Annotated in this window: 31 protein-coding genes and 1 tRNA gene (1 of these 32 cut by a window edge); 13 read left to right on the top strand and 19 right to left on the bottom strand. The window is 36.4% G+C overall.

Features of this window, described 5'->3' with window-relative positions; genetic code table 11:
- The coding region (locus ACM03V_RS02625) for a hypothetical protein (protein WP_414619188.1) at positions 1–320 on the top strand (320 nt) is incomplete at its 5' end.
- A 300-nt stretch (positions 321–620) separates the two neighbouring features.
- Here the strand turns inward: ACM03V_RS02625 and ACM03V_RS02620 are convergent.
- The 7 genes from ACM03V_RS02620 to ACM03V_RS02590 form a co-directional block, all read right to left on the bottom strand.
- The gene (locus tag ACM03V_RS02620) at positions 621–1,535 is read right to left on the bottom strand and encodes a polysaccharide deacetylase family protein (protein ID WP_414619202.1); all 915 of its coding nucleotides are present in this window, start codon (positions 1,533–1,535) and stop codon (positions 621–623) included.
- A gap of 1,110 nt (positions 1,536–2,645) precedes the next feature.
- Positions 2,646–3,905 (bottom strand): hypothetical protein, encoded by a 1,260-nt coding sequence (locus ACM03V_RS02615; protein WP_414619187.1) that lies wholly within the window; start codon positions 3,903–3,905, stop codon positions 2,646–2,648.
- Between the two features lie 326 nt (positions 3,906–4,231).
- Entirely contained in the window at positions 4,232–4,600 is a 369-nt protein-coding gene (locus ACM03V_RS02610) for an EamA family transporter (RefSeq protein WP_414619186.1), read from the bottom strand.
- 84 nt (positions 4,601–4,684) lie between these two features.
- Positions 4,685–5,644: a glycosyltransferase family 2 protein gene (locus tag ACM03V_RS02605; RefSeq protein WP_414619185.1), complete on the bottom strand. Its 960-nt coding sequence runs from the start codon at positions 5,642–5,644 to the stop codon at positions 4,685–4,687.
- 149 nt (positions 5,645–5,793) lie between these two features.
- Positions 5,794–6,537 carry a class I SAM-dependent methyltransferase gene (locus ACM03V_RS02600; protein WP_414619184.1) on the bottom strand — a complete coding sequence of 248 codons (744 nt, stop codon included), beginning with the start codon at positions 6,535–6,537 and terminating at the stop codon, positions 5,794–5,796.
- Positions 6,538–6,753: 216 nt separating this feature from the next.
- Entirely contained in the window at positions 6,754–8,133 is a 1,380-nt protein-coding gene (locus tag ACM03V_RS02595) for a DUF2079 domain-containing protein (protein ID WP_414619183.1), read from the bottom strand.
- 95 nt (positions 8,134–8,228) lie between these two features.
- The gene (locus tag ACM03V_RS02590; protein WP_414619182.1) at positions 8,229–9,509 is read right to left on the bottom strand and encodes a mannosyltransferase family protein; all 1,281 of its coding nucleotides are present in this window, start codon (positions 9,507–9,509) and stop codon (positions 8,229–8,231) included.
- A 601-nt stretch (positions 9,510–10,110) separates the two neighbouring features.
- On the opposite strand from ACM03V_RS02590, the gene ACM03V_RS02585 reads away from it, so the two are divergent.
- The 7 genes from ACM03V_RS02585 (at position 10,111) to ACM03V_RS02555 (ending at position 20,413) form a co-directional block, all read left to right on the top strand.
- Positions 10,111–11,079, top strand: a complete 969-nt coding sequence (locus tag ACM03V_RS02585) for a glycosyltransferase family 2 protein (RefSeq protein WP_414619181.1) — start codon at positions 10,111–10,113, stop codon at positions 11,077–11,079.
- 164 nt (positions 11,080–11,243) lie between these two features.
- Positions 11,244–12,902 (top strand): hypothetical protein, encoded by a 1,659-nt coding sequence (locus ACM03V_RS02580; protein ID WP_414619180.1) that lies wholly within the window; start codon positions 11,244–11,246, stop codon positions 12,900–12,902.
- A gap of 20 nt (positions 12,903–12,922) precedes the next feature.
- Positions 12,923–13,873, top strand: coding sequence for a lysylphosphatidylglycerol synthase transmembrane domain-containing protein (locus ACM03V_RS02575; RefSeq protein WP_414619179.1), 951 nt, complete (start codon positions 12,923–12,925; stop codon positions 13,871–13,873).
- A 111-nt stretch (positions 13,874–13,984) separates the two neighbouring features.
- Positions 13,985–15,553, top strand: coding sequence for a glycosyltransferase family 39 protein (locus ACM03V_RS02570; protein WP_414619178.1), 1,569 nt, complete (start codon positions 13,985–13,987; stop codon positions 15,551–15,553).
- Positions 15,554–15,682: 129 nt separating this feature from the next.
- Entirely contained in the window at positions 15,683–17,245 is a 1,563-nt protein-coding gene (locus tag ACM03V_RS02565; protein WP_414619177.1) for a glycosyltransferase family 39 protein, read from the top strand.
- A gap of 9 nt (positions 17,246–17,254) precedes the next feature.
- The gene (locus tag ACM03V_RS02560; RefSeq protein ID WP_414619176.1) at positions 17,255–19,015 is read left to right on the top strand and encodes a hypothetical protein; all 1,761 of its coding nucleotides are present in this window, start codon (positions 17,255–17,257) and stop codon (positions 19,013–19,015) included.
- A gap of 201 nt (positions 19,016–19,216) precedes the next feature.
- Positions 19,217–20,413, top strand: a complete 1,197-nt coding sequence (locus ACM03V_RS02555; RefSeq protein ID WP_414619175.1) for a 1-deoxy-D-xylulose-5-phosphate reductoisomerase — start codon at positions 19,217–19,219, stop codon at positions 20,411–20,413.
- A 96-nt stretch (positions 20,414–20,509) separates the two neighbouring features.
- Here the strand turns inward: ACM03V_RS02555 and ACM03V_RS02550 are convergent, their stop codons facing one another.
- From ACM03V_RS02550 to ACM03V_RS02540, 3 genes are all read right to left on the bottom strand, one after another.
- Positions 20,510–21,007, bottom strand: coding sequence for an acyl-CoA thioesterase (locus ACM03V_RS02550; RefSeq protein ID WP_414619174.1), 498 nt, complete (start codon positions 21,005–21,007; stop codon positions 20,510–20,512).
- A 923-nt stretch (positions 21,008–21,930) separates the two neighbouring features.
- Complete coding sequence (locus ACM03V_RS02545; RefSeq protein ID WP_414619173.1) at positions 21,931–22,275, bottom strand: DUF1815 family protein; 345 nt, start codon at positions 22,273–22,275, stop codon at positions 21,931–21,933.
- 890 nt (positions 22,276–23,165) lie between these two features.
- A complete protein-coding gene (locus tag ACM03V_RS02540) occupies positions 23,166–23,378 on the bottom strand; it encodes a DUF2839 domain-containing protein (protein ID WP_414619172.1) in 213 nt (70 codons plus the stop codon).
- An 824-nt stretch (positions 23,379–24,202) separates the two neighbouring features.
- On the opposite strand from ACM03V_RS02540, the gene ACM03V_RS02535 reads away from it, so the two are divergent.
- Positions 24,203–25,873 (top strand): DUF1565 domain-containing protein, encoded by a 1,671-nt coding sequence (locus ACM03V_RS02535; RefSeq protein WP_414619171.1) that lies wholly within the window; start codon positions 24,203–24,205, stop codon positions 25,871–25,873.
- A 527-nt stretch (positions 25,874–26,400) separates the two neighbouring features.
- Here ACM03V_RS02535 and ACM03V_RS02530 read toward each other — a convergent pair.
- Positions 26,401–26,685 carry a DUF3493 domain-containing protein gene (locus ACM03V_RS02530; protein ID WP_414619170.1) on the bottom strand — a complete coding sequence of 95 codons (285 nt, stop codon included), beginning with the start codon at positions 26,683–26,685 and terminating at the stop codon, positions 26,401–26,403.
- A 34-nt stretch (positions 26,686–26,719) separates the two neighbouring features.
- Here ACM03V_RS02530 and ACM03V_RS02525 point away from each other — a divergent pair.
- A tRNA-Thr gene (locus ACM03V_RS02525) sits at positions 26,720–26,791 on the top strand.
- 29 nt (positions 26,792–26,820) lie between these two features.
- Here the strand turns inward: ACM03V_RS02525 and ACM03V_RS02520 are convergent.
- A complete protein-coding gene (locus ACM03V_RS02520; protein ID WP_414619169.1) occupies positions 26,821–27,855 on the bottom strand; it encodes a diguanylate cyclase domain-containing protein in 1,035 nt (344 codons plus the stop codon).
- A 953-nt stretch (positions 27,856–28,808) separates the two neighbouring features.
- On the opposite strand from ACM03V_RS02520, the gene ACM03V_RS02515 reads away from it, so the two are divergent.
- Positions 28,809–29,069: a chlororespiratory reduction protein 7 gene (locus ACM03V_RS02515; RefSeq protein ID WP_414619168.1), complete on the top strand. Its 261-nt coding sequence runs from the start codon at positions 28,809–28,811 to the stop codon at positions 29,067–29,069.
- 14 nt (positions 29,070–29,083) lie between these two features.
- Here ACM03V_RS02515 and ACM03V_RS02510 read toward each other — a convergent pair whose 3' ends face one another.
- Entirely contained in the window at positions 29,084–29,644 is a 561-nt protein-coding gene (locus ACM03V_RS02510; protein ID WP_414619167.1) for a DUF2854 domain-containing protein, read from the bottom strand.
- Positions 29,645–29,790: 146 nt separating this feature from the next.
- Here ACM03V_RS02510 and ACM03V_RS02505 point away from each other — a divergent pair, with 146 nt between their 5' ends.
- Positions 29,791–29,958 (top strand): hypothetical protein, encoded by a 168-nt coding sequence (locus ACM03V_RS02505; RefSeq protein ID WP_414619166.1) that lies wholly within the window; start codon positions 29,791–29,793, stop codon positions 29,956–29,958.
- Positions 29,959–30,256: 298 nt separating this feature from the next.
- Here the strand turns inward: ACM03V_RS02505 and ACM03V_RS02500 are convergent, their stop codons facing one another.
- The 6 genes from ACM03V_RS02500 to ACM03V_RS02475 all read right to left on the bottom strand — a co-directional run bounded on the left by ACM03V_RS02500 (position 30,257) and on the right by ACM03V_RS02475 (position 39,195).
- Positions 30,257–30,661 carry a response regulator transcription factor gene (locus tag ACM03V_RS02500; RefSeq protein ID WP_414619165.1) on the bottom strand — a complete coding sequence of 135 codons (405 nt, stop codon included), beginning with the start codon at positions 30,659–30,661 and terminating at the stop codon, positions 30,257–30,259.
- A gap of 141 nt (positions 30,662–30,802) precedes the next feature.
- Positions 30,803–33,019, bottom strand: a complete 2,217-nt coding sequence (gene ppk1 / locus ACM03V_RS02495) for a polyphosphate kinase 1 (RefSeq protein ID WP_414619164.1) — start codon at positions 33,017–33,019, stop codon at positions 30,803–30,805.
- Between the two features lie 250 nt (positions 33,020–33,269).
- Positions 33,270–36,641, bottom strand: coding sequence for a carboxypeptidase regulatory-like domain-containing protein (locus ACM03V_RS02490; RefSeq protein ID WP_414619163.1), 3,372 nt, complete (start codon positions 36,639–36,641; stop codon positions 33,270–33,272).
- 174 nt (positions 36,642–36,815) lie between these two features.
- Positions 36,816–37,715 (bottom strand): molecular chaperone, encoded by a 900-nt coding sequence (locus tag ACM03V_RS02485; protein ID WP_414619162.1) that lies wholly within the window; start codon positions 37,713–37,715, stop codon positions 36,816–36,818.
- Between the two features lie 62 nt (positions 37,716–37,777).
- Positions 37,778–38,269, bottom strand: a complete 492-nt coding sequence (locus ACM03V_RS02480; RefSeq protein ID WP_414619161.1) for a hypothetical protein — start codon at positions 38,267–38,269, stop codon at positions 37,778–37,780.
- A 350-nt stretch (positions 38,270–38,619) separates the two neighbouring features.
- Positions 38,620–39,195 (bottom strand): hypothetical protein, encoded by a 576-nt coding sequence (locus ACM03V_RS02475; protein ID WP_414619160.1) that lies wholly within the window; start codon positions 39,193–39,195, stop codon positions 38,620–38,622.
- 1,004 nt (positions 39,196–40,199) lie between these two features.
- Between ACM03V_RS02475 and ACM03V_RS02470 the strand changes: the two genes are divergently transcribed.
- Positions 40,200–41,512: the 5' portion of a sensor histidine kinase gene (locus ACM03V_RS02470; RefSeq protein ID WP_414619159.1), read on the top strand. The gene runs 178 nt beyond the window's last position; the window shows 1,313 of its 1,491 coding nt (coding positions 1–1,313); the start codon lies at positions 40,200–40,202; its stop codon lies off the right edge, out of view.

The following is a 41,512-nucleotide window of genomic DNA, read 5'->3' as shown; positions in this document are numbered from 1 at the left end:
TAGTCTTAGGTCAAGTTGGACGTAACGTTGGCGCTGGAATGACTGGTGGGTTGGGATATTTCCTAGATGAACAAGGTAATTTCCCCGAACTAATTAATCCGGAAATCGTTAATATTCAGCGAGTAGTCACAGACGCAGGAGAAAAGCAGCTTAAAGATTTGATAACCGCTCATTTTGAACGTACCGAATCGGCCAAAGCGAAAATGATTTTGGATAACTGGCAAGAATTCCTACCAAAATTCTGGCAAGTAGTACCTCCTTCTGAAGCTGATTCTGCTCAAGCCTCAGAAGGAGAAAAGCAGTTGAGTAAGGTTTCTTAGTGGTTTGTAGTAGCGCTGTCTAGCCTAGGGCACGGCTGACGGCGAACGCATGATATTCCGGAATCCGGAGGCGAAGACAGCGCTACTACGAACCTTTTTACCCATCACAATTAATGTAGTTGATAAAAAGGTTTTAAATCCAAATTAGTAAGGGTACGGCGAATATTGCCGTACCCTTTCATTTATTAGCCATGAAAACTCAATTTTAGATTTGAAAATCAATTAATAGGGATTTTATTTAGTTAAGCAACCAGATAACCAGCAACTAACCACTAACCACTAACAACTTACAACTTACAACTATTTATTATTTTGCGCCGTTACAGTGTTTTTCTGCTTCTCTTCATGCTCTAGCAATTCTGGAATAGTCACAAAACGATAACCTTGTTTTTTCAATTTGCTTATCATCGTTGGTAAAGCAGCAACAGTATTCTTACGAGGGCCACCACCATCATGCAACAGCACGATACCACCAGGGCTTGACTGTTTAATGACTCTATTTACTAATGTAGGAGCGGAAGGACGAGCATAATCCATAGAATCAGCAGACCACATGACTACCGTGTAATCTTTACTTTTTGCATAGGCAGCTAAACCATTGTGCAACATTCCACCGGGGGGACGAAATAAAGTAGTTTTAGTACCCGTGGTTTTATAAATCAGGTCTGAGGTGCGATCTATTTCTAAAGCTGCGGCTTGTTTGTTGAAATAATGGTACCAATGATGCCAAGTATGATTGCCGATAGTGTGACCTTCACCTACTATTCGCTTTCCTAAATCAGGATATTCATTTAATACTTTTCCAACAACAAAAAACGTTGCCTTGATCTTATTTTTTTTCAATATTTCCAATATCTGAGCAGTATATTTCGGCCAAGGGCCATCATCAAAGGTAAGTGCAATTAATTTATCGTTTGGAGCAAGTTTTGCTTGCTTGATTATTTTGCCACGAAAACTTTTTGGCACTGTATCAAGGACACCTTTAGATATCGCTTCCTGTCGCCAAGTAGCAAGCATAGCACCTTGAAAATCTTCGATTCGAGATAGCGAACCAGATATGGCTTTGATGTTTTCACTTTTTATTTGCTGCCTGCTAGTTGCACTGGTAGCATTCCGATTAATAGGCAGCATAAATCCAAGCGCAAAACTACCACATAAGGCGGTAAGGGCGATCAATATTCCTTGAGGTAAACCTAACGACTTCTTATTTTCCACCAGACACGGCTCCTTCATGACCAAACCGTCATTCACGGATATGACGGTAAGTTATAACACAATTCCTCTATTTCCTTGTTACCCGATCGTTCTCTAATAATCCTGAAAAATTAAGCTTATTGTTAACAAAAATTTGCCTTTAGAGGCAGATGGATTTTGCTAACTCAAATCTAAATTTAAGATTTAATTAACGAAAATTTTTTACAGCTATCAATAAGCAAATGCGCTACACATTAAGTATAATTTTCACTATTACTCTGGTTCATTTTACCCTTTAGGAATAATTTGTCCATTCAAAATAAGGTTAAAATTTTCACCAGATAATACTTACTTTGTAAACTCACCATTCTCACAAGACGCTATGCAATATAATTTGGTTTCATCTAGTTAAAAGATAGCAATTAGTCCAATCTAGATGCTCGCAAAGCTATTCATGTTTAAAGCTGTTATTATTTGCAGCGATTATATAAAATACATAAGTACTATTGTTGCCTGTGTCTATATGTATTTAACCGATTAATTATCTACCGATATCGAAAGATAATAAGCAATTATTTTATACATTTACAATTAGTTATATAAACTCGGAAATGTAACATATAAATAATGACAAATACATATGTAAATGCAGACAGTAAAAACACTGAAATTATCAATATCGAAAGATATCTTTATAGAATTGCGGTTTAATATAAGCTTATTTAAGCATTTTCAAGTCAGTATTCTTGTAATAGAAAGTACATATATAATTTTATTTATCAGAAGAATTTAATGCGATCGCAAATTGTTACGATACAAGAATTTTTGATAGATATATAACTTCTAATAACAGGATTTTATTTACTTAGTTAATTTAATTACTGTTACCACAGTGTGACGTGTATTAAAGCACGTTTATTAAATATCAAGATGACACTCATTAAAGCCAAAACGACAGCTATGCCCTAGTTTTACTTTGACTTAGATACTAATCTGGATGCGTCTGCTTTTGAGTAAATTAGAGCTATATCCGTATGGTTAGTAACCTGCTATACACCTACACATCGAATATTATATAACAAAACATCGCTTTTGATAAGCGAATTAAATTTTTATTTATAATCGGATTTTTCACGCAACCCACTGATTGTGGGCAAACTGTACGGCTAAACTAGCTAATATGACTGCGAAAAAACCCAAAATAGCATATCCCCAACTGCGATCGCGATTAAGTAACAACCCTAACGCAAAGGACAAAGAGATAATTCCATAAGCATAGCGCTCCACAGAAGCGGTAAGTCCGGTATTAAGTATTAAAGCGTATGAAAAGAAACCGTAAACCGCAGCAGTTAAAGGAATTTTGGCTCGCCAATACCATAATAAATAAAGTCCGCCAAAGACAATAACTATCTTAACTAAAAGAATTTTTCCGAATGGATTTCCTGCTGTTAACCATAATGGTTCACCTATACCCAACCATAACAACAACCATAAAAAATAAAATAGACTGCGTAACTTAATATCAGATAATTGTTGACGAAAGCGCCATAGCAAAAAACCACTGACAACAATTAATCCAAATAATAACGGAGAACTTAGAACAATTTGCGTACTCATATTCCACCAACCTTGCCAAGCAAATCCCGTGGAATCTCGCCAACCTTTTTGTACGTGGACAAATGCTAAAGCGTCACCAAATTTAATTAGACAATACAAACTAAAAAGAAAAGCACCAACGCCGACGGCGAAACTAGCAAGATAAGCTTTTACATTTCTACCCTGTTTCCAAGTAACAAATAAAAAAGCTGGAATTAACATAACTCCAGTGATTCTGGTTGCTGTAGATAAAATTCCCCAAATTGCCGCCCATAAATGTTGTTTTTTATCGAAAGCCCGTAAAGCAGCAGTACTAAATAATAAGAATAATCCTTCAGTATAAATAACACTTCCGTAGAGAGAATAAGGACACCAAGCTAAAACAGCAGTACTCCAGCGAGCAGCACTTGTACCATGAGTTTCTTTTACCCAAGAATAAAAGACAATTAAAGCACCTAAAAACGCGGCATTATTTAATAAAGTGGCTGCCACTTGAAAAGGCAAGCCGAAGTACATAATTACACGAGTGAGTATTGGTAAAAGTGGAAAAAAAGCTACAGAATATTGTTTGCCATCATTGATAAATTCGTAACCAACAACAACAATTCGGTGATACCAGATGCTATCCCATGCATAGAAAGCATCCCAACCAAAAGTAGGAGCTTGAGCATTTTCGGCGATGGGAAGTGAAGGTGCAATTAATAACATTGCTACAATAATTACTACTCGGCTAAAAAGCCACATAGCTGTAGCAAAAAAGAAACCGTTATCTAAAATATTTTTAGATTGAGTCATTCGATTTTGGTTTTAGATTTTAACAACGGATGCGTGTCTTTTAGATTTTAGATTTTATAAATTTCATATTTCAGGTTTCGAGTATTTTAAATTATCATCTGCTTAAAAACTAGAAACTTAGTTTATTTTTCTAAGAGGTTGTTTGAAAAGTATCGATATAGAACTCATTATTGCTTCGATCCCCCCTTCCCCCCCTTGAAAATGGGGGTTAAAGTCCCCCTTTTTTAAGGGTGATTTAGGGGGATCTTAAAAGTCTAAAGTCTTATTTATGACTTCCCAAACATCCTCTAAATTCCTGTTCCTAATTACCAACTCCCTAATTCTTCTCACTTTTGCCAAACGACTAAAATAACTCCACAAACAATCAAACTCAAACCTGCAAGACGCATCAAAGGAATAGATTCTTTAAAAACGAAATAGCCTAGCAACACCGAAAAAACGTAAACTAAGGAAGCTGACGGCCCTGCTACACTTAAATTAACTCTAGTTAGTAGAAGAATATAAACAACAGCACCGACACCATAACAAGCTAACCCCATCAATAATTCCGAAGTTGTAATAATGCCCAAAATTTGCTGTAGAGCATTTGTTGCATCAACTCTACCTAATTTTCCCGCACCTATTTTTAAAAATAATTGTCCCGTTACGCTTGCAGAAACCGACAAAAGCAGCAAACAAAATTCTTGCCAAGACATAGGAATTTTAGTTGTTAGTTGTTGGTTGTTAGTTGTTGGTTGTTAACTCCTAATTCCTAACTGATAACTGATGACTGCTAACTGCTAACTGCTAACTCTTTCTTTACTCCTAACTCCTCTCATTTCTTTGACGGTATAAATTGGTCTTCCTTTGACTTCTTCGTAAATACGACCAATATATTCGCCTAAAATACCGATACAAAATAACTGTACAGAACCCAAAAAAAACAGTGCAATTGTAATCAAAGTGTAGCCAATTAAAGGAGAAGCAGGGTCAAATAAACGCCAATATAAAACCAACAATATCATTAATAAGGCTGCTGCTGCTGAAAGCATTCCTAAATAAGTGGCCAGCTTCAAAGGAACTCTTGAAAAAGAAATAATCCCATTGATAGCTAATGCCCAAGATTTAGCAAAAGAATATTTTACTTTGCCAGCGAAACGCGGATCTCTTTCAAATGGTATTGCTGTTTGGCGAAAACCAACCCAAGCACGCAAGCCGCGTATATAACGATTGCGTTCGGGCATAGCATTTAAAATATCAACTATCTCTCTATCCATCAAGCAGAAATCCCCAGTATCTGAAGGGATATTTACATCAGCTAAACGTCTTAAAATACGATAAAAAGCATAAGCTGTAAATCGTTTTAATGCACTTTCTTTTTTACGAGAAAGACGTTGGGCGTAAACTACTTGATAGCCTTGCCGCCATTTTTCAATCATTGGTAAAACTAGTTCTGGTGGATCTTGTAAATCCGCATCCATTACAACTACTGCTTCACCTTTAACATTATTTAAGCCAGCCGTTACAGCTATTTGATGACCAAAATTACGAGCCAAACTGATGTATTTAAAACGATAATCGCGCTCGTATATTCCACGCATTAAATTTAAAGAATTATCCCGGCTACCATCATCAATAAAAATTAATTCTGCTTCACCATCTAGCTGCTCGATAACACCTTGCAAACGATGATAAAGTTCGGGAATGTTTTCTTCCTCGTTATAAATTGGGATAATTATAGAAACTGTTGGTTGAGTCATTTTGAGTCAGTTAGCAGTTATCAGTGAACAGTGAACAGTGAGCAGTCATCAGTTAGCAGTTAAAATAATTATCTACGCTCTCTCCCCCTCTCCCCTCTCTTCCAATGCCCAATGCCCTATTCTCTATTCACCATTACCTGTTCCCTTAATTAACTATTCTGTTTTTTTGCTAAGAGTAAAACTGATACGCCAAAAGGTAGAGTAAATTTATCGATCAAATAACGTTCGCTGGCAAATAACCATTTTAAAATTTGATTAACTGGTTTTGATGGTACTACTAAATCGCTACTAATTTGATTTGTGTTCTGTTTTGGTAACAGTTTTGCTAAAATACGCACTATTACAACCAGGGGAAATAAAAAAGTATTAAAATAGCTACCGTAACTTACCTCATAGCCTGCTTTTTTTACCACCTGTTTCAAGGCTTTTAATCGATAGCGGCGCTTATGATGGTTGATATCATCATGTTCGCTCCATAAAAACATATAGGCTGGAACTGTTACTAATAAATAACCTCCAGGCTTTAGTTTATAATACAAGGCTTTTAATGCTGATAAATCATCATCAAGATGTTCTATGACATCCAGTATCAAAATTAAGTCATAATCCGAACTAAAAGGTATATTATCGGGTAGACTACCTCGTTTTACCTTAGTTACTTGTCGTTGATTGGCAAGCTCACAAGCAATTTGATCTAATTCCATTGCCGAAACTTCACCGTAACTAGATAACATTTGTAAGTTACCACCCGTGCCGCAACCTGCTTCTAAGATTTGAGCATTTTTTGGTAAATTTAATCTAGAAATTACCTGTTGTAATATTTGACGACGGGCTACAAACCACCAATGTTTATCTTCTACAGATGCGTATTGTAGGTAAAAATCTTTTTCCATAAGTTATTGTTTATAGGAATTGGGGAGTAGGGAACAGGGAGTAGGGAACGGGGAAGAAAGACAAGAAACTGTGAATAATCGTAATAATTTTTTTTAACACAAAATTAGCATACTAACTACTAAAGAATCCTCACTGTTGCCTATTCCCCTTTCCCCGTTTTCTCTTTTAAAAATATTTAATCAGCATACTATGTACGGCATACGGTAAAAGCGAAATTAAACATATTTTTTAATAAATAAATAAACCTCATCCTGTTGTTTAACTAGCTCAAATAATTGATTATCTTTAAGTTGATTTACTAAATTAGCGGCAAACTCCGGATTTCTACTACCATCAGGATGACGCACGTTTAACAAGATATATTTGAATTGATTTAAGTCTGGAACTCCACCACTCAAATCATCTACAAATTGAATTTTTGAACGATGACTTAAATGAGGGTAAATGCTGTGGGTAGTTAAAACAGCTTCTTTGGTTCCAACTAAGGCTATAGCTTCTCGTGTTGCTTGCCAATTATCGATACTTCTGAGATAGCGCGACCAAAAAAAGCCATATTTACCTAATGCTAAAAAAGCCACTAACGCCCATATAATAATTATTTTAGGGTTCCGCAGCCACGATTTGTTAGCAGCAAGACTGGAAATTACCGCCAAAATTAGAAACGGTAAAATAGGTAAAGAATACTGGTGAATTAAATCCCGTTGCTCTGGTTTTTGGGAAAGAATATTTATTAGTAATGTCGGAATAACACTTATTAAAGGTGCTATATGCTTTGGTGTCAGTCCCCAAATTACAGGTGCGATCAATAATGCTAAATACCCAAAAGTATCTGGAGAAAAAACTTTACCTAATATCAATCCTGGTTTTAGAAATAAATTAGCGATAATATCAAAAACAGAATCACCTAGATAGCTATAACGTTCAACTGCCGCCGCTTCACTGTTACTAAAACTGGGAATAATTAATTGACTTGCAATCAAAAACCACGAACATCCAGCAATCAAAGCAAATGCACCATATACGCGCCGTTTTTCAAATATCAATAGCCAAAAACCCATCGCTGCTACCGTTAGAGATAAAACAGCTTTGCAACCCAAAATAAAAATAGTTCCCGCACAAAACCAAATAATTTTATTAAATCGCGCTGCTAAAACTACTCCTAAAAATACCGGAATAGCCATCACTTCCGGGTGAAATTCAAACAAATTAACGTTAAAAATCAGCGGGTAAAGCAAATAAACTGCCGACATTGTTACAGCTTGATTTTCTTTGAGTTCAGCTTGTTTGGCAAGATAATAAGTAGGAATCGCACCCAAAGCTAAAGAAACAGCCTGCACCCCTAACAGCCAGTAAGCACTAGGATAAATTTTGTAAAGTAAAGCCAGAGGATAAACTGCCCAAGCCGCATGATTACCCATGTGATGAAAACCCAAAATCGAAGAAATAGGCGCTTCTCCTTGACTCATCAGGTAAACAACTTGATCGTAAATTCCTAAATCAAAAGCCCCCGATTGAAATAAAGCGTGTCGCAAACCGCTACAAACAAACAGTAATACTGCCGCAACAGTACTTAGATTAATAATTTTTGTTTTCACCAGAGTTTATTAAAAAAGGTTAAAGGTTAGAGGTCAAAGGTTAAAGGTTAACTCCTCCTTATTTCCCCTTGTCTCCCCATCTTCCCCTCATCTCCCTACCCTACCCATAATTCTTGGGCAAATCTGATCGAAAAAGTTGTGAGTAAAATCGCGAAGAAGCCCATTGTTAAATATCCCCAGCGCGGATAACGGGATAGGAATACACCGAAGGCGATGCTAATCGACACAATACCGTAAACTATACGACTTAGCGACCAAGTTCCTCCGGAAGCTAAAACTAATGCCAAACCACATAAACCATAAGTTGCAGTTACGGGACTCAATTCGTTACGTAGTTTCCATATTAAGTAAGCGCTTCCTATAACTGATACAGTGTTAATTAAAGGGTCTCCAGCTACTAGCCACCAAATTAAAATTAAAGCCGCAAAACCATAGTCTACTTTGGCTTCACCGAGCTTTTTACGAAAACGCCACAACAAGTAACCAACGGCGACAATTAAGCCAAATAATAACGGCTGTACGGGATCTTTTATCCCTCCATTTTTCCAATTTTCAGTCCCGATGGTTATTTGCATCAGCATTTTCCACCAACTTTGCCAATCAAACCCTAAAGATTCACGCCATCCTTTCTGTGCTTCAACAAAGGCTAATGGTTCGTTAAATGTAACCGCACAATACAGACTAAATAAAAGCACTCCCGCTGCCGTAGCTAAACCAGCAATATAAGCAACAGGTGGTTTGCGCTGCTTCCAAGATGCAATTATCAAAGCCGGAATCAATGCTAAACCTGTAGGGCGGGTTGCAGTTGCCAATGCGCCGAACAAAGCAGTCAAACCATATCGACTTTTGTCAAAAGCCTGCATCGCAGCAGCACTGAGAAATAAATATAAACCTTCGGTATAAATAACTCCTGCAAACATTGACGGCGGACACCAAGCTAATACAGCAGTAACCCATCGCGCTTCACTCTCACTGCGGTAGGATTTAACCCAAAAATATACGCAGTAAATTGCGCATAAAAATGCTAAATTATTTACCAGCAATCCAGCAATTTTAAAAGAAAACCCTAAATTCATCAACAGCTTGACAATTAATGGAAACAAGGGGAAAAAAGCCACATTATGCATTTTCCCATCATTAATAAACTCATATCCACTGCTAACTATTTTTTGATACTCTTTACTATCCCAAGCATGAAATACATCCAAGCTAAACGTAGCTTCAACTCCTCCAGAAGGTGCTTGTAATAAAGGTGCAATCCCTAACATGGCAATCCAAATTAACAAGCGACTGCTAAACCACATTGCCGCCGGAAATAATAATTCGTTTATTTTTGAATCTTTCTGCTTTTTTCTAAATAACTCAACTTGCGTCATAAAGAAGGAGTATTGAATATCACTAATTTTTTTGCTCCACCGATTTATATATTTACGAGCAGTTTTGATAAATGTCAATTTTTATTTTTGACAAATTTATCGAATAAATTAGTTTAAATAACTATACAGTTTTTTTAGGTGATAGCAAAACCTCAAGTATTCGAGGATACATAGTAATATAAATTAGCAAATGGGAAACGCTAAGAGCTTACTTATGGTAAAATCCGCGATAAAGAGGGTTTGATTAGCCACTAGTAAGTAAAAATTCACATTTTGCACTTTCAACTCAACAACCGCCTTGGAATAAATTCCCAGGCTCATATATAAAGTCTGATAAATCAGACTGAGCAAGGATTTTAGTGCGTTTCAACGTACTTTGTATATCAGCCTTGAAATTGATTTAAAGGCGGAAAATCGAGCGATTATGACGATGGTGTAAGACATGAGGAAAAACCAAGAGCATATAATCAAACTTTTATACTTCATGCTTAATACTAAGAACCAATTTGCACAACTAAGTTCTCAGAATTCAAAACTAAAGGAACAGTTTCTAAAACTAGACGTTTATAAAAATAAATAAAATATTAAGTAAAACCAATCTATGACAAAATTGATTATTCAAATTCCTTGTTATAACGAGGAAGCGACTTTAGGAACTACACTTTCAGAGTTACCAAAGCAAATATATGGCGTTGACTCTATAGAATTTTTAGTAATTGATGATGGTAGTAAAGATAGAACTGTAGAAGTTGCCAAAGCCTTCGGTGTAGAGCATATTGTTAGCTTGCCACACAATCAGGGTCTTGCAAAAGCTTTCATGGCAGGTTTAGAAGCCTCTTTAAAAGCAGGAGCAGACATTATAGTTAATACTGATGCTGATAATCAATATTGTGCAGATGATATTTCTAAACTTATAGAACCAATTCTTTATAGACAAGCAGATATTGTAGTTGGTGCCAGACCAATTTGGAAGACAAAGCATTTTTCTTTGACCAAAAAGATGCTACAAAAATTTGGTAGTTGGGTAGTTCGTCGTGCCAGCAACACTAACATTCCCGATGCTCCAAGCGGCTTCCGTGCCTTTAACCGCGAAGCTGCTTTGAGATTTAATGTGTTTAATAAATATACATATACATTAGAAACAATTATTCAAGCAGGACAAAAAGGTATGAAGATAACTTCCGTACCTATCAGAACAAATTTTGTAGTTCGTCCATCACGTTTAGTAAAAAGCAACCTTTCCTATGTCGTGCGATCGCTCTTTACAATCCTTCGTATCTTCATGCTATACAAACCGCTGCGTTTTTTCTTTACTTTAGGCAGTGTTCCATTCAGTATAGGAGTATGCTTGGGCATACGCTGGTTAATATTTTTCTTCATAGGAACCGAACGCACTCGCATCCCCAGCTTGATTCTTGCTGCAATATTAATATTAATTGGTTTTCAACTATGGATGTTCGGTTTAGTAGCAGATTTAATGGCAGCAAATCGTCAATTACTTGAAGACAACCAATTACGAATGCGTCGTCAAGAAATGGATCAAGAAAATAAGTTAGGAGTTAGGAGTTAGGAGCTATGGGATTTTGGATTTTAGATTTTAGATTTTGGATTGAAGAAGTTAGTTGGGAGTGAGAAGTTAGAAAGTTTAAATTTCCCCTTGTCCCCTTGTCCCCTTGTCCCCTTGTCTCCCCATCTCCCCATCTCCCCCCATCTCCCCATCTCCGTCAATCCCCAATGCCCAACAAAGATTTATTTGCAATTGAAGCGTTAGCTCAAATCCCGAAGATTCTAACTTTACTAGATCGCAACCCCCACAGCCCTACTTATGGCTGTTTTGACCGTAATTTTTGGCATTATAAAATCATTGATTTCCCTAGTGGGATGGCGCAGGAATTTGTCTATCCTTTGGCTTTAATTTACGATACTGATGTGCCGAATAATCCGTTTTATCGTCAGCCTGTTGTTAAGGATTGGGTGGAAGCGGGAATTTTTTATGCGGCTCGCAGCGCTCATCAAGATGGTTCTTGCGATGATTATTTTCCTTTTGAACGAGCTTCGGGGGCTGCTGCTTTTTCGCTACTGGCTTGTATTGAAAGCTATATACTTTTGGATTTAGAAAATAAATTAGCAAATAATTTAGATAATAATCAATTAGATAATCAAGCGATTTTAAACTTTTTTACAAAACGTGCAGACTGGTTGGCAGAGCATCATGAAAGCGGACAATTAACCAATCATCAAGCATTAATTGTTTTATGTTTGGAAAGATTATCACAACTTTTAAAAACTTCTCGATGGGATAAAGCGAAAGTACAGCGTTTGGAGCGTGTTTTATCGTGGCAAAATGATGAAGGTTGGTTTATTGAATATGAAGGCTGCGACCCTGGATATCATACTTTAACTATTTCGTGTTTGGCAAGAATTTATCAGTTTAATCCAGATATACGTATCAAGGAAGCATTAATTAAAGCTGTAAACTTAGCTGCTGAATTTGTACATCCCGACGGTTCCTATGGTGGGGAATATACCAGCCGCAATACTTATAACTTTTTCCCCCACGGTTTTGAATTAGTTGGGGAATGGATGCCGGAAGGGCTAGAAATTAATCAGCGTTTTTTACAAGGTTTAGCAAATGGATTATCTCCCTGTTATGCTGATGACCATATTATCGGACATCATACATGGAATTATTTGTTAACTTGGCGAGATTTTGTAGAGGAAAGACCATCTATAGATACATTTCAAAATAAATCTCAAAATAAATCTCAAAATAATCGTGTATGGTTACAGAATGCCAAAATATTGATTGATCGCCGCGAAAATACACAGCTATATTTAGCTTTGAATAAAGGCGGAGTTTTCAAGCTATTCCGGGATAATAAATTAATCGTTGCCGATACGCAAATTTCTTTACAGATAAAAGATAAAGGCAAAATAAAAAATGCGGTAGGGCATTTAGTTTCACCTTACAAAATAAATATTAACGATGACGAAATCACTATTAGCGGAAATCTAGGGTGGGCAAAACAAAAGCAAATGACACCGCTTAACTTAATGATTCTAAGAATTGTGATGTTAACTGTGGGAAGATTTTTTCCCGATTTAATTCGCAAGCTATTACAAAGGGTTTTAATTGTTGGTAAAAACGATGCACCATTTTGGTTTACTCGTCAATTTCAATGGCAAAACGGCAAATGGTATGTTGTCGATAAACTGGAAGCGAAAACTTGGGATAACGTGATTTCTGCGGGTATTGGCTGCGATCAAACTTCTATTTATGTTGTGATGAGTCGGACGTTTCAAAAAAGCCAACTACAACCTTGGCTGCATTTAACAGACGAAGTTAAAAAACTCGCTCCTTCTCAACCATTAAAAATCGAGCGCGAATTATGAAAATATAAAAATATGAAAATATGAAAAAACTTATTTCTATCGCTGTTAGTCTGACAATTTTGATAATAATTTACTGGAAAATAGATTTTCCCAAATTAATAGAAGTATTTCAAAATAGCGATAAACTTTGGATGGCAATCAGTTTGGGGATGGTTGTACCCTTAACAATGTTAACAGCTTGGCGTTTGCAACAGCTTACTCCGAGTCGTACCCGTTTGGGATTCGGTGAAGCAAATCGCTTGATTTTAACAGCTAGCGTATTAAATATGGTATTACCCTCAAAAATGGGTGATATAGTAAAAGCTTATTTTATTAAAGAAAAAGGACATTTAGAAGGTTCGCTATCTTTATCTTTAGTAGTATTTGAAAAAGCCTGCGATATGCTATCACTGCTGGTATGGTGTGCCTTTGGATTGACGCTTTATCCTCAAAAAGATTGGCTATTTTCGATAATGACAGCTAGCGTTATCTCTGGTTTAATTATTGGATTATTATTGATTGCTTCTCGTCAGTTTGCTAATTTGATATTTCAGTTTACAGGTAGAATTGCACCTCAGAAAATTAAGTCAAAAATAGCAAAATTGCGCGATTCTTGGAGCGAAATGCATAAATATTTTTGGAGAGACAAACGGCATCTTTTAAAAATTACTCTGACTTCGGTTATTATTTGGTTCGGACATCTTTTACAAATATGGTTTTTTACCCTTGCCCTGAAACAAACGGTTCCTTTTTTAGCAAATTTAGCATTAGCACCTCTGGCAATCTTAGCGGGTTTACTACCACTGACTTTTGCCGGAGTTGGTACAAGAGATGCTGCTTTGATTGCTTTTTATAAACCATATTTGAATGCTCCTACTGCTGCGGCTTTAGGTTTACTTTGTACTTCCCGATATTTACTACCAGCCCTTGGGGGACTTCCTTTTGTAGGTAATTATCTAACTACGATAAAAAAAATGCGTAGTCAAAATTAAATGGGAGTAGGGAACAGGGAACGGGGAATGGGCAACATAGGAAAAAAATTATTACCTACCTATTTAATTGCTAAAGAGCCAATATTATTAAATTGATTTCAGATCAAAATTATGCAGCAAGATATATTAATCGACTCACATCAAAATAGTAAACCCAATCAAAAATATAAAGATTTATTTTCTCCTCAAAAACTGTCTTGGGTTATTATTTGTTTTGGCATTGCAGTCAGACTTGTACAATACCTCTACAACCGCTCTTTGTGGGCTGATGAAGCAGTATTAGCATTAAATATTGTCAATCGTTCCTACTTAGAGCTATTACAACCTTTAGATTACGATCAAGGAGCGCCGTTTGGGTTTTTGATAGTTGAAAAACTAGCAGTTCAAATTTTTGGAAATAATGAATATGCTTTAAGACTATTTCCTTTATTCTCAGGAATCATTTCTTTATTACTATTTTATCAATTAGCAAAACGATTTCTTCGCGGATATGCTGTTCCTATAGCTTTAGCCTTTTTAGCTAGCTTAAACGAATTAGTTTATTATGCAACTGAATTAAAACAGTATTCAAGCGATGTCGCTGTGACATTATTTTCTTGCTTGCTGGTAACAGAGATTTTTAGAAAAAGTCTGAGCATTAATAAAGTAATATTGTTCTCTGTTTTAGGAGCATTAACTATTTGGTTTTCCCATCCAGCCATTTTTGTTTTAGCTGGTTTAGGAGCTAGTTACTTACTAGTTAATCTCTTACAAAATAAAATTTTAAAAAATAAAAATATTAAATTATTTAGAGTATTACTAATATACTCAACTTGGTTAATCAGCTTTGTACTATTTTATTTTGTTTCCGTGCAAAGTTTAAACAAGAATCAAGATTTAATGACATCTTGGGACAGCAAAAATGCTTTTCCTTCTTCTGCTTTTGATCTTATTTGGCTATTTGATGCCTTTGGAAAGTTTTTCTACGATCCATTAGCTTTTAGGGGAATAATGGATGGAGTTGCTATTTTTGCCTTTGTAATTGGCTGTATATCATTATTTTATCGACAAAAAGGAAAACTTTTAATTATACTTTCTCCATTAATTGTGACGTTTTTTGCGGCTTATTTACAGAAGTATCCATTTCGCGGTCGTTTGGTTTTATTTCTGGCTCCTTTTTTTATTTTATTAATTGCGGAAGGAGTACATAGCCTAATTATAAAAGCCCGTTCCAAACCCACGGTTATAGTTGGAATTATACTTTTAGTATCGTTACTTTTTCAACCAATAACCAAAGCTAGTAATCTTTTAATAAATCCAAATTGGAATGAAGAAATTAAGCTAGTACTTAACTATGTAAAATCTCGCGAGCAACCTTCAGATATTTTATATATTTACCAGCGAGGACATTATCAATTTTTGTATTATGCAGATAAATATGGTTATCAAGAAGGAGATTATATTATTGGAGTAGATGATTTAGATAAGTATGACGGCAGGGATTTATCAGATAAAGAACGTCAAAGATATGAAAACGACCTAAATCAGCTTCGTGGAAATAAACGAGTATGGCTGCTTTTTTCTCATTCTCATGTAGGTGCTGAAAATGAAATGATGAAGTCTTATTTAGATAAAATCGGTAAACAAATTGATTACTTTGAAAGTCCCGGTGCTTTCGTTTATTTATACGATTTATCATAATACTCTATCAACATAAAAATGCTGAGTGGGGAGTAGGAAGGAGGGAACAGGGAACAGAGGAAAAGTGAATTTATATATGTTAAATTCAGAAATGAAGTTCAGCAATTAAGTGAATAAAAAGACCGTTCAATGACACATATAACCTTATTAAATAAATCAATTAAATCGCAGCAAAAACTCAATGTTGCTAAATTTATTGCAATCATCATCGCTATCGGAATATTTTTTCGGTTTTATAACTTAGAACAGAAAACTTACTGGTACGATGAAACAATGACTTCTGTACGCATTTCTGGATACGTAAGTCCAGAATTAACCAATGAAGTTTATAACGGTGAGGTTATTAGTATTGAAAACTTTCTGCAAACTTATCAGTATCCTAACGATACAAGAAATCTCAACGATACTATCAAAGCTTTAGCCCATAATCCAGAACATTCTCCTCTTTATTATCTAATGGCGCGTTTTTGGTTGCAAGCTACTGGTAATTCAATATTTAATATTAGATTATTATCTGCTTTGATAAGTTTGCTGGCATTTCCTGCAATTTACTGGTTAACTCAGGAATTATTTAATTCTAAATTAGTTTCTTGGGTGTCAGTTTGCTTAATAGCTATTTCACCTTTTCATGTTTTATATGCTCAAGAAGCACGAGAATATAGCCTATGGATTGTTAGTATTTTTGTTTCTTGTGCGGCGCTACTTTGGGCAATTAGAAAGAAAAAAATACTTCCTTGGATTGTTTACGGTACTACTGTTTCTTTAGGACTTTATACTCATCCTTTTTCTGCGTTTGTATTTGTAGGGCATGGTATATACGTTTTAGTTAGTGAAAATTTCCGATTAACTAAAGCTTTGAAAAGTTATATATTTGCCAGTTTTCTTGGTATATTACTTTTTCTTCCTTGGCTGTTAGTTGCGATCGAGAACTTTTCCAACTTATTAAGTAATACAGACCATGTTAATAGAATTGCCAAAGGATTTTTACCTATTTTATGGGGGTTAAATCTTAGCCGCATTTTCATAGATGTTAATCAAGGTCGTAGTCTGTTTAATCCGCTTACTTATCTGAGTTTATTTTTAGCCTTGTATGCCTTGTATTTTTTATGCAAAACTGTGCCTAAAGCTGGAATATTTATTATTACTTTAATCGGAGTAATTGGACTAGCTTTAATAGTTCCAGATATTATATTATCAGGTCGCCGTTCTACTATTGCTCGCTATGCAACGCCTTGTTTATTAGGAATTCAAGTTGCAGTATCATATTTATTAGCTAGTAAATTGAGGGAAAAATCTAATCAGAAAAAAGGATTTAAGAAATGGCGAAATATTGTTGCTGTTTTGATTGTAGGAGGTATTTTATCTAGTGCAATTAGCTCTCAAGTTCCTATATGGTGGAATAAAGGTGCTTTCAAAACGCGCCATACTCCCGAAGCAGTTAGTATTATAAATCAGTCAGAAAATCCTTTGGTTATTAGTGACATTCCACCTAATGAATTACTTGGATTAACTCATCTATTGCAGAATAAAGTTCATCTTCAGTTAATATCGTCGGCGAAAATTCCACAGATACCAGCATCTTTTGAAGAAGTTTTTATTTATCGTTCTTCTGATGAATTACTAGCAAAATACCAAGCTCAACATAATATTGATGAAATTCAGCCTTTTTTATGGAGAGTAAAAAAAATATAATTACTAACTATGTTAATAAAAACCCTAAATAAGAGCTTGCTGGCTAAAAATACAAAAATTTCTCAAAAACAAGTATTTTTTTGGTTTAGTTTAAGTCTGATATTTGCTGCTGGTTATGCAATGTTGGGATTGCAGCAAGCTTTCGCTAGCGAGTATGTAGTGCAGGATGATGCAAGACAACACGTATTTTGGATGTTGAGATTTGTAGATCCAAATCTGTTCCCAGACGATTTAATTGCCGATTATTTTCAATCGGTAGCCCCTGTGGGATACTCCAATTTTTATCGAGCGTTTGCAGTTTTAGGAATTAATCCATTACTGTTAAATAAATTACTGCCATTAGTATTGGGATTAATTGCTACTGGCTATTGTTTTGCTTTTTGTTTACAAATTTTACCGTTGCCAATTACCGCATTTATGGCAACTTTAATGTTTAATCAAAATATTTGGAGAAAAGATGATTTAGTTTCTGCTACACCAAGAGCATTTATATATCCTTTATTTTTAGCGTTTTTATTTTACTTGTGTCGTAAATCTTTATTTCCTTGTTTAGTTACAATTATATTTTTAGGATTTTTCTATCCCCAATATGTGTTTATTTGCGCGGGTATTTTAGTTATCCGATTGTGGGATTTTTCAAATGGGATTCGCTTTTCACAACAAAAGCATAATTATATTTTCTGTGCTGCTGGCTTAGGAGTAGCTTTTTTAGTGTTGCTACCCTATGCTTTAAAATCATCTGAATACGCACCAATAATTAGTGTTGCTCAAGCAAAGCAATTAACCGAATTTTATCCCAAAGGAAGAAGCTCTTTTTTCAATGATAATACGTTTGACTACTTTTGGAGCGGACGTAGCGGAATTCTTCCCAAGAATTTATTTATTCCCGCAACTTATTATTTTGGTTTACTGTTACCTATTTTAATGCGGTTTCGTTCCAGGTTTTCTTTGCTGCGAAAGGTAACGGAAGAAATAATGATATTGCCTCAAATGTTATTGGCAGCTATGGGAATGTTTGTGGCTGCTCATATTTTTCTATTCAGACTTCATCTTCCCAGCCGCTATATGGAACATAACTTGCGAATTGTTTTCTGTATATCGGCAGCTATTACTTTAACAGCTATTTTAGAAGCTCTTTTTTCTATTAATTACAGACAAAACAAATACTCTAACAGGTTTCTAAAATTATCTACTTTATTGTTTACAGCTTTTATTTCGGTAACGCTATTATTTTACTATCCATTATTCATACAAAATTTTCCCAAAACTGGTTATCAAATTGGAGAATATCCAGCTTTATATGATTTTTTTCAGCAACAGCCAAAAGATATTTTAATTGCTTCAATAACTGAAGAAGTTAACTATTTACCTACGTTTTCGCAACGTTCAATTTTGATAGGTAGAGAATATGCAATTCCCTATCACTTTGGTTATTATACCAAATTTCGTCAGCGAGTCGTAGATTTAATTCAAGCTCAATATAGCCAAAATTTAGCAGACGTAAAAGCTTTTATTCAAAAATATCAAGTTGATTTTTGGCTGTTAGAATCAGGAGCCTTCACACCCCAATATATTCAAACCAGTTCTTTACTCAAACAATATTATCAAAGCAATCTTAACCAAGATAAATTAGTCAAAATAACCAAAGATATATCTCAAAGTTTACAGCAAGGAAACGTCCCAGCCTTATCAAAAACCCTACCAAATTGCACCGTCGCAAAAGTTAAACAATATACAGTGCTAGATGCGAAATGTATCGTTAATCAGTGAGCAGTGAGCAGTTATTAATTATCAGTTAGGAGCTAGGAGTTATTAGGTTAAAGGTTAAAGGTTAAAGGTTAAATTCTCCTTGTCTCTTCATCTCCCTATCTCCCTATCTCCCCATCCCCCCATTCCCCCATCTCCCCATCTCTACTCTTCCAGCCCCAGACAATCTATAGTAAAGTTGTCTGTCAATAATTAATAAAAATTGTGAAAGCTATTACCCTTATTGGTTCTACTGGTTCTATTGGTACTCAAACTTTAGATATTGTTGCTCAACACCCCGAACAGTTTCGGATTGTCGGATTAGCAGCAGGGCGCAACGTAGAATTGTTAGCATCGCAGATTAGACAGTTTCAACCGAGTATAGTGGCAATTTGCGATGAATCTAAATTATCACAACTAAAAGAAGCAATAAAAGACGTAGAGCCTCAACCAACTTTACTATGGGGAGAAGATGGTGTTATAGAAGTTGCTCGCTATGCAGAAGCTGAAACTGTAGTTACTGGTATTGTCGGTTGTGCTGGATTGCTACCTACCATAGCTGCTATCGAAGCGGGTAAAGATATTGCTTTAGCGAATAAAGAAACTTTAATTGCTGGCGCTCCAGTAGTTTTACCGTTAATTAAAAAACACGCAGTAAAACTTTTACCCGCAGATTCAGAGCATTCAGCTATTTTTCAATGTCTGCAAGGCATTCCAGAAGCAGGTTTACGCAAGATTATACTTACTGCCTCTGGTGGTGCTTTCCGCGATTGGGATGTAGAAAAATTAGCCGACGTTACGGTTGCTGATGCTTTGAAACATCCGAATTGGTCGATGGGGCGTAAAATTACAGTAGATTCGGCTACTTTAATGAATAAAGGTTTGGAAGTAATTGAAGCGCACTTTCTATTTGGATTAGATTACAAAGATATTGAAATTGTCATTCATCCCCAAAGCATTATTCATTCGCTGATTGAACTGCAAGATACCTCAGTTTTAGCTCAGTTGGGCTGGGCGGATATGCGTCTACCTCTGCTGTATGCTTTATCTTATCCAGAACGTATTTACACCGATTGGGAACGCTTAGATTTAGTTAAAGCTGGCTCCTTAACATTCCGAGAACCCAATCATCAAAAATACCCCTGTATGAATTTAGCTTACGCCGTCGGAAAAGCTGGTGGTTCAATGCCAGCAGTTTTAAACGCCGCCAACGAACAAGCCGTAGCCTTATTTTTAGAAGAAAAAATTCACTTTTTAGATATTCCCCGCTGCATCGAAAAAGTTTGCGATCGCCATTCAGGGCAAAATAATGCAAATCCTAATTTAGATGACATTTTAGCCGCCGATAAATGGGCAAGACAAGAAGTAATAGAGGCTGCACAAAGTTTGCAAAACTCACCGACGGTAGTTTCGATGCGGTAGAGGGGGAGATGGGGAGACAAGGGGACAAGGAGACAAGGAGAATTTTAACCTAACTCCTAACTCCTAACTCCTAACTCCTAACTCCTAACTCTTTTACTACTTTTTCGATGCAGAAAGCCTTGCAAAAACCTCTTTTACTCTAGGAGGTAGCTGGCGCATTATTTTACCTTTTTCTCTATCCATTGCCACCAATGTTACCTTGGCGCTAACGTGTAAATCTTGCCCATCGATTGATTGAATGGCATAATTCCAGTTGATGCGAACTCCTGTGACTTCTTCCATACGAGTTTTTACTACAGCCGCCTTACCTAGCTGAAGCACCTGATGATAGCGTATTGACATTTCTACCACGGGTAACTCGCAGCCTAAAGCCACCAAATCGGTGTATTCAATCCCAATTGAACGCAAGCATTCTATTCTGGCTTCTTCCATCCAAGCTATATAGGCACCATGCCAAACAACACCAGCATAGTCGGTGTGGTGAGGTTGAACCCTGACTGGATATTCAAACCAATTTTCAGATGCGTGTAAATATTGATTGTCGATAGTACCAGTCGGTGCTAGTTGCGGTTGCTGTGATTTTTCTTCAGACATCTTAAAGTTTCTTCGCAGATGCGTGGGTTAACTAACTTTGCGGCATAAACAATATCAAGTTTACCGTGAGTCCAATTGATGATTACCGATGTAATTTCTTCTTCCCTATTCCCTGCTTCATAAAAAAGCAAAAATAATCAAAAATCAAAATACTCTAAAAATCATATTTGATTTCAAGAGTATTTTAGAATACAATAATTTTGTGTAAATCCAGTTACAAAACCGAGTCACCATTAACACGGGTTACTTTACATGACCAATTTTTTCTGTAATTTTTCGGATATAAGCGCAGTAACTATATCGCCGGTAAAGCGATATTACAATTTGAGTATGCGGCTCGCAAGGATTTCTCTAAGCTAGATATTTTCCTCTTTTAAGGAAAAATATATCTGAAAAATTTCTGAAAAACTTCTGAAATAATTTGTTACTTTTTGGACAGGTAAGAATACATAGTTGATTATCCTACCTTTAATAGTTGGTAATTATACTTGTAAGTCTTTAAGGGCATTGGTTTAAATACCCAATATTTTGGGACTTCTCATTGGTAGCCTAATTTACATTAACCCACATCAAAACTGCAAAGTTTACGTTGTTGAGAAAAATGCTGCTACAAGTTTCGTCGTAAAGGAATGAACGGATTAATTTCAAACCTATGCTCTGCTATTTTGACAAAACATTGCCCTTACCACGAAAAACTAATGCTCTAAGTAGGACAAGTACAGATATTGTTCAAGTTCAGCAACCAATGAAAGGTTGTTACATTATTTCATGCCCGATCGCGATGAAGAGAAATGATTTGTTAATAGTTTGTTCAATAAGCTATGAATTCAAAACATTTCTAAGTTCCCTCATATTGTAAAATAGGCTTCGTCTTTGACAGCATTACCGTGGCTCAACAGCTAGCTTGAATTCCTGAGAATTAACTAGTGCTTCACAAGGGCTTTGCCGGTGGTACAAGCTTCAACTGGTGGATGCTTTACTATATTCGCAAGTTCCTGTAGCTGGTTGACTGCTTCTGCACCTTCCAACTTCATTAATTCGCGATCGTCGCGCATCTCAGTCCAAGTGATACCGTAATCAGAGACTAAAAATCGAATTAGATGATTTTCTCCCAAGCTAACCATAAACGAACCACTATTCATTTGGTCGCCGCACGTATAGCAAGACGCGGGGTATCCACGTCTCTCTAGAACGATCGCCAAGGCTTGTAAATTCATTACTAAGTCTTGAACGAACTGCCGGTGTTGCTGCGCTAATCTTAGAAACACTTTTATCCTCCTAACACCACAATCATTTTAGTCTCTTTTATATTTTTTTTAGATTTTCTCATCAAATGATATTGTAAACTAATCATTACAATTGCCCACAAGTGAATAAATCTGAAAAATGACTACCTTGGAAATGGTAGTTCAATTAAACAAGTCGTGCGGTATCATAATATTCACTTTGCGATCTAAAAATTTCCGACACGATTGGTTAAATCTTACTTCTTATTTATATTGTCGAGGTCAGGGTAGATACTGACAATATAAATCCGCTATCACATTAACTCATATTTAGTAGAAGTCAACTGCCAAAAATTGACAAATAGTATCTTCTTCGGCTATAAACTGCGATAAAAGCAGCCTTTCATTGCTCTATTGGCATTTTACTTCGTTTTTTGCTGCGAATATTACAGTAAATATTTCTATTTTTACCCCAGTAGACTATTTTTCCTTACAGAGAAGGGAGAATAGTCGAGTTACTTGCTTATTTTCACGGCATTGACAATCAATCGCCTCTCTAATGGTTTGCGGTAAATGATTTTAGCCGTACATTCAATCAAAAAGTATGTCTAAACTTAAACTAGAGGATAACTAATTAATTGAAACTCGTGGTGCCAATTCGGCAACATCATGTTTAATTCTTTATAAAAATGTGTATTTCGCTACCAATACCATAAAATAAGTCAACATATAAGTAGCTTTTAAAAGATTTATAAACAGTTGATACGGAAAAATAAGAATAAAAAATTCTTTAGTCATTCATAAAATAATTAAATAGTTAAATCAGGAATTCTTATCTTGGTAAGGTGTATTTAAGCAATCAGAAACCGTATCGCGAATACTCGCAATACGGTTTTTCTAATTTTACAGATGTCTGGCGGATTTTAGTAGATTTATACTACTTTCCACCAACCGAAAGTCGGACCAATAAAACGAATTGTGATCCAAAGAGCAACCATCAAATAAATGCCAATCCAAGCACCGCGAGTAGTCCAACTGACAAACTGTTCCGCTTGTTTTTTAGTTATTGGAACCCAGGGTAAAATACGAGGTGATTGACCGTAATCGTTCGCTAATGAAGCTTTACGCCGCTTTGCTTCGCCCATAATTGAGATTTGAATACTGATATGCCGATCGTTACTTGCTATTGGAGATCGTAAACCTTATAAGGGCATCTGAAACTAAAAATTTTATAAATAAATGTTGAGCGCTAAATTTAACTGCTCCCTTCTGCTTGGTAATCGTAGAGCCTGTTGGAAATAGCACTATCAAAACGCCGTTACTAAGGATTTGATACTGTATCTGCCAAACTTAAATTTAGTTTGAATCACTCAGCAACTAGTAGAAGATTTTACTCACGAATGTTCTTGCACTGAAGCTTATTTAGACTCAGCTTTATTACGGCAAATCTAACGAACTTACTTTCTAATACCATTAAATATGGTTTTTCAGTTCAAAGGGATGCTAAAGCCTCGAATAAAATACCTCAACACATTGCTATGTAAAGATTATTTTTTTTATAACTAAAATTATTTATAATGGTTCTCTTTTTCCCTGTTTCCTTTTACAAGCAGAGTATATAATTAGACTTTAAAATCCTCACAAACTGCCTTGTTGAATAACCAAGCAATTATTATTAAGCTTTTAAGCAGAAGCTAAACAAATCTTAATTTATTTATAATTAATAAATATTCACTCTCTTAATATTAAGTAACAAATTAAACCTTAATCCAAATCGAATCGTAAAGAATAATGTTTGGAAAAGTATCAAGAAGTATTTTTGCTTAAAATATTGATCGGATACCAAGAAAAAATTTTTCAATGGATATTGGAACTATGCTGATTATGTGCTGTCCATCAGGTATAGTTTGGCATGGGTTTAAAGCCACTCGGCTAACCTCGGCACCTACATGATACCTCTAAATTAAAGATGAAATATAAGGGCTTTCCCATTTCTTTAGGCAATAATTTCTCTACTAACTTTAAATTACCTTTCTCTATTGCTGCTTTACTTGTAGTTTCTAGTAGTTCGATGTTGCTACCAGTAGAAGAATCAAAAGCGAATGTTGTGAATCTTGGTAATGCTCAAACTTTAATCGCGCAAACTCCCGTAGCTAGCAGCATAATTTATGTAAATCCTCAAACTGGTACAAACCAGACGGGTGGTGGTACTACTGAAGCTGCTCCATTTAAAACCATCACTTTCGCTCTTGAACAAGCCCAGCCGGGTACAGTGATTCAACTCGCACCCGGTACTTACAGCACAGAAACAGGAGAATCATTTCCACTCAATATTAAAGAAGGAGTAACTTTACGTGGAGATGAAGCTGGAAAAGGGCAAGCAACATTAATTACAGGAAGCGGTAATTATACAAGTCGTACTTTTGCCAGACAGAACATTACTATTCTTGCTGAAAAAAACTCTACTATTAGTGGTATTACCGTCACAAACCCAGAATCTCGCGGTACGGGAATTTGGGTAGAATCAACAAATCCCAACATTATAAATAGTACTTTTACTAACAACTTACGTGAAGGCGTTTTTGTTACTGGTACGGGCGATCCTACAATTGCCGGTAATATCTTTATTCAAAATAAAGGTAATGGTGTTTCAGTAGCGAAATCTGCCAAAGGAGAGATTCGCGGTAACTTATTTCAAGATACCGGATTCGGTTTAGCGATTGGTGGAAACTCTACACCTTTAATAGCCGAAAACCAAATCTTGCAAAACGTAGACGGACTTTTTATCTCCAATTCAGCGCAACCCATATTGCGTAAAAACGTAATCCAAAACAATACTCGCGATGGTATTGTTGTGATTACTACTGCTAAACCTAACTTGGGAACAGCTGAAGAACCCGGCGGTAACTTGATTCGCAATAACAAGCGTTATGACGTGAATAACGCCACTCGTGATATCCAGATTCTGGCGATCGGTAACGATATCGACGAAAGTAAAATTCAAGGGCAAGTTGAATTTGTTGCAGCAACAGTTGATGCACCTCCAGGAGCAACAGCTTTTATTGATGTAGCACCAAATTATTGGGCGAAAAGCTATATCGAAGCTTTAGCTTCCAAGGGTGTGATTGCTGGCTTCCCCGATGGTAGTTTTAAGCCTAACGAACCCGTTACCCGCGCTCAATTTGCGGCAATTATTAATAAAGCTTTTGCACCGCAAGCTCAACAGCAAGCAGTTAATTTCAGCGATGTCAGCAGAAATTTTTGGGCTTACAATGCTATTCAAACAGCTACCAAAAGTCCTTTCCTTGCTGGTTATCCTAATAATACTTTTAGGCCACAATTGGAAATTCCTAGAGTACAGGTTTTAGTTGCCTTAGCTAACGGTTTAGGTTTGACTGCAAACAATCCAAATGTGATTTCTGTTTACAGTGATGCTGCCCAAATTCCTAGCTGGGCTTCTTCACCAGTTGCAGCAGCAACCGCCAGACAGCTTGTAGTTAACTACCCGACAGCGACACAATTAAATCCCACTCGTGAAGCAACCAGAGCAGAAGTTGCTGCTTTTGTTTATCAAGCGTTAGTTAACGCCGGACAAGCTCAACCAATTCCTTCACCCTATGTGGTAACGGTTCAGCAATAGTTCGACAGTAAAAAACTTTGCACCGATTCTGCTGTTTATAGCTAATGAGCAATGGACATCTCCGGAAAACATTTTTATGGTTTCAAATTACACGCAAACCTAACCCCCCTACCCCCCTTCCCTATGAGGGAATGGGTTTTTTTTAAGCCTCTCTCCCAGTGGGGGAGAGGTTTGGAGAGGGGTATTTTCAATTCCTGCGATGTCTAATAGTACAGAAAACAATTACCCATTACCTATTACCTTAAAATAAATAAAGCGCCATAACTAACTTTACTAGTCTGGCGCTTTACTATTTTTAAGTTTTTAAAATTGGGGTCTTTTAAATTAAATAACCCCTTTTAAAGATCAGAGATATATTTTCAAGGTCTTTATATAAGCTGACCTCGTTTCAACTGTCTTTATTATTACAAAAATACTCGCCTTTTTTTATTTCCTAATATTTTCTTAATTTTTTATTTCATCGTGTTTATTTTCGTAAACTACTATAAACTTTAGTCACAAAATTTGAGATTTACGGAAGAATTTTATTAACTTTTTTTACGACTCTCATCCCAACGCCAAAGAAAAACCATCAAAGCGACTACTCCGACTTGAAGTGCTAAAGATGGTAAACCAACTTCAAGAGAGGTTTTCTGAGCTAATAGCTGCAACACAAAAATAAATGCCCCTATTAAACCAGAAGCACCAAAAGCCAGATAAACAAACTTTCTTAATCCCCGATAAGGAGATGCTGCTTCTGCTTTGAGACGAGCATATAGTTCTGGGTCTAAATTGCGTTTATTAGTGTTTTTTTTAGGTTTTGGTTGTACCATGAAGTCAATTATGATATGATTCGAGATTGTTTATGCCGACGTGGCTCAGTGGTAGAGCAATTGATTCGTAATCAATAGGTCGCGGGTTCAAATCCCGCCGTCGGCTTTGGTAAGTTAAACATTTTTTGTCTTTATTTAATAGTTTACTTGTTTGAGGACAATACGATTGCGTCCCTCTTGTTTAGCTTGATAAAGAGCTTTATCTGCACTCAATATTAAATCGCTTGGCGAGGATTCCAAATTGGGTATGGTGGTTGCTACTCCTAAACTCAAAGTTACATAATTGCTAACCCCAGATTCTGAGTGCGAAACCTGTAGCTCTCTAACTCCCGATTGCATCAAAGCTGCAACGTGAACTGCACCCGGTGCGTGCGTACTTGGCATAATTACAGCAAATTCTTCGCCACCATAACGAGCCACTAAATCTTGATTTTTTTGTGCTGCACCATTCAAAACAGCACCCACCTTTTGCAAACACAAATCTCCTGCTGGATGACCATATTTATCATTAAAACGTTTAAAAAAGTCGATATCGCACAAAATTAGTGAGAGCGGTTTGTCGGAACCAGCTAAATTCATCCATTGATTATTTAGATATTCGTCAAATCGACGACGATTGGCCAACCCAGTTAAAGCATCCATGTTAGCTAATTCCTGCAAAGCTTGGTTTGCGGCTTCTAACTGTTTATGTAATTGGGCTTGTTGCAATAACCGCCGTACCCTTTGACGTAAGACAGCCCAATGAATGGGCTTGGTAACGTAATCGCTAGCCCCCGAGCTGAAAGCACGATCTACGGATGCTGGATCGTCTAAACCAGTAATCATTAGTATTGGGGTACGTTCCCACAGTTTGGAAATAACGGTGGTGCTTGCATAGGTTTCACTATCAAAGTTGGCTAAAGCTAAAGCTAAATTATTTTTAGCAATCTGCATTAATTCGTGACAGCAGGCAAAGCCATCCATCACTGGCATTAATGCATCTAGTAGAACCAAGTCGGGTTTTAAATCAATATATGCATCCAAACACTCTTGACCATTAGTAACATCTACTACACGATATCCTTCGTTACCCATATATTCACATAGAAGAGTCCGTATGGCTTTATCGTCATCAGCCACTAAAATCAACGGAGGTTTACTAGAAAAAGAAGTTGGGCTTGTGCCTGACATGAGTTGCGTTCTACAGAATACTAAAGTAGTAAAGCTGAAAGTAAGTCTATACAGTCTGCCACAAACTTAGACAACTATATTTGGACTACTTCCAGACTTTTCACAGCATTTATCTTCGCTTGTTTGTTATTGCGCCATGCCTTTTTTGCCATTAATACATTTTTTTTTAGTTGAAACATTATGACAATAGGGTGAACGACAATTAAATCGTCCGCGTGCGGATTTATTTTAAAAACGAAACTGACAGCAAATAATATTTAATATTGGCAAACAATTGATTACTTATTACTGTCGTCTTGATTGCGAGATGGCATGAAAGACTTTCCTTTAGGGCGGAAAATAAATGTCAGATAAGCCTGTATCGGGACAATGCCTTAGTAAAAAATTTGTATTCTGTTTTATTATTATCTGCTGAAGTTTCGCAGATACTCTTGCTATTACAAACAAAGCTTTTGGTAGATGATCTAATTGCATATCTATCTAATCTGGTTAGAACCCTGTTAACGGTATAATAAGTACTTAACCACTATGCAGTGGAAAGAAAGTCTTATTATCTATAGTTCCCAGATACTCACTCGCAATTACAATTTTCTATAAAAATTAGGTATTACACTTAGAATCGCCAATAGAAATACCGAGGCATCAAGCTATAATCGCTGCTTCTAGAGGAATATTTCACCTAAATTGAAGTTTTTGCCCAAAATTGGGAGTGTAGATTATATCCTCCAAATTAAGTATCGACAAATTTTAAATTTTGGATTAAATCGAATAGCGTATTATATTTTATTAATGTTTGAAAGTTTCAAATCTATCGATGCAACTTTGTTAGAGTCTACGATTTAGTATTAAACGAAGAGCTTCTTTATAAATGAAATTAATCTAAAATATGTAAAAAAATCTAAAATTAATTGATTAACAGTATTTTTTATCGTTCTCACATAAATAAAAATCCAATGCCAGATTCATTGATGTACCAACAGGATGATTATGTTGTTTTAGAAACTAACCAGCCGGAAAAGTTTCTCACTTCCACAGAGTTGTTGGAAAAACTCAAACAGACTTTGCAACAACTCAAGGAAGAAGAATTACCGCACGATCTAAAAAAAATTGATTCCCTTCAAGCCCAAGCAGAATACTTGCTTGACACTAGCTGCGAGTTGGATCTCGCACCAGGACAATATTTACAGTGGTATGCGGTACGTTTAGAAAAGTAACAAAAGGTTAAGGTTTAACTTTTCTCAGTTTCAGAAGTAGTAACTAAAGTTAATTCAATTTTCTCTTCTTCTGGCTGTGCGATTTTGACATCTACCCCCGGACCGAAAAAAGCAGTCATTTTTTGTTGCTTTTGCTCCCAAACGTCGAGCGGTACTTGGGGTGAATCAAAATCTAGTACTAAAGCATAATTACCGTCAATTTCCGTTTCTCGCAATGCTAAAATTTCGGGTAATTCTTCGTCTAACTGACCTAATCCAAGATGACTTAAAGCTTTATCTAAGTGAACATCAATTCCATAACGATATCTAGTGATATCTTGACGCACTTGATTTAAAGTGTCAGTTGCTTTTTGCTCTCGTAGCGATAAAACAGATTCTGGTGTCGGAGGTACAAACGGTACGGGTTTCAGTTCGTTGGCTTTAAGTGCGAGTCCTCCCAACAGGATGGGAATGCCGTAAAAAAAGCCGATTAGATTGAGCGTAGCATTATGGACTGCATAAGATACAAAGCCCATTATGGTTAAAATACCACCGATAATTAAACCTACAGTTCCCAAAGAAATTTTGCGTAACATAATCTACGATCGTATTTTAAATTTTACTGTAACGATTTTTTCATTATCGCCGAAAATTGGTAATACTTTGATAAAATTAAATGCTCAAAACCGTTTCTTTTGGGTTAAGTTGAAAGTATTACTTAGCGGATATTTTGCTACAAACAATGGATATACAGAATATAAAAGATAGAATTGCCGTAGTTGAAAGCAAGCGTGAATATTTACTCAGCTTGTTAGAGCAGCCGAACTTGGGAACGATTAGAATTGATGTTAATCAGGCTTTAGAAGAAATGGATGAATTGCTTGATGAATACAAACGTACTTTCCCTTAAATATTTCTTTAAATAAAGAACACGAAAAAATAATTACCCTCACACTTTGCCAGTGAGGGTTTTTTGTATATATCTAAATAATACATACATAAATAAATAATTGAGACAAGAAGACTTTAATGCAGTCGAAATCGTTTTGCTCGAAAATATCATTAAATCCGAAATCAAAAAATCAAAAATAAAACTATTGTGGGTCAGTATTAAGCCTTCACTTCTAGCTGTACTGGCGCTTCATATATATTTATTACTTATTTATTACTTAAAATTTAACCTACCAATAAGACATATATCTGCTTTATTAAGAGTTTGTTTTTGGTTCTCCCAACTGCTTAATTAAACCAACGAGTTCGTTAGTCGGTACATCTTTCTTGCAAAAAGCATCTACTCTACCCATTGCTTTTGTTTCCTGAAAATACTTTTCTTCCACAGAAGAATAAGCAATGATTTGAGTATTAGGGGATATATCTTTAATCTTGCACGAAGCACTCCAGCCATCCATGACTGGCATTTGTAAATCTAGGACAATTACGTCTGGGTAGCAGTTTTGAACCATTTCTACAGCTTCTTTACCATTGCTAGCTAAACCTACTACTTCAATATTTTTCTGAGAAGAAAAAGCTAGTTGGAGAGTTAAACGAGTCAGTTCGTGGTCATCAACTACTAAAACCCGTAAGGTCGAAGGCTCACAAGACAACATTAACATCTAATAAATACAAATTAATTTACACTAACCTTTATAGTTTATGGGATAAGGTAGGGCAACTAACTCTATCCTATGGGTGAATAATTTCTATGCATTAATAACAAATATGTAGCTATTGTGTCAAAACTATTTAAACATCTGTCAAGTTAAGTCTACAAGATACAAAGAATTCTTCTTAGAACCGATCAAATTAGAAGCATTTGTACTTTTATCTGAAGCAATTTGCATCAATGTTTTTTGCGAACCAGCTTCTGAAGAGTCTTCGCTCGGCTTCCTCTGGATATAGTTACCATCTGAATGCAGTTCCCAAGCTTGACGGTTATCGGCGAGCATAATCCCCAAGATTTCTTGTATATCTTTAGCAATGTCTGGATCTTTTATCGGGGTTATAACTTCTACCCTTCTGTCTAAATTACGTGGCATCCAGTCGGCGCTGCCAATAAAAATTTGCTCGTCACCATTGTTATAGAAGTAAAAAATGCGGGAATGTTCTAAGAAACGACCCACAATACTAATTACGCGAATATTTTCGCTGACATCTTTAAGTCCCGGACGCAAACAGCAAATTCCCCGTACAATCAGATCAATTTGCACTCCTGCACGAGAAGCTTCGTATAAAGCAGCAATGAGTTGAGAATCTACTAAAGAATTCATTTTAGCTACAATGCGCCCCGAACTTCCATTTTTAACGTTTTCTATTTCCCGATTTATTAGTGTTAGGAAACGTTCTCGCATATTTACTGGTGCAACCAACAATTCTCGATAAACCTTTTGTCGAGAATAACCAGTTAAGAAATTAAATACGTCCGTAACATCAGCTCCTAATTCCTCTCGACAACTAAATAATCCTACATCTGTATAAATTCTTGCTGTCTTTGGATTATAGTTCCCAGTACCAATATGTACGTAACGGCGGATTCGATGTTGTTCCTGACGCACTACCATCACAATTTTGCTGTGAGTTTTTAGACCTACAAGTCCGTAAACTACATGAACACCCGTACTTTCTAAACGCCTAGCCCAGTAAATGTTGTTTTCTTCATCAAAGCGTGCCTTGAGTTCCACAAGCACGGACACCTGCTTGCCGTTTTCAGCAGCATTGATTAAAGCGTTTACAATTGGCGAATCCCCAGAAGTCCGATAAAGGGTCATTTTGATTGCTAATACATCGGGGTCGTGGGCAGCAGTGGTAATAAAACGTACTACTGATGCAGAAAAGGATTCATAGGGATGGTGTACTAATAAATCCCCTTCTCGAATAGCAGTGAAAAAATCTTTTCCTTCTTCTATGGGCTGCATACTCGGATTAAAAGTTGACTCTTTTATCCTTTGCATACTAGAAGGTACTACGGGCTTCCAGGGTACATCCTTAAATTCTGGCACTGGTAGCGACATAAAGTACATTAAGTCTCGCAACCCCAAAAGACCATCTATTTCATAGACATCATTTTCCGATAAATCCAAAACTTCTAATAGCTTTGTTCGTACCGTGCTTGGTGTTTGAGATTGCAATTCAATTCTGACTGGATTTCCTCCAGCCCTGCGTTTTCGCAGTTCTTGTTCGATCGCTAATAACAAATCGTCGGCTTCATCTTCTTCTAAAGCCAAATCGGCATCGCGAGTAATGCGGAAAGTGTAATACTCTAAGATATTCATTCCAGGGAATAAACACTGCAAATTGTGGGCGATCGCCTGTTCGATAGGTATACCACTCCAAATACAGGGCTTGCCATTTCGTTCAATACCCAATTCCGGTGGTAAAGGCAAAAATCGCGGTAGAACTTTAGGAACTTTGATTCTGGCAAAAAGTTCTTCTTCGGTTTCGGGGTTTTTGACTACAACCGCCAAATTCAAGCTGAGATTAGAGATGTAGGGAAAGGGATGACTAGGATCTACAGCAAGTGGTGTGATAACCGGAAAAACTTGTTCCTCAAAGCGATTATCTAAATATTTGCGTTGTTTATCAGTTAAATCTATATAGTCGAGAATATGAATACCGTGAGATGCTAATTCAGGTCGCAGTTTTTTTTCAAAATGTTGGTGCTGTTGAACTACAACCGGACGCAACATGAAGCTAATTTCTTCTAATTGTTGTTGCGGGGTGCGGGCATCGAAACTTTTGCTGCTAACTTTAGCTTCTACCTGCTGCCTTAAGCCTGCAACTCGTACCATGAAGAATTCATCAAGATTAGTGCAGAAAATTGCCAAAAATTTGAGACGTTCGAGCAAAGGTGTTCGGGCATCCATTGCTTCGTGCAACACCCGATTATTAAATTCCAGCCAGCTTAACTCTCGGTTGAGATAGTATTTCGGGTCTGAGAAATTGTTCGGATTGGCAGTTTTCTTCGATTTCGCCATGATGACCTTGGTGGGCTGGTACGACAGATATACTATTGAGCGTGACTATAAATATAGTAGATTAAATGTAGCCTCCGATTCTATCTGAAGAATAATTATCACTTATCAGTTATTTTTAACTACGTTGAATTAGTTCAAATCTTTTCAATCAACTATTCTACTTAAACGAAAATACACTCAGTGGAGTGTATAAGTATTATTTAAAAACTAACAAGTAGCTGTTTACTGTTTACTGCTAACTGTTCGCCGATCACTGCTTCTTATTCTTTGCGGCTGCGGAAACTGGTAGCTGTAGATTTTGGTTGTAAACGAACTTATTGTTAATTACTACCTGTCGCTTAGGAAGAGTATTGTTGGAGTTTAGCTCATTTTGGGAAGAAACTTGCAAAGTATATTGACCAACAGGAACTCCATCAAGACGATACAAACCAAATTGATCGGTTGTGCCAGATAATACTCGTGCGCCCGTGCTGGTTACTAATTCGACACTTACTTCCTTCAGTGGTTGTCCGGATGCATCTGTAACTTTTCCTGCAACCCCGTATTCTGTTCTAACTGGGAAATCTACGCGAGTTACCCCAGAAGAAGCAACCTCGGCTACTAAACTGGTTTTGGATACTGCAAGTTCGATGGGTAATTCTTCGGGTTCGAGTTCAATCACATAAACACCTTCAGGTAAATTACCTACAAAGAAGTTACCGTTAGAGTCAGTTTTAGCAGAACCTACATTTTTGTTGCGAGTATCGTAAATGCGAACAATCGAGTTGCTTAGATCGAAGCCTTTGCTTTCTCCTTCCACCGCCAGTTTACCCGAAATTGCTCCGCGTTCTTTACCGATACCGCTGTATCTGGCTGGAGTGAGTCTACCGCCAGCAAAAGACATATCAGATGTTAAGGATAAACTGAGGCGACTATCATTCAATCCACCCGAACTAATTCCTCTAGAAGGTATAGCATCATAATTAAGTCTGGCAAATAGACCGGGTAGTACTTGCATACTGGCACCCGCACTTGGTCCGACTTCTCCACCGCTTAAGGCCAATCCTACATTCCAACTTAATTTTTCAAGGCTATTAGAATTATGACCAATACCTACTGAATAACGAGCAGAGTCATTGCTGCCAAATTCAGTACCGAAATTTAATTGATAATTACGGTTGAGGTTATATCTTAAATCTGATATGTACGCATCACCATAAGTGTTAAAAGACAATCTAGTGGAACGATTTGGTGTAAAGAAAGCATTAAATAAATAATCCCCGAAAATATCAGGTCTACCACTTAGAGATAGGTTAGAAAAGGGACGTGCATAAAAAGTAGGCAAAATATAATCGTTTGAATCGCTATCATCTTTACGGCTGCGGGCAACAAATCCTAAATTTAGTTTATTGTTAAAGCGATATCTTGCTTCTAAACTATGATTATATCGTTCTCCATTTGATTCTTCGCCTGTTCTATACTTTTGTGGAAGTGACTGAGAATTAGCATTTATTTCTAATTTATCTAAGTCAACGTCCAAATTAGCAGAGTAACCAACTTTATCAAAAGAATTACCCACACTTGCTGATAAAATAACCGGATTTGCTAAACGCCAAACTAAACCTGCTTGTGTTTGGAAAGAGTTAGGAATTGCTTGCAAAGAACCTTCAAAGGTTAAATTATCGGAAAGTCCCTGACGTAGTTGATAAAAACCAACCAGCGTACCTTCATCCGTAGAATTAAAATCGCTGAATAAAGTATCTTGAACTAAGTTGCCACTAAAACCTAATCCACCTAACTGTACATTACCTCCTACTGGTAATAGCAAATCGGAGGCGTTAATTCTAACGGTACGAATATCAATCGGAGCGCGTAAATTGTTCCGATCAAAAACTAAAACTTCAATTTCATTACTTTGCCCTACAGGTAATCTGACATCAAGAAATTCATATATTCCATTAAATCCTACCTGTTGCTCTGCAACTCGAACTCCACCAACTCTTAACTGTACAACGCTCGTTGGTGGAACTCTACCGCTAAATGTTTGTACGGATTGAGAGCGTCTGGGTAAAAGTTCGTTAGCGCTGTAAGTTGAATTAAAATAATCTGCTGGTAAATTACTATAACCAAATTGTAAACCTGTGAGGTCAAGTCCATTTATAAGAGGATGTAAACCAACTCTTTGACGACCTAATTGATAGCGAAATTGACCGCTACGTTTATAGAAAAAGTATTCAGTTAAATTTGGCTGATTGCGGAAGTTATTATTCATTCGCAAACGCCAAGTACCACCAGCAAGTCTTCCACCCAAAAGCGTGTTACTTTGCAAAGTTGTATCTCTAGGAGTATTAATAATATCTAATTCTTGTCGTAGATTAGAAAGTCCGCTACTAGGTGCAAAAAATTCAGGTTTTAGTTGAGCATTAGTTCGTGGTTGTCTGCTACCACCACGCCAAGGTAAGTCAGCGAGTAAGGTTAAATCGGCGGTATTTAACTCTAAACTTATATCCAGTTTTTCTTGAAGTATTTCTTTGCTAACGTAAGTTAAACCGTTAATTTTCTTTAATACATTTGGTGAAAATTTAACTATTCCTAAAGGTGTTTTAGTTTCAATCCCACTATTAGTTTTATTAACAGAAAAACCGCCAACTTCCGCAAATATTTCTAAAGGAATTAAAAGAGTATTATTTTCTTCAATAATATCTAAAGTACCAACTTCTCGACCGTTAATTACAACGCCAACCAGAAAAGGTTCGCCCGGTATTTGTGCGAGTCGGATAGAGTTTTCACCGCGCAGCTTATTTATTAAAGAATCACGTAGAGAACTTTTCTTTTGATTGTTAAGTGCTGTTGCTATTTTTCGATTATTCGGTTTTTGATTATTATTAATATTTTTTTCGTCTACTTGGGGTTTAGAAAGAGCTATTTCCCCAGGCTTTTGAATATCGATGTTAACAGAATCATTAATAGTTTTATTTAAAGAAGTAGATATAGAAGCGTTAATTAATTGCTGAACAACCGCCAACATTTTTGCTGTATTCACATTTGTATTGCTAGCAACTTCTTGATTGTTAGCATTACTCATTTTTTCTTCTAAATTTTGATTATTGCTAGCTTCTCCGGAGCTAGAATTAGAAGCTGGTTCGACAGTATCGCCGATAGTATTGTTGATTGAAGCGTATAAGGAAACGTTAATTAACTGCTGTACTGTCGCCAAAATCTTTTCTATAGCATTCTTCTCAATAGACTTGCTTTCACTCTCAGATTGCTTGTTTGTAGAGGCTTTATCGAGAGGGGCTGGAGAGGTTTTACTTTTAACTGCTGCTTGCTTGTTAGCACTCGAACTTTCAGTAACTGATGAATTTTGTTTTATTGATGTAGTTACGGGTGCAATAGTTGCAAAACCTTTAGCTGGCTTGTTCTTTTGTGTATCAGTTTGAATAATTTCAGACTGTTTATTTTCAGAGGTACAAGGCTTTGTTGAAACCGAATTAGCCAGTATTTTCCCTAGTAATTTATTTACAAGGTCAGATTTTTGCGACTTAACTTGTAGCGATTCACAACCACTATTTTGGGTTGCAGCTTGCGGAGTCAACGTACTGACGATTGGTGGGGGTGTAAGTGGTAAAGCTAGGTAGAGCATACTTGGCACAAAGTTATCAATATTTAGCCTGATGTAGGCTGTGGGCGATGAATTGTAGTATTTATGAAAAAACAGATAGATGCAGCGAAAAAAAATTAAAAAAGTAGTAAATTAATTCAGGGGTGTTGAAATATCAACTCACCCTGAAAATAAAAAAGCTTGTCTAGACAAAGACTATTTACTCAAAGAACTTACAGGTGACTTTGCAGGCTTGGGAGTATTAGCTGTAGCTTTTACAGTAAAAGGAATACCTTTATCAACTCGAACTCCACTTAACTCGGCGTTGATATCTAAAACGTAGTTACCAGGAGGTAATTTTTGGGTTATTTTTTGTAATAACTGACGATTTGTATTTGGTAAAACAGGTGGTACATTTATATTTCCTATTCCAACAACATTTGTAGGTAGTTTATTCTTGGAATTGCCAACATTTTGGATATATTGGGTTGCTTTCGCTCCTGGATATTTTGCAGCATCCCAAATAGCATATTGTCCCCTCATTCGTACATGAGCATTACCTTTATTGGCAACATCAAATACTGCATTAATTACATTGGGTTTAGTATCAACAGTCACAGAATTAACATTGCCGACTCGCTTTATTTCTCCGGAATAAGCATAGACTACAACACCAATACTTGCTTTAGTCTTCACTGCACCTGACTCACTATTAGGAGCAATTTCTTCAAAATAGATTACAGCACGATGTTCCCCAGGAGCAGGTTTAGTTTTAGGGCGAATTGCGAAACGTACAGTTTGAGTACCCTTTGCTGGAATTGTAAATTTAGAGGGAGTAAACAGAATCGATCTATCTAAAGATTGCTCGGTAGATGGTATATTTTGTAATTTATTTTTTTCATTCATCGTCCAGTTTTTTACATAAGCCCTAATTTCTACTGGTTTATCAGCAAAATTAGTTAGTTTAATCGTATTAGAGCGCCCTTTCCTAGAATTAATATCTAACTCCATGCGGGGAGGGGTGATACTCATGTCTAATGCTGTGACAGTTGGTATTTCCCAACCCAACAACCCAATTAAACTTAACGCGATTGCTTTTGCTGTTTTCTGAAACATTACTAATCTCACTTCCTCACACAAAAAATATAAAATTTAAAAATTATTAGAACATTGAAGTTTTAATCACACAAATTGCCACTTACTTGTACGCAAACATTAATTTGTCCTAAAAATGTACCAGATACTAAGTTTGATAATTCTCTAAATTCCAAGCTAATTCCACCTGTAATAATACTAGTAGCTTCTTCATCAGAGCAGTCTATTTTTTCAATATCTAAAACTCTTAGTTCAACTTTATTTTCTTTGAAAGGATTGTTTGCTTCGTCACTAGGACTTAATGTGTATTTAACATCACTGGCATTGATAGGTAAATCAGAATTGTTAACCCTCATTTGCCAGTATCTTGCTACATCTTTAGTTGCACTTGATTTATAAGGTGAATTAGTTGATAGCATTTGTTGTTGATTATTGCCAATTTGTTCCACATCAGAACCATCTATAATATCTGTTGCTGTTAGTGTTTGGGTATCTGCTATATTAGATAGCTTATAAAGCTCTGCTTCACACCCAGTTGAACTTGATTCTGCAAAGACTTTTGGTTGTGGTGTCAATGATAGAGCTACAAGTATGCTGAAGTAACATTTAACAATATTTCGGCAGTTCATTTTTCAATAAAATAGATTTTTTTTAATATTATAAGGAATAAATGAATATGAACTATTAGCCTTTTATTCATTACTATACATCTAGGGTTTTATGCCATCAATTATGAGGTTTTAAATACCAATAATTTATTTGATGTTTAAATAAGATTAATGAAAATAATTCTCATAAATAATGACAGCAATTAAGTTAGTCTTTTGTATTGAATTTTGATATTTCCGTGAGTAAATACTTTTTAGCTAAGAAGAGACTGGAAGCAGGCATTTGCCTGCACCAGAAATATTAAAAGTAAAACTTTTTACGGAGTTACAATTCTGATTTCAACTTCACCTCCAGTGAATGTTGTATCCGCACCGATAGTAGAACTGGGGAAAGTAAAATCGAATGATGCTGAACCTGTTTTATAAGCGGCAGTAGCAGCATTTGTCTTGTTTTCAAGTGGTCCTTCTGTCACAGTCATTGTAACTGGAGTTCCCGCTCCTCCACTGAAACCTCCACTTGCTGAAGCCCTTAGTTCGGTTTTGGTGGCAATAAGATCAACATCTGCACTAGCAGTAGAACCCCAAAGTTGGTATAAAATTGGAATTTGTTTGGTTACTATTAGGTCTTCCGCTCCAGTCGGGGTGTCTGTTGATAAACCCGTAATATTTCCACCCTCTTCGTAACTTCCTGCATCTTGATCGACGGAACGTCCTGTTGTTAAATCTGTTGCACTAACTTCAAATTTTAAGTCACTATATGTACGTAGGTATATTGCTGGAGTCACCTTTATCTCGACTGGTAAAAAAGCAGATTGTGCATTAACGGGTGCTGAAATCATAGCGCTAGCTAAAGCTGCTGCACTAGCTGCAAAAATGCCTAGAATTTTCTTCATGTCTATTTCTCTGTGGTTTTAGTAAGGTAAATGTTGTTTGATGAACTCTCTGTTTTTGACTTATCCAAATTAGTTTGCTAAAGGGATTTGAGATAAAACCTGGAGAATCAAGTTATGAAAAATATAAAAATACGTACACCTGGATTTATGGAGCCAATATTCCGGTACAGTACATTTTATATAAGGTTAAAAACCATAACTTTGACTTCATGCTTTGATAAAGCGGTTTGATAGAGGTTCCCTGGTAAGCCGGAGAGTAACGGAAAAACGAAACTTGGTTATGAAGACAATCAAGTTAATTAAAATATCAGATTTTTTTGTCAGCATCACCCCCTTTAAAGGTTAAATAAAAAACTTTTATGCTTATCTCGTTTACGTAAGTAATTAACAATGAAGCGACAATTCGTAAACGAGATTATCGAAATACTTTTAATAAACGTTTTATCAAATAAAACTACTTATTAATTGCTTTGATGACGCTTAACTTATAACGTCGCTTCTATTATTGAACGGGAACTTATAGGAGCTTAGAAAGTTTTTTTATCCTAACCGAGTCAACAGTTAACTGTCTACATAATGGCAAATAAGGAAAGTATGTCTCGCAATATATACAATATATAGAACATACTTTTTTATGAATACGAAGATGAAAAAAGTATTGCCATAACAGTTTATAGATTAATTACTCTTCTATAAACGCAGTTTCCTAAACTCCTATATTTTTTTTGTTTTGCTATCAATCAATAAAGTTGTTGAAACTTGATATCAAGTTACCAATCTTTATTAATAGAAGCTTCAACTAATTTTGTTCATTGCTTCGTATCCGGTTTACATCAAGAATGTAACCTCTACGGCTAAAGGATAACTTCAGTAGGATTATGGAATTAAGTGCCAAAAATGTAAAAATATTATCCGAGATAACACTGAAGGGAAGAGGGGGAAGAGGGGGTAGAGGGGGTAGAATTAATAACTGGTAACTGCTCACTGTTCACTGCTCACTGACTATGTTCCAAGCTACTCGTCGTCGTCTTGCTATTTGGTATACTGCCGTAACGGCCGTGTTATTGCTGGTGTTTGCTAGTGGAGTTTATTTTTATGTACGCAATACTTTGATTGAGCGGATTGACGATACGTTGAATCATGTAGTGGAAGTTGTAGAGCGATCGCTTGTTATCGAAGCTGTATCGAATAACGGTCAATTCAAAGTTAATTTAGAAGCGAGTTTCCGTGATGATACGGATAAAAATGAAGATGACCGTATAGATTTGGAATGGTTTAGCCCTACTGGTAAGTTACTTTGGTCAACTTTATCTGAACCATTAAATATACCTATTCATTCCAATCCTATGGGTGAAACTGTTCGGGTGGTGAGAGGGGGAGAGATGGGGCGATGGAAAGTGTCCGTAGACAAGGGGAAAAGGGGAGGACACTTCCGTGCGGGGGTTCAAAGCGTTGAGGAAAGTGTCCGTAGACAAGGGGAAAATGTAGGTGGGCTTTCTGAGCCAATGCTGTTGCGGCAAGTGACTCAAAGAGTGGAAGTTGGACGACAAGTTTTGGGATATCTGCGGGTAAGCCATCCTTGGTTTGAAGTGACAAAACCTAGCCGTCAGTTAATTGTGGATTTGGGTTTGGGTATTAGCTTGATGTTAGTTTCTGTTGCAACTAGCGGGTGGTTTCTTGCTGGATTAGCAATGCAACCCATAAGAGAGTCCTATCAACATCTCAAGCAGTTTACCGCAGATGCTTCTCACGAACTTAGAAGTCCGATCGCATTAATTCAAACTAACGTACAGGTTGCTTTGGATGAGTTGGAAGTAACGCAAGCACAAGGGATTTATGTAGAACATTATCAACAACAGTTAAAGTTAATAGAACGATTAACTCAACGTCTTGGTAAGTTAGTCAATGATTTGCTATTTTTGGCTCGTCAAGATAGCGGAATTACCAGCTACGAATTTTCTTCTTGCCCTATTGACGCTTTGCTAATGGAAGTAGTCGAAGAACAACAGCTGTTTGCTAAGTCAAAAAATATTGCTTTATTGTTACATTTAATTGATTCTCCCGAAACCGAAATTAATCCGGAATTACTTGAAGATTGGTTTACCTTGATGGGTAATTGGGAGCAATTAGCACGTTTATTTACTAATTTAATTAGCAACGCTTTACGCTACACCCAGGAAAACGGGAGAGTAGAAGTTGAATTGTCGCGCATGGAAATTGTAAATCGTTCGGTGCTGCAAGTGAAGGTTAAAGATAACGGTATTGGTATTCCATCTGAAGCTTTACCGCGCTTGTTTGACCGTTTTTACCGAGTAGA

The sequence above is a fragment of the Calothrix sp. CCY 0018 genome, assembly GCF_963920925.1.
Taxonomy (GTDB): Bacteria; Cyanobacteriota; Cyanobacteriia; order Cyanobacteriales; family Nostocaceae; genus Rivularia.
Note: the sequence above shows the minus strand (reverse complement) of the source record. Positions and strands in the feature narration are given on the sequence as shown.

Coding starts and splice junctions, on each gene's coding strand:
- ACM03V_RS02590 (WP_414619182.1), bottom strand. CDS start 9,509: ATGACGCAAGTTGAGTTATTTAGAAAAAAGCAGAAAGATTCAAAAATA.
- ACM03V_RS02515 (WP_414619168.1), top strand. CDS start 28,809: ATGCCAGATTCATTGATGTACCAACAGGATGATTATGTTGTTTTAGAA.
- ACM03V_RS02490 (WP_414619163.1), bottom strand. CDS start 36,641: ATGCTCTACCTAGCTTTACCACTTACACCCCCACCAATCGTCAGTACG.
- ACM03V_RS02600 (WP_414619184.1), bottom strand. CDS start 6,537: ATGGAAAAAGATTTTTACCTACAATACGCATCTGTAGAAGATAAACAT.
- ppk1 (WP_414619164.1), bottom strand. CDS start 33,019: ATGGCGAAATCGAAGAAAACTGCCAATCCGAACAATTTCTCAGACCCG.
- ACM03V_RS02520 (WP_414619169.1), bottom strand. CDS start 27,855: ATGTCAGGCACAAGCCCAACTTCTTTTTCTAGTAAACCTCCGTTGATT.
- ACM03V_RS02510 (WP_414619167.1), bottom strand. CDS start 29,644: ATGTTACGCAAAATTTCTTTGGGAACTGTAGGTTTAATTATCGGTGGT.
- ACM03V_RS02500 (WP_414619165.1), bottom strand. CDS start 30,661: ATGTTAATGTTGTCTTGTGAGCCTTCGACCTTACGGGTTTTAGTAGTT.
- ACM03V_RS02485 (WP_414619162.1), bottom strand. CDS start 37,715: ATGTTTCAGAAAACAGCAAAAGCAATCGCGTTAAGTTTAATTGGGTTG.
- ACM03V_RS02530 (WP_414619170.1), bottom strand. CDS start 26,685: ATGGTACAACCAAAACCTAAAAAAAACACTAATAAACGCAATTTAGAC.
- ACM03V_RS02565 (WP_414619177.1), top strand. CDS start 15,683: ATGACACATATAACCTTATTAAATAAATCAATTAAATCGCAGCAAAAA.
- ACM03V_RS02605 (WP_414619185.1), bottom strand. CDS start 5,644: ATGACTCAACCAACAGTTTCTATAATTATCCCAATTTATAACGAGGAA.
- ACM03V_RS02610 (WP_414619186.1), bottom strand. CDS start 4,600: ATGTCTTGGCAAGAATTTTGTTTGCTGCTTTTGTCGGTTTCTGCAAGC.
- ACM03V_RS02505 (WP_414619166.1), top strand. CDS start 29,791: ATGGATATACAGAATATAAAAGATAGAATTGCCGTAGTTGAAAGCAAG.
- ACM03V_RS02535 (WP_414619171.1), top strand. CDS start 24,203: ATGAAATATAAGGGCTTTCCCATTTCTTTAGGCAATAATTTCTCTACT.
- ACM03V_RS02615 (WP_414619187.1), bottom strand. CDS start 3,905: ATGACTCAATCTAAAAATATTTTAGATAACGGTTTCTTTTTTGCTACA.
- ACM03V_RS02585 (WP_414619181.1), top strand. CDS start 10,111: ATGACAAAATTGATTATTCAAATTCCTTGTTATAACGAGGAAGCGACT.
- ACM03V_RS02580 (WP_414619180.1), top strand. CDS start 11,244: ATGCCCAACAAAGATTTATTTGCAATTGAAGCGTTAGCTCAAATCCCG.
- ACM03V_RS02575 (WP_414619179.1), top strand. CDS start 12,923: ATGAAAAAACTTATTTCTATCGCTGTTAGTCTGACAATTTTGATAATA.
- ACM03V_RS02560 (WP_414619176.1), top strand. CDS start 17,255: ATGTTAATAAAAACCCTAAATAAGAGCTTGCTGGCTAAAAATACAAAA.
- ACM03V_RS02550 (WP_414619174.1), bottom strand. CDS start 21,007: ATGTCTGAAGAAAAATCACAGCAACCGCAACTAGCACCGACTGGTACT.
- ACM03V_RS02570 (WP_414619178.1), top strand. CDS start 13,985: ATGCAGCAAGATATATTAATCGACTCACATCAAAATAGTAAACCCAAT.
- ACM03V_RS02540 (WP_414619172.1), bottom strand. CDS start 23,378: ATGGGCGAAGCAAAGCGGCGTAAAGCTTCATTAGCGAACGATTACGGT.
- ACM03V_RS02475 (WP_414619160.1), bottom strand. CDS start 39,195: ATGAAGAAAATTCTAGGCATTTTTGCAGCTAGTGCAGCAGCTTTAGCT.